The sequence below is a fragment of the Acetomicrobium sp. UBA5826 genome, from assembly GCF_002433005.1.
GTDB lineage: Bacteria > Synergistota > Synergistia > Synergistales > Acetomicrobiaceae > Acetomicrobium.
In genome coordinates, this window is sequence record NZ_DJHF01000010.1 from 29,000 (window position 1) to 86,670 (window position 57,671).

A 57,671-nucleotide genomic window follows, 5' to 3' on the forward strand; every position below is an offset into this window, starting at 1 on the left:
CGCTTTGGCTATATTGACATCATTTGTATGCAAATTAACGTTGAAGGCGACTAAAAACTTCCTGGCCCCTATAACGGTTGCCCCTGCTGTGGGGTGCATCTCGGGCGAACCGATATCGGGATGTCTCTCCGGCTTGGAGATTTCTTCTTTCAACACTTCAAATTGGCCCTTCCTTATGACTTCCAAATTGCGCCTTTCCGGCCTCAAAGCCGATTCTTCGTAGAAATATACCGGCACGGAAGTTCTGCGATGAAAATCTTCTGCAAACTTTCTCGAGAATTCCACGCATTCCTCCATAGTGATGTTTCTTAAGGGGACAAAGGGAATGACGTCGACGGCACCTATCCTCGGATGAGCACCCTCATGTTTGTTAAGATCTATATTCTTTATGGCAATCTCTGCCGACTCTACCAGCGCCTTTCCCAGTGCATCTGGTTCTCCGACGAGGCTTACCACCAAGCGATTGTGATCTTTATCCGCCCTATAGTCCAATAGATAGCAACCTTTGATTTCTTTGAAGGGTTTTACTATAGCTTCTATGACATCTTCCCGTCTGCCCTCGCTGTAATTTGGGACACATTCGATTAATTTGACCACAATTTACACCTCCAGTACCTTATCCGTTATCCAGCTCCAAATGATTTATGCTCAACAGCCAACCGGCAATTTACAATTTAGCTTCGGTCAATCGAGTTCTCCTACTTCTTCTTCAACCTCTCTAACTATTTCGCCGCTTTTGACGAGGCTCAACACCTCCTCGATCAAAGGAGCCATAAAGATATCTTCGTCCAAAAAGGGAGTCCTCTCTCTGATGGCTTGAAACGCCTTGTATACCCCTTTGCCGGGTTTAAGGGGCGCGCTGAACTCCAAGGCCTGTGCTGCAGCCAACATCTCTATGGCAATTACCTTCTGGGCATTGGACAATATGGTTTGAGCTTTTCTGGCGGCATAGGCTCCCATGGAGACGTGATCTTCCTGATTCGCAGAGGTGGGTATGGAATCCACGGAAGATGGATGGGCAAGCACTTTATTCTCGGAGACCAGTGCGGCGCAGACGTATTGAGGTATCATGAAGCCGCTGTTGACTCCGCTATTTTTCATCAAAAAGGCCGGCAGGCCGGAAAGTTTGCTGTCGACCAGCCTTGCAACACGCCTTTCCGAGATGTTTGCAAATTCCGCCACGGCTATTCCCAAGAAGTCCATGGCCAAAGCAATGGGTTGGGCGTGGAAGTTGCCCCCGCTTACAGCTTCGCCGTCGGCGGGAAAGATCAAGGGATTATCGGTGACGGAGTTGATTTCTATGTCTATCTTTTGACGAACGAAGTCCAGCGCATCCCTGCTTGCTCCGTGAACTTGCGGGATGCATCTGAGCGAATAGGCATCTTGAACTCTTGTGCCCTTGAATGCTTCGATTATTTCGCTCCCCTCTATCAATCGTCTTACGTTCGAAGCAACCGTCCTCTGTCCGAAGTGAGGTCTAAGTTCGTGAGTTCTTGAGTCAAAGGCATAGGGAACTCCGTGCAGGGCTTCCAATGACATCGCTCCCGCTATATCGGCTGCTTTTGCTAAATTTAAAGCATCATAGATGACCAACGAAGCAATGCCTGTCGTCGCCGCGGTGCCGTTATTTAAAGCAAGCCCCTCTTTGGGCTTTAATTTTATGGGCTTCAACCCTGCTTTTTCCAAAGCTAACGTTGCCTGCATTCTTTCGCCCTTGTAAAAAACATCGCCCAGCCCCAAAAGGGCGATAGCCAGATGGGACAGCGGACACAGATCTCCGCTGGCCCCCACCGAACCTTGGGAGGGTATTAGGGGGTGAATTCCTTTGTTCAAAAGGTCAACCAAAAGAGAAAGCGTCTCAAGGCTAATTCCCGAAAAACCCCGTATCAACGTGTTGATTCGAAGCAACATAATAGCCCTTACTATGTCTTCCGGGAGAGGTTCCCCAACTCCCGATGCATGGCTCTTGAGCAGATTCTCCTGCAAAATTTCGCTTTGTTCTGAGGGAATGATAACTGAAGCAAGATCTCCGAAGCCTGTTGTTATCCCATATACGACTCTTTCTTCCTGAACCCACTTTTCAACAATTGCAGCACCCCGCTTTACAAAGGCCTTTGCAGCGGGATCCAAGTTTACCTTGCAGCCACATCGGGCAACCTTGACGACGTCTTCTAATGTCAAAGAATGACCATTAAGGTGGATCGTATCCATGCATGCCCCTCCCTGAAGTCTAAAGTTTTGAATTCGCTATTTAAAGTATGCCATAAATTTACAAAAGTACAATACCCAAATCGAAACCGCAGGCAGAACATCTTCCGTCGTTAGTTACCGACAAAAGCTGAAGTTTATAGCCTCTTCTCTTAATGACCAACTTCCCGCAGCTGGGGCAGAAGGTATCAGAAAATTTTGATACGTTTCCTAAATAGGCGAATTCTAAATATCTCTTGGCAATTTCTAGCGCCCTTTCTAACAATGTAATGTCGGTAGGGGGTTTCGTCCATTTATGCGAAGGAAAATATCTGGAAATATGGAGGGGCACCCTATCTCCCAATTCTCCTGCAATCCAGGAACAGAGGGCCTCGAATTCACCGAGATCATCGTTTATGCCCGTAACCAGAAGATGGGTTATCTCTACATGGACATTGAAGCTCTTTAAAATTTGAAGCGTCTCCAATACAGGCTTGAGACCACCGCCCAATTTTTTATATGTTTCCTCATTGAAAGTTTTTAAATCTACATTGGCCGCATCTATGCGGTGCGCTATTTCTTTTAAAGGAAGGGGGTTTATGAGACCGTTTGTCACTAAGACGACTTTCACGTTTTCCTTTTTTAAAAGGGGCATCGCTTCCAAAAGATACTCATAGGAAATTAAAGGTTCATTATAGGTGAAGGCCACCGCCGGTACGCTATATTTCTTCACTAGGGATAGCAACTCCAGGGGATCAATTCTTGACAGTTTAATTTGGGGACTCCAGGTGGATATATGCCAGTTTTGGCAAAAGGGACACCTCATATTGCAACCGACAGAACCCAGGGATAGGACATCCCTTCCGGGCAGGAAATGATAAAGAGGCTTTTTCTCCATGGGATCAAGGGCAATGCTAGAAAAAAGCCCGTATGTGCTTGCTATTAATCCCTCCCCGGGGACGTTTTCGCGAATAAGGCAAAGCCCTTTTTTCCCCTCGGGAACGAGACAAGCATGGGGGCAAAGCTCGCATCTTACATTTCCGTCTTCCCAATGCCAATAGAGAGCCTTCATTTATCTTCTAACACTTCCTCGTATCTATCCACGGTAAATTTATATATGACACAACCGTCTAAAGAAAGTATACCGGCCTTCCTGGCGGCTATTTCTAACTGCTCGGCGACGGTGTTCACGCCATCGAGATTGGGAAGTAAAACCCCCTTACTGAAGCCCTTCTCCACCACCACGCCATATATCTTCGGGTCCAATTTTTCTGTCGAATCGACTATCTCCAACTCGCTTAAGACATCCACCGAAAATTTGACGTTTTCAAGTTCTTCTTCCCTTAGCGGCATAAATCTTGGATCTTCAAAGGCAGCTGCAAGGGCATTGTAAACGATCTCTGAAGATAAATCTTCCCTCACGGGACGAATGGTCCCTATGCATCCCCTCAAGCTTCCGTCTAAATTTTTAATTGAAACGAAGCATCCACGCCTTTTGTTCCACATCTCCTGGTTGGGACATATAGTCACGGCCTCGCCGGGATTTAATATCTTTTTCATCTGGCAATAATATTTAACTGCGCGCCGTGCCAGTTCCACATAGGGATGCGAATTGCCGCTCTTCAATTAATATCACCCCTTCCTTTGGTAGGCTCCCAAAGTGCAGTGCAATATCCAACACCAAAGGGCCCTTCATAGGAAAACAGGCGAATGGGCTCTCCTTCGGCCATGCCCAAAAAGGCCAAAGCTGACCGCAAACCACACTCCCCCGCCGATTCTATCTGATCTTCCGATAGCGATAAAAGTTCATCGGCACTGGAGGTCTCAAACGCTTTTACCACCAATGCATCGAATTCCTTCGCTCGCGGATGATAACCTGCAGGTGCCCCGGGAATGAGCCTGTGGGACAGGTCACCGCTAAAGACAATGCCCGCCTTTTTATCCTTTAGTTCTAAACGCCTTAACGCCCTTCCCAGAAAGTAACTTTGCTCATAACTCAACCCCAGGGGATTTGCCAAAACAAGCTTTGGCAGAGACTTCCAAGCTTTACTCAAATAATAAAGGGGGACAAAGGAAGCGTGGTCCATCTCGACCTTCTTTCCCGTCGACATCGTTACCGGCAAACCTTCTTTTTTGACATGGCCCGCTAATTCTGCGGCAAGTTCGAAGTCGCCTTCAGCTTGCAATTTGCATTCCTTGGCGCGAAACATCCCCATATCACCGGCAATGCTTTCCCCACAGATTATACTTAACCCCTTACCCATGACATGGTGGGGCGTAAGCACTACCAACGATTCCGACCTTTCGTCTTCCAGCTCGCTACAGATCCTCTGCATTCCTTCCAATGTCTTTGCAGCGGCCTTCTCTTCTCCCCTGCCAACTTCGGGTATTATTATGGGAGGATGGGGTACGAATACTGCCCAACTCCACATAGAGATCCCCTCCAAAGATTAAATTATTAACATAGCATCACCAAAGGAATAAAAACGATATCTTCTTTCTATAGCCACTTTGTAGGCTTCCATTACAAAATCATATCCGGCAAAGGCAGATACCAGCATTAATAAAGTGCTTTTTGGAAGATGAAAGTTTGTGACCATGCCATCGACAACCTTGAACTTATAGCCTGGGAATATAAAAAGATCGGTACTCCCTTTACCGAAAAGGACGAAACCCTCCTCATCGCTCGATGACTCTAAACACCTAACCACCGTAGTCCCTACGGCTATAATTCTCCTGCCTTCCTTTTTTGCTTTGTTTATCCTTTCCGCTGTATCGGACGAAATGTGGTAATCCTCGCAATGCATCTCATGTTTTCTAACGTCGTCTACCTTTACGGGACGAAAGGTTCCCGGACCGACGTGTAGCGTTACATAGGCCAATTCAATCCCGCAGGAACGAAGTTTATCCAACAGCTCTTCGGTGAAGTGAAAACCTGCCGTGGGCGCAGCAACAGAACCGTCGACGCGAGCGTACACCGTTTGATAATGTTTGGAGGCTCTGCCGTTGCCCCTTATATATGGGGGCAGGGGGACTTTCCCCTTTTTTTCGATTATATTGTAGGGGGTATCCTTTCCTTTTATCCTGACCAAACGCATGCCCCCAGAAACCCTGTCAAGCACCAATATAGAAGCCTCATCGTCAATTAACACTTCGTCGCCCGATTCCAACCGCTTACCGGGACGCACCATCGCTTCCCAATGTTCCCATGCGGAATCCTTGGGCTTTACGAGCAATACCTCCGCCTTTCCTCCGCTAGGCTTTTGGCCCAAAAACCTAGCGGGGATGACCTTGGTATCGTTGAATACCAAGACATCCCCTCTTTTTAGATATTTAATTATCTCATAAAAACAGGCATGCTCCAGGCATCTTTCGCGCCTATTTAAGACCATAAGCTTTGAGTGATCCCTCGGTTTCACGGGAGTTTGGGCGATGAGTTCCTGCGATAACTCGTAGTCATATGCTGAAACATCGTAAAGCTCTATCGTGACAGATCACCTCTTGCCATCGAATATATATTTATATTAGTAAATCTTTCGCAACTCCGTTCCAGGATAGTAATACTTAACTATCTTCTCTGCAGTCCAACCATTTTCGGCCATAGCCTTAGCTCCCCATTGAGACATCCCGATGCCGTGTCCCCAACCTCTTCCCTGAAAGACGAAGACGGAACCTCTTACACCTCCTGGCTTTGCACTATCTTCCGCCGGAGAATCCCATTGAGGCCATAGCAACTTCGGATCCTTCTTCTGCTGAGGTCTCGGCGAAGCTGCACTTTTACCCTTGCGAGCCAGTGCTTTTTGGAGATATTCCTCTTTTTTTTCCGGATGAAGAAGCATGTCGAGAAGCTCATCGGTGGTAAATGCACCCTCTTGAGTCAAGGTTATAAGTGTGGACCCCGCAGATTCTTCATTTTTGGGTTGGCTTTCTGCGATATTTCTTGCTGGCAAAGCCGATGCCCCGTCAGCTGATACGGTAAATATCGTGCTCTTCAGATCCTTAGCACCTAAGGCCATCCTGAGATCATGAGATTTTATAGTCTTCCTGCCGTTGGAACCTACGACTTCGATTAATTCAACCCTGTCGCCGGGCCCTAATTTGACAGTGTTTATCTCGTAAACAGTCCCCACGTTTATACCTGCCCTCGAAAGCCTTTTGCCGATTTCTTCGCCGCTTATCTTGAAAGACCACGACGTATATGGCGACTGATAGCTGAAAGGTTCTTGGACGGGCTTGAGATAGGGTATATCTGACCCCCATACGGACTGAACGTCCGAAGTATAACCGCCGCTATCGGAATGAAAAAAGGTAAGAGCTAGCTTACCCTGATAATAAAGCACCATTCCTTTTGTGCTTTCCACCGCCTTGGTCAATATGGGATCCTCTGCATTAACTCCTCTGTAGGGGATACAATGATCGGTATTGCAGAGGTCAAAGCCGGCATTGCCATGTCTTCCCCTTTCGGCCAAGGCATAGGTCCTTGCTGTGATAGCTTGCGCTCTCAAGACTTCTGTCGGCCAATTCGGATTGACTTCCATCTTCAATATTCCCTTTACATAGTCATCAATAGATAATTTGTTGACCGCAGTAAACGAATTGTTGCTATGTATCAACATTAAAGTTCCCCTGTAAGGCCTGTCATTGAAATAGAGCAACCCCTTGTTAGATTTAACCGTTACCGGCAAGGACAGCGTTTTTCCTCCAACGATGACCTTTGATCCGCCGCCCGATTTTACCGTTATAGTGCCCTTTGCGTTTACATGCTTTCCCGATGCATCGTAAAGGGTCAAGCTGCTTGACTTAATGGTACACGAAGAAATATTTTGGGCCAATGCCACGGATATTTGAGGTTCAGCCGCATGCCCGGCTCCCCACACTGCAAACACCAAAAAGACCGACAGGACAAATATTCTAAAAAAAGATTTCATAATCGATTCTCCCTTTCTATTTTATCTGAACCATCTGCCCAATAGATTAAGAACAACGGTCAGGATTACGCTCAAAATTAACATACTGACTATAGGAAAAAAGAACACCATGTTTTTCTTGCGGATGACTATATCTCCAGGCATATGCCCAAGGGGAAGTCCCTCCTTTCCAACGAAATAGAGCACTATACCGATGACGAGCATTATTAGTCCTGAAAAGATCAATAATTTCCCCACATCCTGCACGCCAACATCACCACCGCTCGAATTGGTTAAAAGAGGGTTAAATTATCCCCATCCAACGATCCATCTCTTAAATAGGGTATCCCCAATCTTTCGTAGGCCTTCCTGGTGGCCATTCTTCCGCCTCTTGTCCTTTCGATCAGGCCATTTCTCAACAAATACGGCTCATAAATCTCCTCTACTGTCCTTTCTTCCTCACTCATGGCGGCCGCCAATGTCGATAGCCCCACGGGTCCTCCGTCGAAAAGATTTACAATTACGTCCAACAGCTTTCTCTCCTGATCATCGATACCGTCGTCGTCTATTCCGAGCAAATCCAAGGCCTTTTTGGCAATAGCTACCGTCACCTTTCTCTCTTTTTTTGCCTCTGCAATATCACGCACTCTCTTTAACAAACGAAGAGCTATACGAGGGGTGCCCCTCGACCTTTTGGCTATCTCCATAGCTGCCTCTTCGTCGAGGTTCACTTCCAACACCGATGCTCCCCTTACGAGTATCTCGGCTAGCTCATCTGTCGAATAATACTCCAATTGCTCTATGATGCCGAAACGCCCCCTGAGGGGTGCAGAAAGCAAGGTCGGCTTCGTCGTCGCTCCAATCAGCGTAAATTTGGGCAAGGTGAGCTTAATGCTTCTTGCCATGGGGCCCTTTCCTATAATTATGTTCAGAAAAAAATCCTCCATTGCGGAATAAAGCACTTCCTCAACCTGTGGGGAAAGCCTGTGTATTTCATCGATGAAGAGCACGTCTTTGGCTTTCAATGAGGACAATATGGCAGCCAAATCTCCCGTGCGCGAGATAGCAGGCCCCGTTGTCGTCTTAAGTTCTCCCCCCATCTCGCGAGCGACCACGCCAGCTAAAGTGGTCTTGCCAAGACCTGGCGGACCGCAAAAAAGGGTATGATCCAGCGGTTCATCCCTAGATTTAGCCGCCTTAATAAACATGCTCAGCTTACCAATGACCTTGGCCTGGCCAATAAACTCACATAACCTCTGTGGTCTGATAAATACATCCTCTTCCAAGGCGAGAGGCTGCTCGCTCATCAACCTGGCTGTGTTTTTCTTCATGATGCATCACTCCGAACTGCTATCCGCTCAAGACCTTGAGGGCCTTCTGCAATAACATTTCCTCCGATTCCTCATAGATTTTGGCGTTTGTTTGCAGGCTCCCGATAGCTCTGTCTATTTCCCCTTCGCTGAAATTAAGCTCCTCTAGGGCCAATCTTACTAGCATAAGTTTATCGCCTCTTTCATATGTGCCCTTTTTACCGGTGAAGAGCTTTTTTGCCTTATCTTTTAGCTCGAAACAGATCCTTTCGGCAGTCTTACGGCCTACGCCGGGAACCTTTTCGAGCTTTTCCAGGTTTTTTTCTGCTACGATCTCTATCAGTTCTCGAGCCGAGAGCCACCTCAGTATCGAAATTGCCGTCCTGACCCCCATGCCTTTGACGTTTTTCAACATCAGGAAAAATTCCCTTTCAAAATCATCACCAAAGCCGAAAAGAGATGGACCGCTTTCGCTCACAGCCAAATAGGTGGGCAATGTCACCTTTTTGCCCAGCTCGCACAAAGAAAGGGCCTCTCTGGAACAAATGATCTCCATGCCAAATCCGGATACATCTAAAACAACTATATTTTCCTCCACGCTTACGACCGCTCCGGAGACGAACTTTATCATTCCCCCACACTATCCTTCATTTCGACATTTCCCGCAAACGCTCGATCCTCCAAAGAGACAATCCCGCAATGGCTATTGCCAGGGCATCGGCAGCATCGTCAGGTTTTGGTACGGACTCCAAGGACAAGATACATTTGACCATCTCTTGCACCTGAGATTTACTGGCTTTTCCATACCCGCAGACTGCCATCTTGACCTGCGATGGAGCGGGCTCAACGATGGGAAGCCTTTCTTGGGCAGCTAACAACAAGATGACACCCCTGGCTTGCCAAACGTTTTCCGCAGTGGTCAGGTTTTGCCCGAAGAAAAGCCTCTCCATTGCTAAAACATCGGGCCTAATCGTATTGATATGATTTTTAATTTCGTCATATATCATGTTTAGCCTATCCTGCACGGAAAGGTCAGGGTCAGTATCGATGCATCCAAATGCCAAACCCGACAAAACGCTACCTTCTTCGTTAACATACCCGAAACCCACTCGACCAATTCCGGGATCTATGCCCAGGCACAACATAAATTTAAGCGCTCTCTAGTTGTTCGAAGATCTCGTCCGGAATATCAAAATTGGCATAGACATTTTGAACGTCGTCGTGATCCTCCAAAGCGTCCAAAAGCTTCAGGAGCTTTGATGCCTCCCCCGTATCGGACACCTGAACCGTAGTTTTAGGTATCATGGCCATTTCGCAGCGATCTATGGGATATCCTTGTTTAGCGAGGAATTCGCTGACTTCGTTCAGAGCCGACGGTTCTGTATATACAATGAAAGACGAGTCTTCCTTGACAACGTCCATGGCACCTGCCTCTGCTGCCGTCAGAAGCAGTTCGTCTTCGTCAACTTGAGAGGGAATATAAATAGCCCCTCTCTTTTCGAAGATCCAGGAGACGCAACCCGCCTCTCCCAAGGAACCTCCATGACGGGTAAAGATAAAACGCATCTCCGATGCTGTGCGGTTTCTGTTGTCGGTAGTAGCCTCGACTAGAATGGCCACTCCGCCTGGACCGTATCCCTCGTACATAACATATTCGTAGGAAGCTCCCTCCAACTCGCCAGTACCACGTTTTATGGCCTTTTGTATGTTTTCCATGGGAACGTTGGCCTCTTTTGCCTTTTCAATGGCATTTTTAAGGGCAATGTTAGCAGAGGGATCTCCTCCACCCTCTCTAGCGGCAGTAATGATGGCCCTCACCAATTTTTGAAACAATTTACCGCGCTTTGAATCCTGCGCAGCCTTTCTGTACTTTATATTTGCCCATTTAGAATGACCGGACATTCACTATCACCCCTAGTCAATGTAACTCGCTTTTACGAGTCCTCAAGGAAATTCAAATTTTACAAATAGGAGGCATTCTCCGCTTGTGTTCGCTGCTCCTTCTTGCTCGCTCGACGATATCTCTGACTCTCTCATCCCCCTCCCCAGTAGTCAAATATCTGTCTACTGCATCGTAAGATGCTCCTATTTCATCTTCATCCCTTTGTCCAGGCCACAAGCCTGCAGAGGGAGCTCTCTCAATAATAGGAGCAGGTACTCCGAGATGATCCGCAAGGAGTCTGACTTCGCCCTTCAGTAGATCGCCCATGGGAAGGAGATCTACACCGCTGTCGCCGTATTTGGTGAAATAGCCCAACTCCAACTCGTCCTTATTGCCCGCGCCACACACAAGAAAGCTGCAATTTTGGGCGAAAAAATAAAGAGTTGTCATTCTAAGCCTCGGCTTTACGTTTGCTATGGCCAAAGGCTTCATCCTTTCTTTCTCAAAGGGGAGGACACCAATAAACGAATAAAACGTCGCAGTCAAGTCGACCTTTTGAACGGGCACTCCGCAACGTTCGGCCAATAAAAGAGCATACTCCTCATCCTCCGGTTGGCTCTCGCATGGCATTACTATTCCCAAGATATTATCATACCCTAAGGCATCCTTCGCCAGCAAGGCAAGAACGGAGGAATCCAGGCCGCCGCTCAACCCAAAGACTACTCCCCTGACTCCTGCTTCTTCAACTTTATCCCTTATCCAGGTCGTTATCCTTTCCCTCAAAAATTGAGGGTCTCTATAGATATTCTTCACGTTGGCACCCCCCGAAAATTTTACTATACTTAATTTTATCTGCGATGTTGATATAAATTTTAGCACAATATGGAAAAACCGCCTGATGATGGGCAAACAAAGCAGAAGAACTGAGGTGTTTGCATGCCCCTAGGATTGATATTTGATGGATACGTGGACGAACCGGCTTGCTTTGGAGTGCCTCCATATATATCGCCTTACGTCCGCTATTCCGCCGGCGTTTTAAAACTTTTTGATTACGAAATAGCCTATTATACCTGCGATCAATGGAGAGAAGATCCGAAGCCTGTGGAAGAGATGTTGAGAAGAGCAGATGTAATTGTAATCGTGGCCGGACTTTCCGTGCCCGGCCGCTACAGAGGCGGCACACCCTTGCTGTTAAGTGAACTTCAAAAAATTTCCTCTTTGAAGAGGCGGGGCTCCCTTTTTCTGGGAGGCCCGATAACTTCCGGGTATGCTTTGCGGGGCGGGAAAGAAGCCTTGGCCATTTCCGCTGACAACATCGATTTTGTCGTAACAGGCGACCCTGAAGAAGCACTATATCAATTTTTAACAAAAAATGACGTAGACCTTCGCGCCAGGAGGACGTACGAAAAGATTAGGCTTTGGAGCGTCTTGGGAAGTGAAGTTGTTAAACTGCACCCCTGGTACCCCTGGGTGATGGCGGAACTTGAGTTATCCAGGGGATGCGACAAAGGTGGTGTCCCTTGCAGCTTCTGTACCGAAGGAACTTCGATGAAAATTGAGGAAAGGCCTATCTCCGATGTATTGGACGAGATGAGGGCACTTTACAATTTTGGCATCAGAGCCTTCAGGTTTGGCAGATGTTCCAATATACTGACATATCAAGGCACAACTCATGATAACAAAAGAAAACCAAATACCTATGCCTTGAGAGATCTTTACAGTCAGGCACGAGAAGCGTGCCCCCAACTGATGACGCTTCATACCGACAACGCAAACCCTAGAACGATAGTCGATTTTCCCGATGCAGCAGCAGAAGCTATTGAAATAATATCAAAATATAACACCGAGGGCGATGTGCTTTCCTTCGGTATCGAAAATTTGCACCCCTCCGTAAGGAATATCAACAATTTAAAGGTAAACTTCGATGAGGCTCTCTTTGCCGTAAGAGTGGTGAACGAAATCGGAGGATGGAGGCCTACTCCAAGAAGCTTGCCAAAACTTTTACCTGGGCTGAACTTCTTGGTAGGGCTTGCAGGAGACAGCAACGAATCTCTAAAGCTTCACGCCGAATTTTTAGCCCGCATCCTTGAAGAAGGACTAATGTTACGAAGGATAAACATCAGAAAACCAATGCTATTTGAAAACACCCCTCTTAAAGTCCTCATCGACAAATATCCCAGCAAAATAAAAGAAAACCGTTACAAAAAATGGAAAGAATGGGTAAGAAGCCAAATCGACCAACCCCTTTTGAAACGCCTGGCTCCATTGGGCTGTATAATAAAGAATCTGCGGATCGAGGAAAAGGTAGGCAATCTTTCCTTCGGCAGGCAACTTGCTACATATCCGCTTTTGGTTGGAGTTGTCGATGATACCTTGCCTCTGGGGACCGTAATTGACTCAGCTGTCACAGACTACGGGAGACGTTCCCTTACGGCCGTCCCCTTTCCGCTGGATTTAAACAGCTGCCCGCCCGGCTCCCTCACCGCCATACCCGGAATAGGAAGAGCCCGAGCATTTCGCATAATAAGCGAAAGGCCTTTTGCCTCCTTTGAAAAACTTAAGGAAGCAATTGACGACGAAGAGGTTGCGGAAGGTTTAAAAATGTTTACAGCTTTATAGAAGTCAATTTTACAGCCGAGATTTAAACCCTCCAGACTGCAAGTGTGGAATCTTGAAAATGAACTTCCTCTCCCGCCGCTGAAAAGGACCCAAATCGCCGCTTTCCCTTCGAAAGGTAAAAAGTGCAGGCGATATTAACTTTCCAATCTCCCGCCAGAGCTTTAAGCTTAAGCCTCAATTCCGCAATTTCTTCAGCGATCGTAACGCTTGAAATAAGTAACAAGTCAGGGGCCATATTATATATCTTCCACCTCGATGGGATTTGCAATGCATCGTAGGAAAGGAGCAGGACTTTGTTGCCAAACAAATAAAATGGATAAACATCGAAGCTGTCTTTTTCCAAAATGCCGGCATCATTATATAGAAATTGCCTCAATAGCCCGTCTTGACCGACGGTAGAACCGGCAATCCAGCATATCTTTTTTGAGGCAAGGTTGGATATGTTCCGCTCTTCCTCTTCGACGCTTAGCGGGCACATAAAAACCAAATTTGTACTGCCCAAATCTTCTTTGGCGAGTTCTTCGACAGATAAAACGGTTAATGCTACACTTAAATTGTTTCTCATCTTTTCAGATCACCTTTTTTCGAGGGAGGCAAACCTACATGGAAGAGCTCGTTAGGTTTAGCATATCCATACCGAAATCATTGTTGGACGAATTTGAGAGATGGCTTCATAACCATGGCATGGTCAACCGTTCCGAGGCCCTGAGACAGATGATGCGATCTTTCATAGCCCAATCTAAATGGGAATCCCAGGAAGGAATAGTGAGCGGTACTGTAACGGTAATATACGACCATCACAGGCACGACGCCGTTTCCGAAATTACATCCATTCAACACAAATACGGTCATATAATAGTTTGCACTACCCACGTTCATATAGATCATTCCAACTGCCTTGAGGCAATCATATTATTAGGAGAAATCGACGAGATCAAAAGATTCCTGATAGACTTAAATTCATTAAAGGGGATAAAGGAAATAAGAACTTCAATGGTAAATATATAAGTACCCCAAGTGCAACCCTTTAAAAAAAGCGAGCAGGTATCCTGCTCGCTTTTTTTGCCCTTTATCGTTTACAGATTGCCTATTGTTGCCACAATTACAGCTTTTATGGTATGAAGCCTGTTTTCGGCTTCGTCAAATACCTTTGATTGTGCAGATTCAAAAACTTCTTCAGTAACCTCGTTGCCCTTGACCGCCGGCAGGCAGTGCAAAAATATGGCGTCTTTGTCAGCAAGACTCATTAAATCGCTATTTACTTGATAGGGCCTCAACAACTTGATACGTTCGGCAAGTTTTTCCTCCTCTCCCATGGATGCCCAAACGTCAGTATAGACCGCATGAGCACCCTTTACGGCTTCACGAGGATCTTCAAAGACTTCTATGACCGCACCGTGCTTTTCTCCTTCCGACCTGCACTCTTTAAGCAGCGCTTCGTCAGGATAGAGCTCTTTGGGGGCAGCTATAACAAAATGCATCCCCAACTTGGAGGAAATTATCATCAAAGAATTGGCGACGTTGTTCCTTCCGTCTCCAACGTACACAAGTTTCAATCCCTTTACGTCACCGAAATTTTCCTGGATTGTCATCACATCAGCCAAAGCCTGCGTTGGATGGTAACTATCGGTAAGCCCGTTCCAGACGGGAACACCTGCAAATTTGGCCAGTTCTTCCACTGTAGACTGCTTAAAACCTCTAAATTGTATTCCGTCAAACATCCTGCCCAATACCCTGGCAGTGTCTCTGACATCCTCCTTGTGGCCAAGTTGGATGTCATTCTTGCCCAGATATTCGGCATGACCTCCTTCGTCGAGGCAGGCCACGGTAAAGGCGCATCTGGTCCTCGTCGATGGCTTTTCGAAGATCAATGCCACGTTTTTCCCGGCTAATAAATTGCCCTTGACACCTGATCTTTTTTTTGCCTTCAGCGAAACGGCTAAATCCAATAGAAACCTTATCTCCTCAGGCTGATAATCTTTCAACCACAGCAAATGACGTCCACGCAAATTGACAGGCATAGCTCACAACCCCCTTCTCAAATTAATCTCTAAGCAAAGGCATGGACATGCATCTAGGTCCGCCTCGCCCGCGCCCAAGCTCTGCCCCTTTAATCTCATACACCTTTATCCCATTGGCTCTAAGCTCTTGGTTTGTGACCGTATTTCGCCTGTATGTCACTACCACTCCCGGCGCTATGGCAAAGGTGTTTGTGCCATCGTTCCATTGTTCTCTTGCGGCAGCAATGGCATCACCGCCACCGGTTTGAACAAAGTTGATCGTATCCAGTTGCAGGTTGCGTTTCATGGTCTCTAAAAGATCTTCAGATTCAGTCAAATCTACTACCTTTCCATTTTCGTCATAGGATATTTCCCAGACTCGCACTCTGTCCCTAATGCCCGGATATATCACAAAACAGTTTCTATCCACCATTGTGAACACTGTATCCAAATGCATATAGACTCGAACCTTGGGAATGTCAACAGCCAAGACTTTCTTTATGCCCAACTCCTTTGCAAGCTTACGCCCCACTACCTGTATTGCTCCGGGGGTTGTTCTCTGGCTTATCCCAATGGCTATGACCTCGTCAGATAAAACCAATATGTCTCCGCCTTCTATGAAATAGGGGTGTACATTGGTCGTTTCCTCTCCATAAATTATCTTCAAACCCGAAAAATAGGGATGGTGATTGAATATGTACTTTGCATATAAAGGCTCTTTCCTTCTAGCTTCGAAACGCATGACGCTTATAACGACTCCGTCCTTTATGAAAGAGAAGGGGTCGCGCTGGAAAAGGACATTCGGAAGGGGTTTGATCAGAAAATCAGCCTCTTCCGCCGTCAATAAGCAGAGGCTTTTTACGTTGCCTACGAGATCTTTGGCCTCGGAAACGGTCAAGCCGGCAATGAGTACTTCGGAAAGATCGGCTGGAGGCATCTCAAACAAAGCCTTGACAAGAGATTCCTTCAAATGATGATCCAAGGCCTCCAAAGCTAGCACCTCATCGAGCAGACACTTGCGAATTTCGTCTTCTTTCAATATATGAGCTAAGCAATTACGAAAATAAACTACCTCAATGCCGTTGTCCCGTAGCAGATCAGCGAAGGCATCGTGCTCCTTTTGGGCTTCTTCCACCCAAAGGATATCGTCAAAGAGCAATTCGTCCTTGTTATCGATGGTCAAGCGGGACAACTCCAAGCCGGGCCTGTGAAGAAGCACCCTTCTAAGCTTTCCAATTTCCGAGCCGACATACAATTTTCTGCCGCCGTCATCCACTTCTCTCACCACCGTCGGATGAAATATAATAAACAAACTTACATCAAAAGTTTATCATATTTATTCAAAGCTTAAAAGGGCGCTTCCGTTAAATCAATATGACAAAGCCCTCACCGTCTATGTCCTTCTTATCCGGACTGTTATTTCACTCGCCGCTAACGGCCTCTTTTGCTGAATCAATCGATACGCAATTTTTATTATCAGAGGCTAGGAGATTACCTCTCTTTATCTCCATTGTCGTGATCTTCTTCGGTTTAAAATGATTGGACAAATATTCGAACGCTCTCCAGGGATCCGCCTTATCACCGCAAGTGAAGAGGTCAATGGCAGCGTAACCAAACTCCGGCCAGGTATGAATGGCCAGGTGCGATTCCGAAATCACCACAACACCGCTAACACCGTAAGGTTCGAATTTCCTGAATGCCACATCCACTACAGTGGCACCGGTACGTTCTGCTGCTTTGATCATGGCATTTTGAATTCCCCTCATATCGTCGAGCACATCGTACTCGCAATCGTAAGCTTCCATCAAAATATGTCTTCCAAGCGCTTGATTATTGGTCAACGCTGTCACCTCCCAACGTGATTAAAACCTCGCGTACAATTTTTGCCCCCAATAAAGACGTTATATTATTCACGTCATTTGGGGGAGAAATCTCTACCAGGTCAAAGCCTACTACGTTCAATCCCTTGATATCCCTAAGTACGTCGAAAAGATCTGAAACGCCTATGCCGTTCGGTTCAGGAGTGCCGGTTCCGGGAGCTACAGAAGGGTCTAGTACGTCTATGTCCAGGCTTACATATACGGGGCTATCGCCAATTTCGTCTATCACCTTCCTCAAAGGCTCAGACAGCTGCATCAAATGAAGATCAGTGTTTCTTTTCCCCCATTCGATTTCTTCCTTAGAACCAGAACGTATCGCAAATTGGTGCAACCTTTTTGCCTTGGCCAAACATTCGGCTACCCTTCGCATGACAGTAGCATGGCTGTATCTGCTTCCTAAATAAAAATCGCGCAGATCGGCATGGGCATCGAAATGAAGGACNNGAAGGACGTGCAGATCGGAATACTTTGAAATCACACCTCTAACCCCGGCAAGGCTTACCAGATGATCTCCTCCGATCATCAAAATCCTCTTTCCTTTGCCTGCAAAGGAAGTGACCACCTTCTCGACTTTCGTCAAATAGCTTTGCACATCGCCGGGCGATAGAAAGACATTTCCCAGATCGACAAAGGATACGTTCTTGAGATCTCCACCGAGGGATGGAGAATAGCTTTCGATGTGATGGGATTCACATCTGATGACATCAGGAGCATATTGAGCTCCCCCTCTTCTCGACACCGTCGCATCGGAGGGAGCGCCAAACATAACCCATTCGGCACTAGCGAAACCAAACCCGCTCTCTAAAAATCGAGTCAATCCGCTTTTGCCTCCTTCAAGCTGTCCCCATCTATAATTTCCCAAACAAAGGGAGGCAACTTAAAGGCTGAAGAATGCATATCATCACTATAATATTTTGTACCTTTTGGTGCCGATCTTCTTTGAATTCTGGGATCTATACTTTTGCTTCCCACTGAATAGGTCCAAAAACCGGTGGGATAGGTTGGTACAGCACCCCAAGCCAAATAAACGTTTTCGAAGACGCTTCTTAAGCCCTTAACGGCCTCGCTGAGCAACTTAGGCTCAGCAAAGGGGGATTCCGTCTGAGCTATCATTAACCCCTCGTCCTTTAACGCCTTGTGAACATCCTTATAAAATTCGGGTTCGAAAAGACCGCTGGCAAAATCTACGGGATCGGTGCTGTCGATTATTACGATATCGAACTCGTTGAAACGCTCTTTTACGTATAAAAGGGCATCCATGGGCTTGATTTCGACTCTATCGTCCTCTAAAGCGCAAGAAACGTTTGGGAAAAAGGTCCTCGATGTATTAATGACGTCTTCGTCAATGTCCACCAAAGTTACTTTTTTCACGGACTCATGCTTTATTGCCTCGCGCACTACCCCTCCGTCCCCACCACCGATGACCAATACCCGCTCAGGACAGGGGTGTGCACATAGCACCAAGTGAGCCATCATTTCGTGGTAGCAAAATTCATCGTTTTCGGTGAGCTGAATCGCTCCGTCCAAAACCAAGACCTTGCCGTATTGATCCGTATCAACTACCAATATGTGCTGATAGGGCGATTGTTTATTCAAAAGCACATCCCTGATCCTCAGGCCAAGCCTTAGATTCGGCGTTTGATATTCCGTAAACCACAGATCTGCTACCCTGCGTTCCATCGCGCCCATCGCTTAATATCCTCCACCTGTGGTTTCATAAAAGAGAGGGCATGCCGCGATTACAGAACCGCATCGTTCTACTTTATGCTCTACTGACTTGACCTTTACCTCTTTTAAGGCCAAACCGCGCATTTCAAATGCTTCACGGACCATTTCCTCCACCTTAAGCGCCGCTTCATCCTTGGTGCAAAAGCCGGAAAATTCCATGATCATTCCAAAAGAAGAGGGATCTTCCGGGATCCCAACGCCAATCGCCGCCGAGATGATTTCACCGGGAACATCGCTCGTCAAAGATCCATATGCTATAGGAAGCAACGAACCGGCAGGTAGTTTGAAAACATCTTCAAAGGCACATTTCGGAGGCAGTACACTGCTAACCCGCAGTAGGTTCATATTTCCTATGCCAGCATCCAGAAGAGCGGCGTCGAAGGCGGTCAACTTCTTATTGCCTTCTCCATGGCCAACCACCAGGGTAAATTTCGTTGGAATTGGTAGCATTGGGCATACCCTCCTTGATTGAATTTTTAGTTTCCTTCCTTTAATTAAGAGCGGATTACATTATAACCTCCAAGGGGGGTGTGTCAATCAGAAATATAGCATTTTTTTACAAAAAATACATTCAGCATTATTCCCGTCAAAGATGCCTCGCAGGCCTTCCCGTTAACCCCATAATATCAAACATGTTATAATCACTTCTGTTATGAGGAAGAGGTGCTTAGGAGGTTTGATTAAATGAAAAAAACCGACAAGGATGCGAGAAAGGGTCAATTTGCCCTCATCGTAATATACGGTCTGCTATTTCTCCTTTCCATCCTCTTTATTGTCGGCGCCGGGTGGGCTTTGAAGCTGTCCTTCGATTTACCTTCTTCAGAAGAGCTTATCGCCTTCGATCCGAGCCTGTCCACAGTGATATACGATAGGAACGGAAAGGAGATTGCCAGGTTATTTAAGGAAAACAGGACCTGGGTGTCGTTGGAGAAGATATCTCCCTGGCTGATAAAGGCTGTTCTAGCTGCAGAAGACGATAATTTCTACGATCACAGAGGAATAGATATAAAAGGAATTATTAGGGCTGCGTCGGTAAATTTGACAAAAAGAGGGACATTTCAGGGGGGCAGTACCATCACCCAACAACTTGCAAGGAATTTATTTCTTTCCAGAGAGAAGACATTGGAGCGAAAAATGAAGGAAGTCATATTGGCCTACAGAATGGAAAGGCTTTACTCTAAGGACCAGATCCTTGAGATGTACCTCAATACTGTATATTGGGGACACGGAACCTACGGCATATACGCCGCTTCCTATAACTACTTCGGAAAGGACCCTTTGACTTTGACGTTACCAGAGGCAGCCATGTTAGCCGGTTTACTTCCTGGACCGGAATATTACACCCCTTTAAGGCACCCCGATAGAGCAAAAGTAAGACAGTCTTACGTGCTTAAGAGAATGGAAGAACTGGGGTTAATTGCCTCGGAGGATGTCGAGAGGGCTCTTGAAACGGAACTGTCTTTCACCAAAAAAAGGCAACCTACGTTAAACGAAAATCCGGCTCCATATTTCGTTTCTTATGTACTATTCAATCATCTGCTCCCAAAATATGGACCGGAAATTGTATATCAAGGTGGTTTGAAAATTTACACGACACTCGACCTGGAGCTTCAAAAAGCTGCTCAAAGCGCCGTTTCTAAACTCAAAAGCGAAGGGGCCCTCGTGGCAATTGATCCAAATACCGGCGAGATTCTCGCTATGGTTGGAGGCAAGGACTTCGACAAAAGTAAATTCAACAGGGCTGTCCAAGCTTACAGAGAGCCGGGGTCGGCGTTTAAGCCCATCGTATATACGGCTGCCCTCAGTAATGGAATCCGACCTGTAGATCGAGCTCTTGACGCTCCCTTATCCTTTCCTAATGGTTGGCAACCAACTAATTATGGAAACAAATATAGCGGAGAATGTACCTTGCTTGACGCGCTGACCTATTCTTACAACACGGTAGCCGTTCGCGTTGCCCAACTGATAGGTATAAACGAAATTATCGAAACGGCAAGAAAGATAGGCATAGAAAGCCCCTATCTGCCTTATGACCTGTCGATAGCTCTTGGGTCAGCCAGCGTGACGCCAATGGAACTGGCAACGGCATACAGTGTTTTCGCTAACGGCGGATATCGAATAGAACCCTTCTCGATCAAAAGAGTTGTCGATTTCAGGGGAAAAACCCTGGAGTCAAAGGGCCCAAACCTGGTGAGTGCCATAGACCCATCGATAGCTGTATCCCTTCGATCCCTTTTGATGGACGTGGTAAACAACGGAACCGGAAGGTCAGCCAAAATTCCCGATTACGAAGTTTTTGGCAAGACGGGAACTACTAACGAGTGGCATGACGCATGGTTTGCAGGAGGCGTCCCCGGTCTGGTATGCGTCGTATATGCCGGACATGACGACCATAGAACTCTAGGTTACGGCAATACCGGAGGTCGCGTAGCTGCTCCCGTATGGAAGGATTTTATGTCCCAAGCCGTAAGGATAGCCGATCTGCAAAGACATTTCTCCCTTGCGGGGATAATAGGCGAAAAGGTTTTACAGGTGGAAATATGTCGTGAAACTGGATATCCGGCAAGTCCGGGCTGTCCAGAGGGAGCAACGATTTTGCTTCCCGTTGATCAAATACCTACAAGAAACTGTCCTTATCACGGAGATTATAGCAGTATGTTTCTAGAAGCCTACGATCCAAACGAACCAAAGCTTTATCTCATATCCGGAGATGACCTATTACTTGCGGAATATGGGATGAAGTCGTCTGTCTACGCATCTTTCCCGAGAACCGATGAGCCCGCTTCGAAAGGGGAGTCCTTCCCGTCCCCTTCAGAGATTCCCAAGCCTCAAATAGTGGAACCCAAGGGCGAACCGCCATCTGAGGAAACCAAGAAGGTACCTCACGAACCTACTCCGGAAGATATCGATAAACGATATCAGGAATTGCTCAAGGAGTATGGGTTGGTAGATTAATATCGAGAGGCCAAGGCGTGGGCACCGCTATGGCTTCAAAGAAAGTCAGGGCATATCTGTCGGTCATGCCTGAAATGAAATCTATGACACGTGTTGTTTTGTTTGCCTCCACGTCGGTAAACTCCATGGAATCCAAAATTTGAATGTTCGACATAATATATTCGAATATAGTGCTTAAAACGTACTTTACCTTTGGCCTTTCCTTCTCGGCTTGAGGCCCGGAATATACCCGATTAAAGAGAAACGTCCTGAGCAATTCCATTGCTTCCAGGGCAGTGTCGCTAAAATAAACGCCACTTTCGCCGCTATTTTGAATAACGTCGGTTACCAAGGTTCCAATCCGTTGGCTATGGCCAACGCCTAATATACGGATCACGTCCCTTGGAACTTCTTCAAGGGCAATCAAACGAGCCCTTAGAGCATCATCCAAATCATGATTCAAATAAGCGATAGAATCGCTCACTCTCACAACCCAGGCTTCCAGAGTCGACGGGGTTGACAGCTCTAAACCCTTATGTACATCTATTTGCCCCTTGCTATGCTGCAATATCCCTTCCCTGACTTCCCAAGTGAGATTTAGCCCCCTGCCCTCTCTCTCCAAAATTTCAACAATCCTCAAGCTTTGCCTGGCATGGTGAAATCCCTTTAATCCATTTTCCCGCGCCAACACGTCCAACGCCTCTTCTCCCATATGACCAAATGGCGTATGCCCGAGGTCATGACCCAGAGCTATTGCTTCCGTCAAGTCTTCGTTTAATCGCAAAGCCCTGGAAATTGTCCTAGCGATCTGAGCAACCTCTAGGGTATGGGTCAATCGAGTCCTGTAATGATCACCTTCTGGAAGCAGCAGGACTTGCGTTTTATATTTCAACCTCCTGAAGGCCTTGCAATGGATGATTCGATCTCTGTCCCTTTGATAGCACGTCCTTATTGGACAGGGAGATTCCGGTACTTTTCTGCCTCTGGATTCGGAACTTTTGGAAGCGTAGGGGGCTAATATCTGCCTTTCCATCGCTTCCCAAACTTCTCTTGAAGTCAACTCTCTACCACCTCATAGATTTAGATAATCCATAATTTCTTGAGCTGTTTCCTCGACAGCCTTGTTGGTTACATCGAAGATCTTCGCCTTTAGCTCTTCCATTATTTTCTTTGCGTAACCGAGCTCTTCTTCTATTCGTTCCTGTCTGGCGTACATAGACACGCCGGGATCCAACCCAAGAACTTTCAACCTCTCTACTCTAATTCTCCTTAACTTTGCAGGATCGATGGTCAACCCTATTATTTTCTCCCCTTCAACCTCGTAGAGCTCGCCGGGGGGAGGGCTTTCGGGAACCAAGGGCATGTTGGCAACCATTAAGCCCTTATGGGCCAAATACATTGCTAAGGGCGTTTTCCCGCTTCTTGAAACCCCGACAAGGACTATATCTGCATCCTTTAGAAGCTCGGGGCTTTTGCCATCGTCGCATTTAATTGCAAACTCGATGGCCTTCACTCTTCTGAAATATTCTTCGTCCATCCTCCTCATTAGACCGGGAGTTTCCCTTGGTGGTGACCCTATCTTCTTTTCCAACGTCCCAAGAATGGGACCAAGGACGTCTATAAAATCTATATTGTGGATTTTCGCCTCCTTTGCCAGCATATTTCGCAACTGATGATCGACTAATGTGGCTATGATCAGGGCATTCTCCCCTTGAGCCCTCCTTATTATTTCCATAAGGCGATCCTGATTGTTCACATATCTAAAACGCACCATCTCGCTATCCTTGCCATTGAACTGACTCGTTGCTGCCTTAGCCACATGCTCAGCCGTCTCGCCGGTAAAATCAGACACTATGAAAATTTTTACACTCATATTAGTCTCACCCGATTTATTCTCTTATAGTCCCGAGATCGCCGATCAAGCGGAATAAAGCGTCGCATTCCGCAAGCAAAGAAAGCCTGTTCATTTTGATAAAGGGGTCATCGGCCATCACCAGCACTTCCTCGAAAAACCTCGATATAATAGGTTCTAATTCCAAAAGCGAGCTAATGATCCTATCCCAGTCAAAGCTTTTCAAAGCATCCCGCAAAACCGGAGTTATAACGCTGATTTTATGATATAACTCCTTCTCGACCTCGCTTTGAAAATAACTTTCATCAATCTTGCCCTTGCCGGTGTCAAGACCGGAGGCCTTTGCCAAAATATTTCTTACCCTAACAGCAGCGGTAGCCAGACGTTGGAACCACTCCTCATTTCTTACCGATTCCAGCTTTTCGGCAAGCTTCAAGGCCTGCAAGGGTCTCTGCCCTATTACGGCAAGGGAAAGCGTTGCCACGTCGTGGGAAAAACCTTTTTCTCTCAACTGCACATATAGCCTTTGCTTTAAAAAATCCATAACCTTTTGCCCAATGTTCTCCTCGCATTTCAGTATAACGGAAGTTTTCTCGACAAGGCTTCCTAAGTCTACGTCCATTTCTAGGCCAATTATCAATTCGTTTAAACACCTAGCGGTCCTTCTCAAGGCATATGGATCTTGAGATCCTGTTGGAAGCAAGTCCATTTTGCCGCAAGATACAATGTTGTCGATCCTGTCGGCTATGCCGACGATCGCACCAATTACATCCTTTGGTAAGGCATCTCCCACGAAGGCAGGGAGGTATTGTTCGTGCAGGGCACTGGCCACTCTTTCGTGTTCACCGTTTGCTTTGGCATACTCCCTGCCGATCACACCCCTAAGTTCGGGGAATTCATAGACCATATTTGTCACCAAATCCGCCTTAGAAAGGAAAGCAGCTCTCTCCACCAAATCGGCCACTTCCTTACCACAGTCTAACTCCTTGCATAAATGAAGCGCTATATCCTTAACCCTAACGACCTTATCCAACAATGTACCAAGAGATTCATGGTAAACTATGTTTTGCAGTTCGTTAACCCTTGCTGCTAACGGCTTTTTCAGGTCCTCGTTATAGAAAAAGACAGCATCGGAAAGCCTTGCCCGGAGAACCCTTTCGTTTCCTTCCTTTACAACGTCCATGTCGGTAGCCATATTATTGCTCACTCCGATGAAGGCGGGTTGCAATTTCCCCGAGTCGTCTCTTAGAGGAAAATATTTTTGGTGATGAATCATAACAGTAATAAGGACTTCCTCGGGAAGCGATAAAAATCTTTCTTCAAATGTTCCCATAAAGGGGAAGGGATACTCAACGAGGAATACGTTCTCATCTACCAAATCTGGAGGGAGCATAGCTTTGACATGGTTTTCCCTTTCTATGGCCCTTATCCCGGAGAGGATCTTCTCCTTCCTCTTAGCATGATCTACGATTACGTAATTATCGTAAAGCTTCTCAAGATACTCGTCGGCAGAGTTTATCTCGACGTTGCTCGAGCCTAAAAACCTGTGACCACGGCTTAAATTTTTGCCGACTAAATTGCCCAACTTAACAGGAACTGCCTCTTCTCCGTAAAGACACAAAAGCCAGCGGATGGGCCTTACAAATTTGAACCCCGGATCAATCCAATACATGTTTTTGGGAAATACCAACCTCCTGACCAATCTTTCAAGTAGCGAAGGTAAGATCGAAAGGGTTTCCCTGCCTTCCTGTCTTATAACTGCAAAAGCATAAAACTGGCCGTTAATCTCTTGCCTTTTTAGAGATTCAACGGGTACCCCTCTGCTTTTGGCAAAACCTATAGCTGCCCTTGTGGGGTTGTTGTAATCATCAAAGGCTTGACTCCACAGAGGACCTTTGATTTCTTCGATCAGGTCTTCCTGCTTCTCCGCAAGTCCTCTTAAGAGTAAAGCAATCCTCCGCGGAGTTCCGAAGCTTTCCATAACATCATAGCTCAAACGTTCCTTTTGAAACTCATCGTAAGCTATCTTCTTGATCTCCTCTAGTGCCCAGGGCATAAATCGGGCCGGAATTTCTTCTGTGCCAATCTCAAAGAGTAAATTTCTCGCATTCATCTCCCGATCCTCCCGACAAATTAAGAATTAACGCGCGCAAACTTCTTCACAAGCGGATAACCTGCAGCTTTACGTTGTTCGAGATACCCCTGGCAACATAAAGAAGCGATAGCCCTTACTCTACTGATAAAGCCGGTCCTCTGAGTGATGCTTATTGCGTTTCTTGCATCCAACAGATTAAATGTATGAGAGCATTTTAAAACGTAGTCGTAAGCCGGAAGTACCAATCCTTTTTCTATTAGACGTTTCGCTTCGGCTTCATACATATTGAACAACTTAAAAAGCATATCTACATCGGCTTCGTCGAAGTTGTATATTGAATGCTCGACTTCCCCTCTATGATGTATGTCTCCATAGGTAATTTCATCAACCCAGCGTAAATCGAACAAGCTGTCGACTTTTTGAACAAACATGGCTATACGCTCAATTCCGTAAGTGATCTCAGCTGGAACGATGTCCATATCTATTCCGCCAACTTGCTGAAAATATGTAAATTGCGTGATCTCCATACCATCAAGCCAAACTTCCCAACCCAATCCCCATGCTCCAATGGTGGGGGATTCCCAGTCATCCTCGACAAATCTAATATCGTGTTCCGCGGGGTCGATACCAAGCGCCTCCAAGCTCTGGAGATATATCTCCTGTATGTCTTCAGGGGCAGGTTGAATTATTACTTGATACTGGTAATAGTGCTGCAACCTGTTGGGGTTTTCGCCATAACGACCATCAGTAGGCCTTCTGCAGGGTTCCACGTAGGCAACCCTCCAAGGCTCGGGACCCAAAACTCTCAAAGTAGTTGCGGGGTTCATCGTGCCGGCCCCAACTTCAATATCGTAGGGTTGCTGAATAACGCAACCTTGTGAAGCCCAAAATCGCTCCAATCTAAAGATGACCTCTTGGAGGTTCACATCAGATTCCTCCCATCCCTATTAAAAATTGAAAGTTCTAAGGATAACCTTATGCCAAACTCAACCTCAATATATCCCTGAGCTTTCTATTATAAACCACGTAATTGGCCCTTGGCTTTACCTGTTGAATCCATCTGACCAGACTTTCGCGAGGAAGGGCGAAGGCAAAAACTATTTCACGCAACTCCTCTTTGGGAATGATCAACTCGTCCTTATTAGAGCGACATTCCTCACAGAAAACGACATCTCCGTCCCAATAGGCGGTCGTGACTTCTTTCCCACAAGAAGCGCACCTGATGAGCTCCGGTGCCAATCCCCATTTTTTCATCCATCTGTAAAGGAAGCGCCATTCTATCATACTCCCGTCAATATTCCCTTCCAAGAGACAGAGAGAATCGTAAAAAATAGCCATTACTTCATTGCAAGGTTGTAGTGGCAGCAAGTACTTTGTCAGAAGATTGGCCCAAATCATGGCCTTCTCCAGCTTGTCGGGATTTGACCTGATCTTCCAATGATCTTCCTTGACCTCTATGTCCCGCAAATAAAGCTGTTTAGGGCTTTTGTAACAACCGAAATGACCCCAAATCAAAGGTTCTGTAGCTCCGCCAAAACGTCTCCTACCCCGAGCAGCTCCTGGAGCTAAGATCCACTGGGGACCAAAATCTCTAAAAAGGTTGTATAACCTAATGTCCCCTTCGTTCGTCTCATATCTTTTCAGGACGACCCCCGTCAACTTATAGAAACCCTGTCTCATGATTGCCAATTAAATTATGCTCACTCGATAAAATTTAAGCTTCTCTATCTTCTGGGTTTTCATCCTTCTCCGACTCCTTGGAGGGGATATGAACTTTACTGAACCTGAGCCTTTTAACCCTATGTTGGTCGACCTCCATAACCTCGATGTTCCATTCTCCGTAAATAAAGGACTCCCTTGGGACAGGAAACCTTCCGAAGTGACTTAACACAAATCCGGCCACGCTATCGGCGTCTTCGCACTCGAAGGGGTAGTCCAGATATTCGCTCAGATCCTCCAAATTCACCAATCCATCCACAACATATACGCCCTCGGATTCTTTATAAATGAGAGGAACCTCGGTATCATATTCGTCCTGTATCTCACCTACAATTTCTTCCAACAAGTCCTCCATGGTTATCAGCCCGGCAGTGCCGCCGTACTCGTCAACCAGTATGGCCATATGAACTCTCCTGCTCCTCATGATGTCGAAGAGATCGCTAATCTTGATACTCTCGGGAACGAAGAGGGCTTCTCTAATATAATTGATCACGGCATCGTCATAGTTTCCGTTATATAAGGGCATGATGATATCCTTTACATACAGTATGCCCTTTATATGATCGATATCTCCTTCGTATACGGGAACTCTGGAATGTCCGTACTGGCGAAAGGTCTCGATAGACCCTCCTACCGTAGTCATATCGGGTATGGCAACCATGTCCATCCTGGGGACCATGACTTGATATGCCCTCGTATCCTCAAAGGAGATGATGCCCTTTATCATTCTCCTTTCATCGTCCTCAATAGCCCCCGATTCCTCGCCTATCTTGAGCATTTCTTCAATGTCTTCTCTGGTTATGAACGCTCGTTGCAAAGAGAGATCGAGATGAATCATCTTCCCAAGAATTTTCATTATAAGTGTTACGAGCCAGACTAAGGGGGAAAGTATCAACCAAACAAACCTCAAAAAGGGCAGGAAAAAAACGACAGCCTTTTCCGCATGGGTAATGGCTAGAGTCTTTGGCAATATTTCGCCGAATATCAGAATAATAAAGGTCATTAGAAGAATAGCGATGGGCAAGCCCTTATCGCCGAAAAAATATACGGCAACCGAGGTGGCAACAGCACTAGCCGCAATATTCACCAAATTGTTGCCTATCAGCGTAACCGTTAGAGCGCGATGAATATCTTCGATTAACCAAGATATTGCCTTGGCTCTTCCGGCAGGCCTCTTTTCCCTTATGGCAAGCAGCTTACCTCTGCCTGTCGCGGTAATCGACGTCTCCGAAGCCGAAAAAATTGCCGACAGCACTAAACAAAAGACCAACAAATAGATACTACTAGGCAGGTCGGTATCCACCTTAAATATCGCCCTCCCTATTTGTTATTAAATATTCCTCTTGTTTTTTCCACATTATAGCCTCTTCTTCCGGCGTAGCATGATCATACCCCAACAGATGTAGCAACCCGTGCACATAGATCAACTTAAGTTCTTCCTCGGGGTTTTTCCCCAAAACACGGGCATTTTCCGCAACTACATGGGGACATATTACGATATCCCCCAAGGACACCTCGCCTGCAATTTCTTCCGGCATGCAAAAGGTTCCCTCTTCTTCCCACAAAGGAAAGGACAGGACATCCGTCGGTTCGTCTATACCTCGATGCCTTTTGTTCAATTCCTGCATTCTTTCCGGCCCAAGAAGAGTCAAAGATATCTCAATTGATACATGAGGGTCAAGGCGTGAGGTCCTCAGTTCTCGGCTTACAACCTTATCAGATAGTCCTTTGAATTCTTCTAGCATTTTATCGGTAATTTCAAAGTCGCGCAATTCTTCATCGTTGACGTCTAAATTGATGTTCAACCCTGCCCCTCCTTCACTATTTTCTTTCTTTAATTTGTCTAGTATGATACATTGACATCAACGTCTTGACAAAAGCCTGCTGTATGTCGTTAAGATCTCTCATCGTCAAGTTCACCTCGTCAAGCTGCCCTTCCTTTTTTTTGACCTCTATTACCTGTCGTATAGCATCGTTCAAAGCAGGAACGTTCAGAACCGAGGAACCCAAAGCACGGACTGCCGCTTCAGTCGAGTCTGCCAGCATAAGCAAGGCAGTTTCCTTCGAGCGTGGTTTGGGGCCTGGATAACAGTACTGATCTCTTTCAACATATTCCTCTCTCTCCTTTGCCCTATTATAAAAATAGGACAAACAGGTCGTACCGTGATGTTCGGTGATAAAGTCTATCATTGCGCTGGGCAACCCATACTCCTTGGCCAGATTAACCCCATCTTGAACATGAGAGAGTATAACCAAGGCAGAAATAGAGGGAGACAATGTGTCGTGGACATTTTCTCCCTCTATTTGATTTTCTATGAAGTACTGAGGTCTTTTAAGCTTCCCTATATCGTGATAGTATGCCCCCCCTCTGACCAAGAGAGCGTTTGCCCCTATCCTCTCTGCTGCAGCTTCGGCCAATGTACTCACCGTCATGACATGATGATACGTACCCGGAGCCTCAATTTGCAACCTTTTGAGCAAGGGGTTGCTGGGATGGGTCAATTCCATCAACCTAATGGGAGATACGACATCAAATATGCCTTCGAAAAGGGGCAACAACAATAGGAAGGCTCCGCTCAAAAGAAAAATCGCTATCAGTATAATCAAGGTTTCTTTAGCCGTGGGGACATTGTAGAAGACTCCCATGAACACAAACCATAAGGCCATGGCTCCAAGGCCAACCATGAGAATCCTTAAAAGGGCCTTTCCCCGCGTTGTCGGCTTATCTTTGAACAAGGCATGGGCTAACACGGTGATCAGCACTACGGGTAACATGGCATATAAGTAAGTAAAACTGTTAGAGGAACTCACCATTACGCCCAGTAATCCACCGCTTAAACCCAGATACATCGCACTTATAAAGGGCATTGTCATGTAGCTTAACCCCACAATAGGCAAAATGCCAAGCCCGCTGCAAAAGTGATTTACTCTTGCCATACCAAACTGCAATATCCAAGCGAAAAGCAGCAGGGAGACGAAATAAGTCATCTTTCTGGCCGAGGTCTCCCTCCATTCCCGAAGGTCCGTATACCTGTGCAAGAAAGTCCAAAGAAAGACGATAAAAAGCGACAGAAGAAGCTGCATCCAGGGAAAACGCTCCTCCAAATACCCTTGAGATTTTAGGATCTCGGCAATTTCTGGAGTTATGACATCTCCTTTTCTGACTAACAACGCTCCGGGTTGAAGCAACCTCTCTATCGGATCGATGCCTGACCGATAAAACTCCCGAACCAGAGAAGTCGCCTCTGCGTCTACTTTCACCGCCAGATCAAGGAGATAGCTAAGTATTTGATAGACTATGTTCTGATCTGCTATGGATAAATCGGTATCCGATAAATACCTCCAAAGATCTAGCTTGAGATCATTACCGTCAATGATATCGCCATTAAAGACGATGAGACGAAGCCCCAGATCGCGGGTAATGCCCAAGATCCCCTCTCGTTTCTGAGCAGGCATAGTGTTCAATATATCTGCCAGCCCCTTCGGAAAATAAAGCCATGTAGAGGACTTGTTTATCTCTTCAAGTACGGTCTTTACAATGGGAAGCAGAGAGACGTCATGGACGACTACCCCAAGAACCCTTGAAGCCTGGCCTTCCCTTAACTGCTCGGTGACAGCTTCGTCCACATAAACGACATCAGATAGGACATAATAATCCCTTGCGGATGGAGAGCCTACCTTGAAGCCCTTGCTGGCCACATCCAGCTTCCATCCCCAAAAGAGCAATATCCCCGCAATAGTAATTACGATTAGGCGTAAAAACCATTCTAAACGTAACGAATCTCGAGTTAGCGCAACAGCTACCTTTTTAGGATAACTGTTGATTGTTCCCCCTTTTCTTCTCGTAAACTTCATATGCCTCAACTATCCTTTGCACCATATCGTGACGTACGACATCGTAATTTGTAAGCCAAACGAACTCTATCCCGGCAACTTTCTCCAAGACATTTTGCACCACTTTGAGACCCGACTCTTTCCCGGGAGGTAAGTCGATTTGCGTTATATCTCCAGTTACTACGACCTTCGAGCCAAAGCCCATTCTCGTGAGAAACATTTTCATCTGCTCCGGTGTAGTATTTTGCGCTTCATCCAAAATTATAAAGCTGTCATTTAGAGTTCTACCGCGCATGTACGCCAATGGTGCCAATTCTATCACATTTTTTTCCAGATATTTCATAAATCGCTCTGGAGAGAGCAAGTCGAAAAAGGCATCGTAAAGCGGACGCAAATAGGGCTCGACCTTTTCTTTTACGTCTCCCGGCAAGAAACCCAGCCTTTCTCCCGCTTCCACCACAGGCCGCACCAAGACTATCCTGCTTATGGCAGAGGCTTTAAGGGCAGCTACCGCCATAGCTACCGCAAGATATGTTTTGCCAGTACCAGCGGGACCTATAACGAAAACTACATCGTTACGCTTGATCGCTTCTATGTATTTTTTTTGCCCAGCTGTGCGGGGTCTCACTGGTTTTCCTCGCGAAGTTAAATATATTATCTCCTCGTAAATGGAAAGGAGGTCGATCTTACCTCCTTGGGTCATGACATTCATTCCATACTTGACCTCAGCAGGAGTAAGCCTGTAACCCTTTTCGGCGACCTCCACCAGCTGTTCGAGGAACTTTACGACCTGCTTGACGACTTCGATATCCGGACCGTGAACTTGAATTTCGTCTCCCCTCACCGTTATGCGAACAGGAAACCTCTCTTCCACGGCCCTGATGTTCTCGTCCCTTTGGCCCAAAATTTTCTCTAGAACCCTTTCGTCTGCCACCACGAGGATTTCGGGCCTGGATCCTTCACGATTGATAGCCTCATCTTTAGAACTCAAAGAACTCATCAACGATGATTGAATTCCCTCCCCATATCTTATTGAACGCTTTCTACGGACGCCACGATGTCCGGAAGGCGATCTTTCAAGACGTTCTCAACCTGAAATCTCAAAGTCTCTCTGGCAAAGGGGCATCCTCCACAAGCCCCCGTGAGCCGTACCATGACCTTCTTTTCGGTTTCATTGTAGCCTACGAATTCTATGTCCCCTCCGTGAGACACCAGAGCCGGTCTAATATCTTTCTCTAAAACATCTGTTATGTTCTTTTGCACTTGAGTCATGATCGATATTTCCTCCTTCTTACGCATCAAATATAACCCTATACAGGGTAGGCTACTCCTTCGACAACTTCCTCAAACCCTACATCCCTTTTTAAGGTCCTGGCGAATTTTCTAATCAGAAAATCCTTGGCCACGTTTGGAAATAAGGCATAACTCAAAACGTCTTCCGGTTGCAGTATCCATGGTTCTACGGCCTTGCGGGCTTCCTCCAAACCGGGCGGCAAAATCTCGCCAGGTCTGCATGTTATGGGCTTTTCTTCGCCAATGACCTTCTTCGCCACTTCAGGGTCAACCGGTGCAGGGGGCTTGCCATAGTAGCCCAGGAAGTACATTTTAACTTCATTTGGAACCATATGCCACCTTTTTCCTACCAACACGTTCAGCGTGGCTTGAGTTCCGACGATCTGGCTTGTAGGGGTAACCAGAGGAGGATATCCCATTTCCCGACGAACCTTTGGAACTTCCTTCAGAACTGAATCGAGTTTATCCAAAGCATTCTGTTCCTTAAGCTGGCTTACCAGGTTCGAATACATACCCCCGGGAATTTGGTAGATCAGGACATTGATGTCCACTCCGGTCAAGCCTACGATTAAGTCTTCGTTTTTCTTTCTTACCTCTTTGAAGTGATTGGCTATAGGCACGAGATCCTGAAGTTCTATTCCGGTATCGTAGATGGAATCCTTCAAAGAAGCCACAAGGGATTCGGTCGGAGGCTGGCTTGTGCCCATGGAAAAAGGCGAAATAGCACAATCGACTACGTCAGCCCCTGCCAAAATCGCAGCAAGATACGCCATGGATCCCATTCCGCTGGTGTAATGAGTATGGACTTGTACAGGCAGATCGCACTTTTCTTTTATGGCTTTCACCAGGCGATAAGCAGCAACTGGCGACAACAGCCCGGCCATGTCCTTTATACATATGGAATCCGCACCCATCGCTTTCATTTCTTTTGCAAGCTGTGCAAAGGACTCCAATGTATGGACCGGCGAAATAGTATAGCAAATAGAAAGCTGCAAATGAGCGCCCTCTTTCTTCACCTGATCTGCTGCAACTTCCATGTTTCTAAGGTCATTCAAGGCATCGAAAACTCTTATGATATCCAGCCCATTACCGACAGCCCTCTTCACAAATTCTCGCACCACATCGTCAGGATAGTGTTTATATCCCACTATATTTTGGCCACGCAACAACATTTGAAGTTTAGTTTTTTTAACTACCCGTCTGAGCGCCCTCAAGCGCTCCCAGGGGTCTTCGTTCAAGAAACGCATGGCCGCATCAAAAGTGGCCCCTCCCCACATTTCGAAGGAGTAATATCCAATCTCATCCATCTTGGCAGCCACGGACAGCATATCTTCCGTCCGCATCCTGGTTGCCATTAATGACTGATGGGCATCCCTTAAAACGGTCTCGGTAACTAATACCTTCTTTTTTTCGCCCTTTTGTCCCTTTATGGACTCCCCAAATATGTCAATGCCGCTCAGGTTAACATCACTATTATCCATCTAAAATTGGCCTCCCCTTGGTCCTTTGTGCTTTTTTCGCAGATTGCCAAAGCGTTTCCAGTTCGTCCAGCGAATATTCATCAAAACTTCCTCCCTTTCCCTCCACAGATTCCTCGATAAACCTAAACCTGGCGGAAAACTTTTCATTTGCCACTTGAAGGGCCTCTTCGGGATTCACTCCAATGTGTCTTGATAAATTAACCACGGCAAAGAGTAAATCTCCAATCTCTTCCTTCACCTCTCCCGCATCGCCCTCATCTAAAGCTTTTCGAAGCTCACAAATCTCTTCGTCTATTTTAGCCCAAATGGGATCCAAATTACCCTTCTCCCAGTCAAAACCCACCTTCGCAGCTCGCTCTTGGATGGCATAAGCTCTTAGAAGCGCTGGCATTGATCTGGGAATACCCGTAAGTCGAGAGGGCTCCTCTTTTTTTGACTCCCGCTCCTGCAATTTTATCATATCCCAATTCCGTCTCACCTCTTCGCTATCTCGAACCTTGAGATCTCCGAATACATGAGGGTGTCTTCGTTTTAATTTGTCGCAGAGCGATTCTATTATTGCATGAACGTCGAACCAGTCGTTTTCAGCAGCTATCTGAGCGATGAAAACAATCTGCAGGAGAAGATCGCCGCATTCCTCGCAGATGTTTTTTACGTCTCTAGAGTCGATGGCATCGATCAATTCGTAGCTTTCTTCGATGACGTACTCCTTCAACGTCTCAAGAGTCTGCTTTTTATCCCAAGGACAACCTCCCGGCGCCCGCAATTTTTTCATAATCTCGACAAGCTCCTCGAAACTTCCGCTTATATGGCGCTTCGGTCCCATTCTTCAACCGCCCCCTCGCCTCGTTTCAAGGCATCCATCATATATCGGACCAATTCCTTTATTCCCCTTGGCCCACCGGGGCCCTTGGCAACAGAGTCGGTGATTATCCAACCCGGCCTTCCTCCGACCAGTGCGGAAAGACCCTCTCTTGCGCCCTTCAAATATATCTCCTTCGCATCCGCCGCAATCTCACGAACCATAAGACCGGGCAATCCCGCTCTCAGTCTTGTTATATTCAACAGCAACTCAATTTCTTCAGGAAAAGATCCGAATCTATCGACAATTTCCCGATTAATTTCCTCAATATCTTCAAAATTCAAATCCCTGAGCAACCTTCTGTACAAAGCTAATCTCAAGCTTGCCTGGGGAATGTAGTGCTCTGGAATGCCTATGGGAATCTTTATATCCATAGAAAGAGCCTCGGTTCCTTCTCCCTTCAAATTCTTCATAGCATCTTCGATCAGTTTATAGTAGAGTTGGAAACCAACTTTTTCAACGTGCCCATGTTGTTCTATGCCCAAGAGGTTACCTCCGCCTCTAATTTCCAGATCCCTCAAGGCCAACATATATCCTCCGCCCAACTGATTGCATTCCGAAATGGCCTCAAGTCTCTGCATCGCCTCTTGTGTTAACACTTTATCACTAGGATACAACATATATGCAAAAGCTTGTCTGCTCCTTCTGCCTACCCTTCCGCGTAGCTGATGAAGTTGAGAAAGCCCAAACATGTGCGCATTATCCACAATAAGAGTGTTAGCCCTAGCTATATCGAGGCCGCTTTCGACAATAGTGGTGCAGACGAGGACGTTGATGTCTCCCCTTAAAAATTTAATCATCGTCCTTTCGAGAACGTTTTTGGGGAGCTGGCCATGAATAATTCCTACTTTTGCCTCGGGAACGAGCTTCTTTAAGCTCTGCGCCCTTTTCTCTATCCCTTTAATTCGATCATATACAAAAAATACTTGACCGCCTCGAGATATCTCTCTTACGATGGCTTCTCTCACAAGGCTATCCCTCCACGGCCCGACTACAGTTATAACGGGCTGTCTTTCCTTGGGAGGGGTGTTCAGAAGAGATATATCCCTAATCCCGGACAGTGCCATATAAACTGTTCTGGGTATCGGCGTAGCCGATATGGAAAGCACATCTACCTCGGCTCTCATCTTTTTTAAAAGTTCCTTTTGTTTCACCCCAAACCGGTGCTCCTCGTCTATAATGACCAGACCCAAATCTTTAAATTGAACATCCCTCTGCAATAATCGATGGGTACCTATCAGTATATCCACAAGTCCCTTTTTCGTATCCTCCAATATAAGGCGCTGTTTTGCCTGCCCTTCGAAGCGCGAAAGCTGTTCCACCCTGATCGGCATGTCACCTATTCTGGCAATGAAATTTTCGTAATGTTGTTCTGCAAGAAGAGTAGTGGGAACCAATACCGCAACCTGTTTTCCTCCCTCTACGGCCTTTATTGCAGCGCGTAATGCCACTTCCGTCTTGCCGAAACCGACATCTCCCACCAGGACTCTGTCCATGGGAACCGGCTTTTCCATATCCCTCTTGATCTCTTCAATCGCCTTCAACTGGTCAGAGGTCTCTTTATAGGGGAAGGTCTTTTCAAAATGACGCGACATATCTCCGTCTTTGGGAAAGGGAAATCCCTTTTTCAATTCCCTCAATGCATAGAGCGATAACAGATCCGCTGCAACCTTTTGAGCCTTTTCTTTCGCTTTTTGGAGGTTCTTTTTCCACGACTTCCTGTCAAGACGATCAAGCTGAGGTTCAACTCCGTATATTCCTTCGTAAGGGGCAATTTTGTACAGCTGATATATCGGCACCAATAGTCTTTTTTTATCGCCGTACTCTAAAATCAGATATTCCCTTTCGCCTTCTCCTGTATCCGTAGAGGTAACTCCTTTGAAAATGGCTATCCCGTAATCCTCGTGTACCACGTACTGGCCGACCTCTAAAGTTTCCTCCCAATCCGACGGAGGGCGATAGGAGAAATCCAAAACATTTGACCTGTCGATCCCCATAATCGAAGATTGGGACAGTGCGACCATTTTGCCCTTTATATCCAGAAAACCACTGCTAATGGGCCTAGGTATGAATTCGATATCCCGACTCCGCGCCCAATCGGCCAGATGTTCCATATCAGCGTAGAGGCTAACTCTGTAACCCTCTTCTTTCCACTTGAGCAGATAAGCATTGGCCTCTTCTAATTTTCCTTTAAAATAAGGCTCGTTCAATATATCGAACCTATATGCTGCACCTTCCGGCGATGAATCGATTCTTATCTTGGGCAACCTTCCGAGGATTTTATAAATCTCTCTCCAGCTCTGTATGGAAGGCAAAGACTTATTATCGTCGCATAACTTATCCCAAAGCCAACTATATATGTCTCCCTGCGACTCGAGCTCCTTTGGGTCGAAAAGTATTACGCGGCAACCCTCAGGGATCGTCTCGAAAGGAAAGGACAATTTGCTGCCGTAAATTCTATGAATTTCTATCTCATCATGATGGGCGATGCTTTTTTGAGTCTCGCCGTCAAAAGCTCTGATGCTCTCCACTTCGTCGTCAAAGAATTCCACCCTGATGGGATATCTGTAAAGCGGGTCAAAGAGGTCCAATAAATTTCCTCTAAGGGCAAAATGGCCAGGCGCCCACACCAGATCGACCTGTTCATAGCCGCTGTTTTGAAGCCATCTGGAGAGATTATCTCTGCCGATGGCTTCTCCAACAGCTATGTTGAAGCTGTCGTCGGCAAAAGAAAGGGGCGTCATAAGGGCCCCAGGTGTCGATATTAAAAGCTTATTGCCCTCGCCATGACGCCACTTTCTATAAAGCTCTCCTCTGCTAACCCACAATGCGGATTGCCCCACCTGATCTGCCGTCAAGGGCAACTCCGGCAAATAGACTATTTCCCTTTCTCCGAACAATGCCTTCCAGTCGAAATAAAAGTCCAGCGCCTGCGAATTGTCGGGGAATATAGCTATGCTTTTAAATTTACAATCTCTCAAAACCCAGGGCCTTGCGGCTCCCTTCGTTTGGAGACAAAGGGTGTCTCCCCTTATCCAATTTTCGAGGTCGACATCCCAAACCTTTTCAATGTATATCTGCAATTCATGCATCACGTCCTATAGGCTGCTGTTTACGTAGGATATGGCATGTTCTATATCCATTGTAACCCAGGCCAAAATTGCCTTTGCTGCTCTCTCTAGCACATCGGGCAAAGCCTTCATTTCCTCTTCGTCAAAGGGAGATAAGACGAAACCGATTAAATCCTCTATGGGTTCCTCTCCCCCCGTCCCTATTCTAAGCCTAGGTATTTCCAATGTACCAAGCGCGCCTATAACGGAAGCCATTCCATTATGACCGCCTGCACTGCCCTTGGCGCGCAGCCTTAATTTGCCAAAGGGCAAATATATATCATCATAAACTATCAATATATTATTATTATCTATATTTAACTCTCTTTTGGCCTGAACTACAGAACGGCCACTTAGGTTCATAAAGGTGAGCGGCTTTAACAGGTAGACCCTTTCTCCCTCTACCTCGAAGGGTCCCCACATCATGCCATTACACCGATACTCGAAGCTGGCAAATTTATTTAATTTTTCCAACAAGGCATCCACGGCCAGCCATCCAACGTTGTGCCTTGTCATGCCATATTTTGCTCCAGGATTGCCAAGGCCGACGCAGAGTCGTACGCCCACTCTAAAATTATTCCTCCTCTTCTTCTGCGGTGGACCTTTTGCCTATTACTTCGACTTCCCTTTCAACTTCCTCAGCTGCTTCTACTTCTTCTTCGACTGCTTCAACGATTTGAACGACAGTGTCGTCAAGATCGACCGATACTAAAGCGCTTTCCGGCAAGTTGATATCGGATATTCGAAGGCTGTCTCCTATATCGAGTCCAGCTATGTCTACATGTATCTCATCGGGCATTTCCGTAGGAAGAACTTCCATCTCTAATTCGTGAAGAGATTGAATCAAAACTCCACCCTTCTTGACGCCCAGACAGGATTCCTTGTTTATAAGGACTATGGGAACAGCTACCAATACTCTGTGTCCTTTTACAAGTTGATAGAAGTCGATGTGAAGGACCTGCCTGCTTATAGGATCCCTTTGGTAGTCCCTTATCATCGCCATCTCTTTCTTGCCGTCGGGGAAAATTACGTTAAACATCAAGGTCTTCCAATGGGAAGATTGTATGTGTGGCAAAATCTCATCGACGGACACCTTGACCGGAACTGCTTCTTTATAATCCGGACCATAAAAGACTGCAGGCAAATACCCTTCATTTCGTAACTGTTTTGATTTGTTCTTTCCCAGATTTTCCCTATATTCCAACCTTATATCAATGTTTTCAACCGCCATATCGAATTCCTCCCTCGAAACAGAACTAAAATTATGATGTTAAATGCCCTAAGCGAAAGCAACCCTATGTAAAACGAAACGCAACGATTACCAATATTTCCCGTATTTTAAAACATTATAGCCTATCGAAAGAGTATGCTCACCGAATCATTTGAATGTATCCTACTTATAGCTTCAGCAAAAAGTGGAGCAATGGACAACACAGTGATTTTATCCAATGTCTTTTCTTTGGACAACGGGATAGTATCGGTTAAAACCACTTCTTCTATTGGCGAATCCTTGAGCCTCTCTATGGCCGGGCCGGACAAAACGGCATGGGTTGCAGCCGCATAGACCTTTTTTGCCCCCCTTTTCATCAATGCCTCGGCTGCTTTTACAATAGTGCCGCCGGTGTCTATCATATCGTCCACCAAGATGGCCACTTTGCCGTCGACGTGTCCTATTATCTCCATTACTTCACAATGATTAGCTATGTCATAGGATCTCCTCTTGTCAACAATGGCAAGATCAGTATGCAAGGGCTCTGTGAAACGCCGCGCTCTTACCACTCCGCCTATGTCGGGAGATACGACAACCACTTTCCCCGCCTCTATTCCATCCTTCAGCTTCTCTTGGAAATAGGACGCCAGCAACGGAACGGCCGTGAGATGATCTACGGGAATGTCGAAAAAGCCCTGAATTTGTCCGGCATGAAGATCTGCCGATACTACCCTGTCGGCTCCGGCTTTCTCCAGCAAATTCGCTATCAACTTTGCTGTGATCGGCTCCCTGCCTCGTGTCTTTCTATCTTGTCTTGCATAACCAAAGTAAGGAACCACTACGTTGATCTGATAAGCAGATGCCCTTCTCAAGGCATCCAAAAATATCAACAACTCCATCAAGTTTTCGTTCGAGGGGTAGCATGTCGATTGTATAACATACACATCGGCGCCTCGAACGCTTTCCTCTATAGATATGCCTATTTCGCCGTCGGAAAACCTATAAATCTTGGAAGCCGCCAAAGATATATGGAGGTTTTCGCACACCTTCCTGGCAAATTCCGGATGAGATTGCCCCGCAAAAATTTTGAGCTCCCTATCCTTAAAGACCATAAAGACCGACCCCCACCTTTATTATTAGTAGTTGATGCCTTATTTTTTCCGTTTCCACCCCAATATGTTCCGCTGCCGCGCTCTTGCCAAGGCTAAGGCTCCTTTGGGGACATTATCGGTAATTACGGAACCGGCTCCTGTAGTGACATCGTCATCGAGCTCGACTGGTGCGACCAACATCGTATCACTGCCGACGAAACAGCGATCGCCTATTTTCGTCGGATGTTTTCTAATTCCGTCGTAATTACATGTTATAGTGCCGGCACCGATGTTGGTGTCCTCTCCAATAATAGCATCTCCTATGTACGATAAATGAGGAACTTTGCTCCTCGCCCCTATTTTCGACTTCTTTATTTCGACGAATTTCCCTGCAAAGGCTTGTGCCATTAACTCCGCTCCGTCCCTTAAATAGGCAAAGGGACCTACGACGGCTTCATGTCCGATCGAAGAATTTTCAATTATCACGTGGGAGTTTATGTGAACCTGACTTTCAAGCCTGCAATCCCTTATTATCGAGAAACTGCCTATGTTGCAACGATCTCCAACGACGGTCCTGCCATATATCTGGACATTTGGAGAAATAAAAGCTTCTCCTTCAAATATTACGTTAGGACCAATCCAAACAGTTGAGGGATCAACGCATTTGACACCACTTTCCATCCACCGAGCAAGTATCAATTCCCTTAGCAAAGCGGTTGTTCGTGCCAATTGAAAGGGATCGTTGACTCCCAAAAACTCTTCTTCTCTCTCTCCGAGCACCACCTCAACACGTTCCCCAGCACTCTGAAAGATTTCCACCAGATCAGTTAAATAGTACTCTCCCTGTGCATTTTTACATTCCAAACTTTTAATATGACGTTTAAGGGCATCTGTTGAAAAGGCATAGACGCCGCTGTTGACCTCAGAGATCTTCAATTCTTCTTCGGTGGCATCCTTTTCTTCGACGATTCGAACAACGCCGCCGACTCTGACGACCCTACCGTATCCAACCGCATTGGACGCCTGAAAACTGATAAAGCTCAACGCCGAACCTTTCTCCACATGCCGTCTCATCAACAAGTCGATGGTATCACTGGTAATAAGGGGAACATCGCCAGGCAGGACCAATAAATAGTCGTAATTTTCCCAGAAAGAAGAACTGACCTTAACCGCATCTCCTGTACCTTTTTGCTGCTTTTGCTCGATCGTAGCGACATGGGGCCAATCTCTTTTGAGATAAGCTATTACTTCGTCTTTTCCATATCCTACTACTACTGCAGTAGCAACTTGCTGACACCCCTTTAAAGCATTTAGAGGATATAAAAGCATGGGCTCGTTTAAAATGGGTTGCATCACTTTCGCGGTAACGCTTTTCATTCTTGTGCCCTTGCCTGCGGCAAGAATTAAAGCTCCCCATGTAAAATTCATATCTTCCGGCCTCCCAATGCAACAAAGTGGGGGGAGTCCTTCTCCCCCCATTTATATACCATATTTATGGCTGGGGTGGCAGGATTCGAACCTGCGAATGGCGGATCCAAAGTCCGCTGCCTTGCCGGCTTGGCTACACCCCATCGTAAAGCAAAATGAATTATACATGAAACGTTGCCTCCTTGTCCAGATCAATCGGGCAAAGGAAATCCTATTTTTTAAACTATTTGAACGGTCCCTCTTGAAAATTTACCTTTAAATAGTTATAAATTAAATTACAGATTGGAGGGGTATCAAAACATGTGGAATGTCGATGAAATTTTGGATAAGTTAAAATCAAAGGGGTATAAATTGACCGGTCAGAGAAAGGCAATCGTGGAAAGGTTGTGCGGGCGTGAGGATCATCCAACGGCAGAACAGCTTTACAAAGAACTTAAAAAAGATTATCCGACCATATCTTTTGCTACCATATACAGTACCGTGCAGCTCTTGGAAGAAATGGGCTACCTGCAAACACTTACCGTCGACGAGAAAAAAACCCATTTCGACCCAACGTGGGCGGCTCACGCTCACTTCTTCTGCCAAAAATGCGGCCGACTCGAAGACATCGAGATGAATCAGGAGGAAGTGGAAAGACTTAAAAATTTGAGCAAATACAGAACCCAAAGCTTACAGGTCTATCTATATGGATTATGTCCAGAATGCGATAACAGGTAATCTTAAAATTTTGTGCTTCCTAATAATTGCGTTGGTAGTTTTGTCTTCGGTCTTGGGCATATTGAACCAACGCAGAGAATCCTCTTTACTCAAAGGCCTCTTTTGGTCGAGTTTTGTCATGATAATGGTATTAAGCTTCTTGGTATTGCTGGCTATTTCACCATTTTATATAGCTATAGCGCCTCTGATACCTTTAGCGATGTATATCTATATACTGACTAAACGATCGGGCCGCTCGGGTTAACACTCCACCTAACAGAGGGCTTCTTGCTCTTACCACGATCATTTAACAAGAAGCCCGTTACGGTTACAATCCACATTTATTTAATGATATTTTCATCTCTTAATATTTCCAAGGCAACGTCTTTCAGTTCGGGATCTTGAAGTCCCCTTCTTATGGTCGATCTGAACCAGGAAACCTTGGTCCCGCAATCGAGACGCTCTCCTTCGTAAACAACCCCCCATATTGGCTCTTCCTGTGCTAGGCTTTTCAGGGCATCGGTGAGTTGATATTCGCCGCCTTCGCCCATACTTATATTCCTTATATGAGAAAAAATAGAGGGAGACAGGACATACCTTCCCATTATGGCAAAATCGCTGGGCGCCTTTTCTTTCTTTGGCTTTTCAACCAAATCATTTATCCGATAAACGTTGTCCGAATAGGGGGTAGCATCTACTATACCATACCTTTCCGTTTCTTCGTGAGGCACTCTTTCAAGTGCAATCACCGAACCTCCCAATTTCTCCCGCACATCGATGAGCTGTTTAAGGACCGGTTTATCGGAGATCATGACATCGTCAGTCAAAATAACTCCGAAAGGTTCATTGCAAAAGGGTTCGGCACAGAGTATAGCATGTCCCAATCCGAGAGGTTCAGGCTGTCTTACATAGGCAAAGTCCGCAAGGGCGCTTATAGACGTGACTAAACGGTACAAATCTTCCTTGTTACGCTCCTTCAAAAGTTGTTCCAATTCGTAGGATCTGTCAAAATAATCCTCTAGTGCCCTCTTGCCTCTTCCGGTTATAAATATAATTTGACTACATCCCGATGCTACGGCCTCATCTACACCGTAATGAATAATGGGTCTATCGATTAAAGGCAACATTTCTTTTGGTATTTCCTTGGTAACGGGCAAAAAACGAGTTCCTAGACCGGCCACGGGAAAGATGCACTTTCGAACGCCAGACATCGATATACCTCCTTTATACTAAAGTAAAATGTCAAATAACCTTATCAAGCTCTTTATCTATCTTGTGAATTTGCGAAACCAGCTCTTTAGCTAAAGAGTCTAAATCGAGACCCTTCGCCTCCAATAAAATTCGCACCATGGGCTCAGTCCCGGAAGGCCTGACAAATACCCTTCCACGAGCTTCTATTTTTCTTTCGCACTCTCTGAGAAGTTCCAAAAAAGCCGGATGGGATAATATTTTGTCTTTACTACTCACCCTGACGTTTTGTAAAAGCTGAGGGTATGGAGAAAATTCATCGTTCAACTCGCTGATGGAAAGTCCGAGTTCATCGCAGGCTCGAAGGAACATCAAGGAGGTGCACAACCCATCGCCCGTTTGGACATAATCTTTAATAATTATATGACCCGATTGCTCCCCTCCGAGCAAAGAATTGGTCTTTTGCATAGTTTCGTAGACGTAGCGGTCGCCTACGGGACATCGAAATAGAGGAATGCCCTCTTTGTTTAAATGCTCTTCCAATGCCATGTTGCTCATCACTGTAGCAACCACACCGCTACCCAACGCACCTTTTTTCTTAAGCCACCTGGCCAGCACCCATAGAATCAAATCGCCGTTTATCAGGCGACCTTTTTCGTCGACGAACAAGACCCTGTCGCCATCACCGTCGAAGGCAACTCCAAAATCAGCCCCCTCTTTCAAAACAGCCTCTTGGCATGTCTCGATAAACATCACGCCGACGCCCTCGTTGATGTTTAGACCATCCGGTTTATCGCCCAAAAAAACTGCTTTTTTTGGCTTTAGAGCTTCAAATACATCTTTTGCCGATTTTATAATTGCTCCATTCGCACAATCGATCACCATTTTGTATTCGGACAGAGAAAAACTGTCGACCTTTGCCAACATGTATTGTACGTAATCGCCTATAGAGTCCTTGGCCTCAATGGAGAGGCCAATCGATGCCCCCGTTGGCCTCCACTCGTCCAACATGGAATCCCCAAGGTACTCTTCTATGGCCGCTTCGTCGTCATCGCTCAGCTTTACGCCCCTTTTATCGAAGAATTTAACCCCGTTGTACTCGGCAGGATTATGCGAAGCGCTGATGACAGCACCGCCCGCCAACTCGTATTTCCTAACTGCAAAACTGACCCCGGCGGTGGGGATAACGCCTAAAAGCAGCACATCAGCGCCTGCAGACATAAACCCTGCCTCCAGTGCGGATTGCAGCATTTGGCATGATAATCTGGTATCGGTTCCTATGGCAATTGTGGGTTTGGGTATCCCCCTTTCGGCCAAAAATAGGGCATAGGCTCTGGCCAAACGCAGCACCATTTCGGGGATCATGACCCCCTTATTCGCCACGTCTCTTACTCCATCTGTTCCGAATAAGCATCGTATTTTCTTGCCCATTGGACGTTCACTCCCATATTTATCATAAATTGTAATGCCTTACAGTTATCAGTCTAATCCAGAACCGTAAAGGTAACCCTGTCAGGATCGACCTTCTTGACGCTGATTTCTTTAACCTTTACTTCCAAGTTTACGGGTATGGACAATCTCCTGGACACTATATTCGTAATATCTACATACGCTACTATTGCGGGCTCCTTGCCTTCAAGGGAAGAAACAATGGACGGGGGTCCCTCAATGATCACATCCACTTTAGTGGGATCTATATTCCAATTTCTGTAAATGCCTCTGCCCCTTATCTCTATCTCCAAATTTTCGTATTTCATAGTAGCAATCCTTTGCTTTAATGTTACCTTCACGGTTACGCTTTTATCTCCCAACACATTGATCCCTTTCGGGACTGAAATGGGAAGTTGTGCTTCCATGTCTTCTTTTATTCCGCTTATATTCAGAGACTTTGTAGTGATGGAACTGATCCCGTTAAGTGTCACTTTCGACCCTTCCAATATCACGTTCCCGGGAGTAGTCAGAATGGACGTAACGATATAATCGGGATGAGGCTCCCCTTCAATGGGAACAAAGATGGGAACTTCTTTTTTTATCTTTACGATATCGACCTCAACCTGAAAATCAACGCTGTCAGGGATCACTGTTACGTTCGACCATTCCTGCGATTGAGGCTCAAGCATCACCTTAAGACTTGTCTTTTCGTTGGCAAGCAGATCGGCAAGAGTGGGAACGACGACTGCCCCCGTTATCCTTTTCACATCGCTTTCTGTACCCCGTACGATCACTTGGGAGGGAGACACGATAACGCTTCGTAAAGCATATCCGTCGGGCAGCTGAGGCAATTCCGGCGTAACGGGGATCGCCCTTTCCGCACTCTTTTCCAATCTGAGATCCACCGTTGAGGGATTTATTGTTATCAATTGCAACCCCGTTGACAAAGATATCTTTACCGGGAGGGTATGCCGCCCCGGCTCCAATCCCTGAAGGTCGACATAACAAACTATGTCCTTTTCGGGAATAATGTTCGATGCCAAAAACCTGTTGGCAGCCACTTGAACCTCGACCTCCCTGCTGGGAAGTTGGATCGTAACCCCGTTAGGGACATTTCGAAGCTGTAAAGCCAGTCTGTAAGATCTTACCACATCGGTATTGCTGTCTCCCGTGACATAAAACCACAGAAAAAAGGCGAGTACCAAGGAAAATACCTTCAAAAATGTCCTGGAGGAAAACAGATTATCGATCCATTTCATCATCTTTTACACCTCCAGAACGAAATGAAGCAAAGGCCTCACGGATCTTCTCCCACAGCGATGTGGGTTCGCTTTCGGAAAGAAAGTAGTGAAGGAGCAACTGACGCAATTGGTTTTCTTTAAGACCTCTGGAGAGGTGACCGCGTATTGCAAAGGAAACCTCTCCCCGCTCTTCTGAAACCACCAAAGATATGGCATCCGATACCTCCGTTATTCCTAAAGCTGCCCTATGCCTCGTACCAAGCCATCTTGAAATATCCGGATTATCGCTCAGGGGTAAAAAACATGAAGCCGCAATCACCCGTTCCCTGTCCAGGATGACAGCACCGTCATGGAGGGGATTACCCGGCCAAAAAACGGATACCAACACTTCTTGAGAAATTTCAGAGTCCAGTTTTACAGCAGACTGCCACACGTCTTTGAGTCCCGTGCTCCTTTGAAGAACTATCAAAGCCCCTATTTTTTGAGATTGAAGATACAGTAGGGCCCTTAAAACCTCATCCGCCAAAGACTGCGCCTTCTCCCTGGATATGGCCCGTCTCCACAGGCTTCCTTTGCCTATTTCCTCGAGCATCCGTCGCAATTCAGGTTGAAATACAATGGGAATGGCTATAAACATAACGCCTAAAAACTTTCCCAATATCCATGACAAAGCTTCAAAGCGCAAAGTCCTGGCAAATACACTGACTAAGGCCAAAAGTAACAGCCCCTTTACAAGCTGCATGGCCCTTGTATCCATCAGCAACAAAAGGATGCGATATATGAGAAAGGCAATAATGAGTATATCTAGAATATCGCGCAAGGACAGAAATTTGATCATTCTGCTTCCGCCACCACTTCCACATAAGGCGACGTAGCAGCTGCCAGCATCGCCCCATAATCTACCCTGAAAGCCAGAACGCTTCCCGGGGAAATATTTTCGTCACAATCTTCTACGTCTACAATCATATGGTCGCTTGACGCACCGAGGATGCGGATGCCATTTTGAATAGGTTTGATTCCTTCAAGCCTTACATCTTGCTTGCCCAAGGCTAATACAGCCCTAAGACGCACCCCCCTATCCTCAAAAAACGGCACATTGCCGAAGGCATCTGCTCCTATTTCGCCTACAGGCACGCTCGGCTTTCGCCTGACCTCTATTACTTCCGCTTCTAAAAACAGGGTATCCTGGTTCAAATAGGGAATTTTCCTCCCGCCCGTTACGTCAGTGCCAAGCAAAATAGCTTCCCCTATTCTCAATTGATTTATTTCACGAGGCATCTCTCCCTTTTCTATCAACGCCAAGGAAGAGCTGCTCCCCCCCGAGTAGACCGCCAACTTGTAGCCAAGCAGGTCCTCGAGTTTACGGCCAACCTCGACCAACCTGCCCATATTTTCGCGGGAGGGCAAAACGCCGCCATAACATCCGACATTAGTTCCAACTCCAAGGCAGTGAACTCTTTTACACTTCTTCAAAGCACTGGCGACCGTTTCTATTTCGACATCAGATGGCCATATACCCTCGCGCAGATCGCCGACGTCAACCATGACTATTACTTCATGAAACTTATTTTGAATTTTACAGGCTTCATCTAAGAGTAAGATCGTCTCAGCCATGGAAACCAAGCTTACATCAGTCCAAGTCACCACAGCATCTATTTCGCTTGGCATCGGCAAGCGCAAAAGCACAAAAGGAGAATTCACGCCTTCTCTTTTGAGATTTGCGATATTTTTTACGCGGCTGTCGGCCAAAAAGAAACATCCTCCGTCGACCATCGCCTCGGCTACCTTTAGATTTCCGCAAAGCCCCTTTGTAACGCCGCCTGCCCTGATGCCGGTTTTTTTACAAAGCTCCACCACTTTCGAAGCGTTATCCCGGATTTTTTCGAGCCCTACCCTAAGTTTGGGGTTACTTCCCATGATCGTCTTCCTTTCGATAATCAATGTCCCCTCAGTTTCCTCAATAAAGCCAAATTACCCTCGTCGCCGCGACCTTCCTTAGGGGTCTCCAAGAGGCATGGCACCCTCTCCCAACGCCGATCGGTAAGTATATTTGCGAAAGCATCAATGCCAATATTGCCATCTCCTATATGAGCATGCCTGTCTTTTCTGCTTCCTCTCTCAAAGCGACTGTCGTTTAAATGCCAACATCCAACCCTTTCAAGACCGACGTACTTGCCAACCATTAGAATTAGGCGTTCATAACCCTCCAGAGAGGAAAGCTCGTAACCGCTGGCAAATAGATGACACGTATCGAGACAAAGACCTATTCTAAAGTGGCCATCCAACAACTCCATGATTTCGCCAAAATGAGCTAAATCACCACCAAGGGAGAAACCTTCGCCTGCAGTGGTCTCAAGAAGCACTCTTGTCTTAAGCTCCTCGGTCCTTTCTAGCACCTCTCTAAGAGCCTGTGCCACCCTTTTGATTCCCACGTCAACACCTGCACCCCCATGAGAACCGGGATGCAATACTAAAGAGGATACCCCTAGTTCATTACACCTCTTCAACTCCTCTACGGTAGCGCATATGCTCTTAACTCTCAAATCTCCCTCCGAAGCCAAGTTAATCAAATAAGACCCGTGGGCTACTATTTCTTTGATGTCGCTCTCTTGCCACTTTTTGTAAAAGGTCATACTTTCTTCCAATTTTATGGGAGAAGATTTCCACTGTAATTGATTTTTCGTGAATATCTGTATTGCCTCGCATGAGAGGCTTTTTCCTCTGTCTATGGCCTTTGAGAGGCCACCGCGAACGGATATATGAGCTCCTATCAAAGCCATCTACGCTCCAATGCTCCTCTAAAATATACGTCTGAATTGGCCATTATCTTGAGCAAAATACGTGCCGTCGCACCCCATATCCTTACTCCGCTTTTGAGACGGTAAATAGGATATAGAAGGGAAAATCCCTCGCTCAAAGCAAAGGTCTCTAATTCAAACTTACTACCATTCGGGTCATCCAAAAAGAAGATAATGATCCTTTTGATTTCGTTGGAATCTACTTTAACCTTTTTTAAATTATCAATATTTTTCAAAAAACCTACGACGGGAACTATCACAAAACCCGTCGTGTGAGTAAGCTCGGGATCTAATATGTCAACTACGCTAATTTCGCTAGAGGGCAAACCTGTCTCTTCCTCAAATTCACGTAGCGCTGTCTCGACGGGCCCTTTATCGTAGGGCTCCATCTTACCGCCGGGAAAGGCAATTTGCCCTCCGTGTTTGGGAAGGTCATCCCTTTTTTCGACCAGTAAAAGAGACGGCCTCCCCGCTACAGTCAACATAGGCACCAACACTGCACTTTTAAACAGAGAGGAGATCCTTACTCTGTCTCCATAATGTCTTGCCATCTCCTTTTCCATGCTCCTCCAATCGGAGGAGCATGCCTTTCTGCGAAAGCCAAAGCGTCTCCCCGGGCAAAATTCATCACAATTTCTTCTATCATCAAACCCTACATCCACATCGCTACTCCCATCTGCTATTGCAATATCTTATTAATGAAGTTTTACATTCCCCTGATATACTACACCTCGCGAGCCATCTACCGTTATAACCATGCCATTTTCTAAAATGTCGGTCGCCCCCGCGGCGCTGACAATGCATGGAATGCCCAATTCTAGGGCAACTATTGCTGCATGGCTGGTAAGGCCGCCCTCCTCCGCGATGATAGCCTGAGCCTTTTTCATGGCCGGTACATATGCCTTATCGGTCTGCCGCACAACTAAAATATAACCGTCCTTCATCGTTGCAATGGCCGTATCGGGATCAAGGGCTTTGCAAACGACTCCCGAAACTACCTTTTTGATCAAAGACAAGCCCTTGACCAAAATTTTGCTGACCGGACGAACTTCTATCATGTTCGTCGTTCCGGGAATGCCCATGGGAACGCCTGCCGTCACAACGGCTAATTCCCCTTCTTTCAGAAGATTTTTTTCCTTGGCCGAAGCCAAAGCCCTTTCTACTGCTTCATCTGTGGTAGATATCTGGGGCTGAATCATCGGAATTACCCCCCACACAAGGGAGAGCTCGCGACAGGTCTTGACCTTTGGCGTGGCTGCGATAATGGGAGGAAGAGGCCTGTACTTGCTCACCATTCTTGCCGTGCTCCCGCTGCTGGTAAGAGAGAGTATAGCCCCTACGTTCATCTCCTCGGCAATTGAAACTGCTGCATGGCTCACGGCATCGGGCACGCCCCTGGCCTTTATGGGGATCGTCGCGGGCCTTTGCCACATACGATACTCCTTCTCTACCCTCTCTACAATATTTCTCATCGTCCGCACCGCCAGAACTGGATATTTGCCCTTTGCTGTCTCACCAGACAACATGACAGCATCTGCACCATCGAGAACTGCGTTCGCCACGTCGCTGGCTTCCGCCCTCGTAGGCCTCGGATTCCTTATCATAGAATCAAGCATTTGCGTAGCCACTATTACAGGTTTGCCGTGATATCTGCAAAGGTCAATAATCCTTTTCTGAACCAGGGGGACCTCCTCGGTTGGCATTTCAACCCCCAAATCCCCTCGGGCAACCATCATACCGTCAACCACGGAAATGATATCGTCCAGATTCATTACAGCTTGTTTTGTTTCGATCTTGGCGATGATCTTGATATCGCCATCCAGCTCTTCTACCACGCGCCTTACGCTAATGATCTCATCTCTCGTGCGGACAAAGGAGACGGCTATGTATTCCATGTCATGTTCAAGACCCCACTTTATGTCCTCGATGTCCTTTTCCGTCAATGCCGGCACCGAGAGATTGGCATCGGGGACATTTATCCCCTTATGTTCGCCCAACTCTCCGCCAACAACCACACGACAGACGATATCATGACCTCTAATGTCTTCCACTTTTAAAGCAATAGTGCCATCGTCTATAAAAATATTCATCCCCGGTTTAACGTCCTGGAAAAGCTTTGTATGACTTATGGATACCCCGGATTCATCTCCTTCGACGGGTTTGGGCGTCAACACAAAGACATTTCCTTCATGAAGGATGACCGTCCCGTGGTTAGCAAGAGAGCCTGTCCTGATCTCCGGACCTTTAGTATCGAGCATTGTCGCTATTGGGCGCCCCAGCTCTTTTTCTATACTCCTTATGTTTCCCAAACTTTTAGCATGTTGTTCGTACGTGCCGTGACTGAAGTTCAATCTCGCCACATCCATGCCCTCTTGGGCGAGCAGCTTGAGGACTTCGCGATCGCCACAGGCGGGGCCTAAAGTACATACAATTTTAACCTTTCCCATACTCATCACTCCATAAACGCAAATTTATAAGGTGCAAATATATGCTTGCAAATAAAATACAATCTCTTGATCAACAAAATCAAATCCCTGTACAGGTTAAACGGCGATCTCCAAGAAACTTCCCATCATATCCTCTATTTTTCCCTTAAGCTCTTCGCTTACGGTTACACGGGTATCGTTCAATAAAATGAAGGCCGAAAATCGGTCGTTATAGACCTCCACAAGAACTTGGTCTTTTCCGGGATAGCTCTTGCAAGTTCTGATCAAATTTCTTAGGACTGTCTCGTCACAAAGGTGGAAGGGAATGCGAAGCCTAAAAATTTGATCTTTTTCTCTCTCGGCAACTTCTAAAGGAACAACGTCCTCGGCGATCATGGTCAACCCCCCTCCTCTTTCCTCGAGACGCCCCGACACCAAAATTACGTTGCCCGCCTGACAAAAGGCCTTTACTTTACCCCACATTCTTGGAAAGCACACCACTTCCAGCTTGGCATCCAGGTCTTCTACCCCCACAATCCCCATGAGGTCGCCCTTTTTGGTATATTTCTCGGCTACATCTGTTACGATGCCTCCGACCAAGGGTTTCGCCTGTGGAGAACACCAATGGATGAGTTCGGAAGGGGTACAATATGCATATTTTCGTACCCGTTCTTCGTAGGCCTCGAAGGGATGTCCCGAAATATAGAGTCCCACAGCATCTTTCTCAAGCTCGAGCTTCTCGTGAAACTCGAAGTCCTCGATATCCACCAACGCTGGCTCTACATCTAAAGAATCGTTCCCATCGAGACTGAAGAGGCGCTGTTGAAACTTATCCTCGTCCAAGCGGGCACGCGCTTCCAATAATACGGGAAGGGATTCCAGTATCTGGCGGCGATTGCTGTGCAATCCATCGAAGGCACCCACACCTATAAGGCTCTCTATCACTGATTTGTTCACCGCCCTCAGATCTATCCTCGAGACGAAATCCCACAAAGATTTATAGGGACCTCCTTCCCTTCTCGCCCTCAGTATGGCCTCCACAGCCCCGGAGCCAGCCTTGGCGACGGCGGACAACCCAAATCTTATAACATCGCCCACGGCCGTAAAACCGGCTTCGGATTCGTTCACATCGGGAGGAAGGACTTCAATGCCACCACTTCTTACTTCCCTAACGTAACGAGCAAGGACTTCTTTTTTTGCACCTATGTGACTTGAAAGAAAGGCGGCCAAAAATTCAACAGGGTAGTGAGCTTTAAGGTACGCCGTTTGATAGCTTATCATCGCATAGGCAGCGCTGTGAGACTTATTGAAACCATACCCGGCAAAATATTGTATCAAATCAAATATTTCGTTGGCCTGTTCTGCACTTACGGCATTTTCAAGGCAGCCTTTGACAAATACCTGTCTTTGCTCTTCCATCTCTTCGACCTTTTTCTTTCCCATTGCCCTACGCAGTATATCGGCTTGCCCCAGGGTATAACCCGCCAATCTAGCGGCAATCTGCATAACCTGCTCCTGATATAAAATAATTCCGTACGTTTCTTTCAGGGCCTCTTCCAACGCAGGATGGGGATAGCTTATGGGGGATCTCCCGTGCTTCCTTTCGATATACTGATCCACCATTCCGCTGCCCAAGGGTCCGGGTCTATAAAGGGCCAGAACTGCGATGATGTCATGGAACGAATCGGGGCAAAGTTTTTTGAGAAGCTGTCTCATCCCGGAAGATTCAAGCTGGAAGACGCCCATGGTATCACCCCTCTGCAACATCTCGTAGGTTGCTCTGTCGTCCATGGGCAGTTGTGTCAGATCGGGGACCTTTTTGCCGTTTTTCGCTATATTCTTCAAAGTCTCTTCTATCATGGAGAGAGTTCTTAAGCCCAAAAAGTCCATCTTTACCAACCCAAGCTTTTCAAGGGGCTCCATGGGATACTGCGTCACTATTTGGGTACCGTTGATGGCTTTCAGAGGAACGATATTAACCAGAGGTTCGGGCGATATTACCACCCCGGCGGCATGCTGTGAGCAATGGCGGGCGATGCCCTCGATGTGACTTGCGTAATCCAACAACTGTTTGACCTCTCTGTTGCCGTCATATGACGCCTTCAATTCGTGGGATAACTCTAGCGCTTCCTCTATAGAGGAGACATTGAAGGGTATCAATTTGGCCACTTTGTCCACATCAGGATAGGGCATATCCAAAGCTCTGCCTACGTCCCGCACGGCCGCCCTGCTTTTCATCCTATCGAAGGTTATTATCTGGGCTACTTTATCTCTACCGTACTTTTCCACCACGTAATCGATCACTTCATCACGCCGTTTATCGGAAATGTCCGTATCAATATCGGGCATGCTTATCCTTTCTGGATTCAAAAAACGTTCGAAAAGCAGGTTGTATTTAATAGGATCGATCTCGGTTATTCTCAAGGCATAGGCCACCAAAGAACCGGCAGCGGATCCTCTGCCCGGCCCCACAGGTATACCCCTTTCTTTGGCTGCATTTATGAAATCTTGGACTATCAGAAAGTATCCGGCAAACCCCATTTGTTTAATAATGCCCAACTCATATTCCATTCGTTTTATGTACTCTTGCGGTATTTCCCTACCGCCGAACCTCTTGGCCAATCCCTCTTGGGCCTTCAGGGCCAAATAGCTTTCCAGCGTCTCGCCTTCGGGAACTTTGTACTCGGGAAGCATGTATTGGCCGAATTCAAGCTTGACATTGCATCTTTCCGATATATCGACAGTGTTATGCAGGGCATCCGACAGCTCATCGCCAAATATCTTCCACATTTCCACGGGTGAACGCAGGTAAAATTCCTTGGATCCGAACTGAAACCTGTTCTTGGAATTGACGGTGGAGTTGGTCTGGACGCAGAGCAATATTTCATGCCAGTCTGCATCGGAGCTTTCCAAATAATGAGCATCATTGGTGGCTAGAAGAGGAATGTTAACCTTTCTGGCGAGCTCTATTACGTGCTTGTTGGCTACCGCCTGCTCCGACAGACCGTTGGACATAACCTCCAGGTAAAAATTCCCCTCGCCAAATATATCGCGATAAAGCAAGGCCTTTTCCTTCGCCTCATCGTATCTGCCGCTCAAGATCAAAGAGGGAACTTCTCCGGCGAGACATGCCGAAGATGCGATCAACCCCTTAGAATATTTCGACAGCAAGTCATAATCGACCCGCGGTTTATAGTAAAATCCCTCCACGTTGGCTATGGAAACCAGCTTTACTAGGTTCCTGTAACCTTCTTCGTTTTCTGCCAAGAGCAGGAGATGGTAGTTCCCCCCCTGCCCTTCGCGTCTGGTATGCCCCTTTGGATCTACGTAAACTTCGCACCCCATGATCGGCTTGACGCCTTGCTTCATGCACTCGTAATAGAATTCTATGGCGCCGAACATCACACCGTGGTCAGTCACCGCCACAGCTCCCATATCCCATTCCTTGGCCCTGGAGACCAGGTCCTTTATTTTTATGGCGCCGTCTAAGAGGCTGTATTCTGTGTGAACATGCAGATGAACAAATCTATTATTCAATATCAACGCCTCCATCTTCGTCTAGATCTTCTTCAGTTCTCTTATACATCAACACATCGCCGTTAAGAAACATAGCTATATGTTTAAGAACCGCATCATCTTCTTTAACATTATATGCACCAGCCGAAAGAGGTTCGTCCTTTTTGACTTCGACTTTGTCCTCGTCTTCTTCGGGTTGAAGAAGTTCTATTTGACCTTTTTCGGCGATATCCTCCGCATCAGGCACCCTTTTAGCGTATCTTATTTCTTCCTTTCCGCTCTTTACGACTATTTCCGAAATTTCGCCCATATGCCTTGATATTAAATCATAAAGATATACTCTATTTCGATGTAATTTCAGAATATTATAATCGAAGGCTCGCTCCTCTAATACTTCTATAACAACCTCTCCCTCGCCCCGCTCGACCTTGGAAGAAATCAATGCGCAATAAATGGGAATAGCTTCGTCAATTAATTGATTCATAATTTTTTGCCATTGAACGTTTACTGTTTGAACATCGACCTCATCCCTGCTGCTTTCAGTTGTCGCAATCTCCGGTTCTTTTACATGCTTTTGAACATCGCTGCAAAGGGAAATGGCAGCTTGCTCCATTTTTTCCATTCGCGCAAAGAACATGCTCGCAAGGATGTCATCTTTTACGCCCAACTTTGCCTTTAAGCTTAAATCAGCGCACAACTCCATCGCCGAAAAGAGATTTGAAGTGTCCCAGGAAGGAGTCTCCTCCTCTAAAAACCTCTTTTCCTTTTCGGACAGTTCCAACTCTTCAACAACTTCATCCCCTAAGGCCTTATAGGCCCACATGTCCCTGAAGATAGAGAAGGCTATTTCAAAAAGCTTTTCGGCCGTTAAACCCCTTTTCAAAATCTCCCTCATTTTTGCATAGCCCTTTGAGGGAACAAGGACCATCAACTTTACCATCTCCTCCAAAGTGCTTCTGCTACCCCCAAAAAGGAGAACGACGGAATCCAAAGTCAGGGCTTTTTCTTCCAGCGAGAGTGCCTGTTCGAGCAAAGTCAAAGCATCGCGCAACGATCCATCGGCCTGTCTTGCCAGCTCCCAGAGGGCCTCTTCCTCGTAATCAAAGCCCTCCTCCTGTGCTACGAGACACAGTCTGTTTACGATATCGACAGAGGAAAGTCGGTTGAAATAAAAACGAAGACAGCGAGACCTTATGGTAAGCGGGACCTTTTCCGGTGCCGTCGTGGCCAAGATGAAAACAACTCTCTGCGGCGGCTCCTCAAGGGTTTTTAAAAGAGCGTTGAAAGCAGCATCGGTCAGCATGTGAACTTCATCTATTATGTATACTTTATAAGGCAACGAGAAGGATGCAAGACCTATCTGCGACTTCAGATTTCGTATTTCCTCGATTCCTCTGTTGGAAGCTCCGTCTATTTCTATTACGTCCAAGGATTCTCCCCTTGATATTGTTTTGCAAACCTCGCAGCTGTCGCAAGGCTCCCCTTCCCTAGCATAGGGACAATTGAGCGCTTTAGCAACAATCCTGGCCACAGTCGTCTTGCCGCAACCCCTGGGCCCGGAGAACAAAAAGGCATGCCCAATTTTTTTCGACCTTAGAGAGTGCTTAAGGATTTTGACAATACTATCCTGGCCGACCACATCGATAAAACGACCGGGCCGATATTTTCTGTAAAGGGAAATGTACATTGGGAGGCCTCCTTGTCATCCTTAAATCTTACTTCATTTTACAACAAAAGGTCGAGGGGCGTGTCTCAGCGGACGAAATTGGTAAAGGTATGTTTCTGCCTGGCTCTTTCCAGAGCCACAAGTATGCTGTCCCGCATCTTTTCGAGGGATGGACCTTTTGCGGGAAGATCTAGCTGGCCTAAAATTTTCTCCGGTCCGACGCAAAGAGACGGAACCCCATCTATATCCACTACTTTGACCTCATAGGGTTCCAGTTCAAGCTTTAATGATCTATCAAGCCTGTCTTTTACTTCATGCAGCAGGCTCAATGACTTTGGGCTCTTTTCCAACTCCAAAATTTCGACATCGTCTATTCTCAACATATACAACTCCGGACCTTCTTCTATCGTTACGTTCAACAAACCCAAAACTACCTTGCGATTTAAGGTGAACCCCTTTGATTTGATCGCTCCCTTTAGATAGGATATCCTGTCCTTCAGCTTCGGATGGCTCTGATATATTCCGGGGTCGAAATAAGGCCTTTTGAGTTCCTCTTCGGCAAGACGCTCAAGCAATGTGATCATCGCCGACGGATGATAACCTGCCTTGATTAAAAGCTCTAATCCAAGCATATCGGCCTCTTCCTCCAGATCTCTGCTGTAGGAATTCATTATCGCCACTTGAGCAACATTAGTCAGCAGAAGTGCTGCTGCCTGCCCTCCTGTAGCAACTATGATCCCGAGGCTCAATAGAGAGAGCTTCTGATTTCTGGCAACTTGAATCATCACATGTCTTTTTTCGGCATGGGCAAGCTCATGGGCCATGACTCCCGCTATTTCGGCATCGCTTTCGGCCAATTCGATCATACCCGTGGTGAAATAAATTATTCCGCCCGGAAGCGAAAAAGCATTTGGAACGTCATCTTTTATCGCCCTGATCTCGTAGGGCAAGTTACGCTCAAGATGAGGCTTAAAGTTAGCAAATATCATGTTTAGCCTTGCAGTAATAGAAGGATCGGTTACCCTTTCCAAGTTTTTTTCGACTTCCTCTGCTACTTTACGACCTAAGGAAATTTCTTTGGAGTTATCGTTTGAAGCGCTTTCCTGTGCCCATACATCAGCAGGAACGATCATTACCAATATGAGGCATAAAACTGAGATAAGTTTTTTCAGACTCTGATCACTTCCCGACTAAAAACAATTATGTTTATTTAGTATAAGCCTTAAAGGCTCGCATGCCGTCGTTTAATTTTAACAAATTTGACCTCAATTTCTCCAAATGGGCTTC

At 46.4% G+C, this 57,671-nt stretch carries 53 protein-coding genes and 1 tRNA gene (1 of these 54 cut by a window edge); 4 read left to right on the forward strand and 50 right to left on the reverse strand.

Features of this window, described 5'->3' with window-relative positions:
* The 13 genes from ftcD to nadE all read right to left on the reverse strand — a co-directional run.
* On the reverse strand, positions 1-597 hold a 597-nt coding region (gene ftcD, locus B3N34_RS02430; protein WP_286974645.1), incomplete at its 3' end, for a glutamate formimidoyltransferase.
* 87 nt (positions 598-684) lie between these two features.
* Positions 685-2,211 carry a histidine ammonia-lyase gene (hutH, locus tag B3N34_RS02435; RefSeq protein WP_286974647.1) on the reverse strand — a complete coding sequence of 509 codons (1,527 nt, stop codon included), beginning with the start codon at positions 2,209-2,211 and terminating at the stop codon, positions 685-687.
* A 58-nt stretch (positions 2,212-2,269) separates the two neighbouring features.
* Entirely contained in the window at positions 2,270-3,259 is a 990-nt protein-coding gene (gene amrS / locus B3N34_RS02440; RefSeq protein ID WP_286974653.1) for an AmmeMemoRadiSam system radical SAM enzyme, read from the reverse strand.
* Positions 3,256-3,813: an AmmeMemoRadiSam system protein A gene (amrA, locus tag B3N34_RS02445; protein ID WP_286974654.1), complete on the reverse strand. Its 558-nt coding sequence runs from the start codon at positions 3,811-3,813 to the stop codon at positions 3,256-3,258. Before amrA ends, amrS begins: the two co-directional genes overlap by 4 nt.
* Positions 3,810-4,619: a class III extradiol dioxygenase subunit B-like domain-containing protein gene (locus tag B3N34_RS02450; RefSeq protein ID WP_286974655.1), complete on the reverse strand. Its 810-nt coding sequence runs from the start codon at positions 4,617-4,619 to the stop codon at positions 3,810-3,812. Before B3N34_RS02450 ends, amrA begins: the two co-directional genes overlap by 4 nt.
* Positions 4,620-4,637: 18 nt before the next feature.
* The gene (gene queA, locus B3N34_RS02455; RefSeq protein ID WP_286974748.1) at positions 4,638-5,672 is read right to left on the reverse strand and encodes a tRNA preQ1(34) S-adenosylmethionine ribosyltransferase-isomerase QueA; all 1,035 of its coding nucleotides are present in this window, start codon (positions 5,670-5,672) and stop codon (positions 4,638-4,640) included.
* Between the two features lie 39 nt (positions 5,673-5,711).
* The gene (locus B3N34_RS02460) at positions 5,712-7,115 is read right to left on the reverse strand and encodes a SpoIID/LytB domain-containing protein (RefSeq protein WP_286974657.1); all 1,404 of its coding nucleotides are present in this window, start codon (positions 7,113-7,115) and stop codon (positions 5,712-5,714) included.
* Positions 7,116-7,136: 21 nt separating this feature from the next.
* Positions 7,137-7,361 carry a DUF2905 domain-containing protein gene (locus tag B3N34_RS02465; protein ID WP_009201266.1) on the reverse strand — a complete coding sequence of 75 codons (225 nt, stop codon included), beginning with the start codon at positions 7,359-7,361 and terminating at the stop codon, positions 7,137-7,139.
* 26 nt (positions 7,362-7,387) lie between these two features.
* Positions 7,388-8,425 carry a Holliday junction branch migration DNA helicase RuvB gene (ruvB, locus tag B3N34_RS02470; RefSeq protein WP_213698302.1) on the reverse strand — a complete coding sequence of 346 codons (1,038 nt, stop codon included), beginning with the start codon at positions 8,423-8,425 and terminating at the stop codon, positions 7,388-7,390.
* A gap of 19 nt (positions 8,426-8,444) precedes the next feature.
* Positions 8,445-9,035: a Holliday junction branch migration protein RuvA gene (gene ruvA / locus B3N34_RS02475; protein ID WP_091460027.1), complete on the reverse strand. Its 591-nt coding sequence runs from the start codon at positions 9,033-9,035 to the stop codon at positions 8,445-8,447.
* 16 nt (positions 9,036-9,051) lie between these two features.
* Positions 9,052-9,549: a crossover junction endodeoxyribonuclease RuvC gene (gene ruvC / locus B3N34_RS02480; protein WP_286974663.1), complete on the reverse strand. Its 498-nt coding sequence runs from the start codon at positions 9,547-9,549 to the stop codon at positions 9,052-9,054.
* A gap of 4 nt (positions 9,550-9,553) precedes the next feature.
* On the reverse strand, positions 9,554-10,306 hold the full coding sequence (locus B3N34_RS02485; RefSeq protein ID WP_091460024.1) for a YebC/PmpR family DNA-binding transcriptional regulator: 753 nt from the start codon (positions 10,304-10,306) through the stop codon (positions 9,554-9,556).
* A 52-nt stretch (positions 10,307-10,358) separates the two neighbouring features.
* Positions 10,359-11,099 carry an NAD(+) synthase gene (gene nadE / locus B3N34_RS02490; protein WP_234945357.1) on the reverse strand — a complete coding sequence of 247 codons (741 nt, stop codon included), beginning with the start codon at positions 11,097-11,099 and terminating at the stop codon, positions 10,359-10,361.
* 123 nt (positions 11,100-11,222) lie between these two features.
* Between nadE and B3N34_RS02495 the strand changes: the two genes are divergently transcribed.
* The gene (locus B3N34_RS02495) at positions 11,223-12,905 is read left to right on the forward strand and encodes a radical SAM protein (protein WP_286974666.1); all 1,683 of its coding nucleotides are present in this window, start codon (positions 11,223-11,225) and stop codon (positions 12,903-12,905) included.
* Between the two features lie 22 nt (positions 12,906-12,927).
* On the opposite strand, the gene B3N34_RS02500 is transcribed toward B3N34_RS02495, so the two are convergent.
* Complete coding sequence (locus tag B3N34_RS02500) at positions 12,928-13,470, reverse strand: hypothetical protein (protein WP_286974667.1); 543 nt, start codon at positions 13,468-13,470, stop codon at positions 12,928-12,930.
* Positions 13,471-13,508: 38 nt separating this feature from the next.
* On the opposite strand from B3N34_RS02500, the gene nikR reads away from it, so the two are divergent.
* Positions 13,509-13,913: a nickel-responsive transcriptional regulator NikR gene (nikR, locus tag B3N34_RS02505; protein ID WP_286974669.1), complete on the forward strand. Its 405-nt coding sequence runs from the start codon at positions 13,509-13,511 to the stop codon at positions 13,911-13,913.
* A gap of 68 nt (positions 13,914-13,981) precedes the next feature.
* On the opposite strand, the gene argF is transcribed toward nikR, so the two are convergent.
* From argF to B3N34_RS02535, 6 genes are all read right to left on the reverse strand, one after another.
* On the reverse strand, positions 13,982-14,926 hold the full coding sequence (gene argF, locus B3N34_RS02510; RefSeq protein ID WP_286974671.1) for an ornithine carbamoyltransferase: 945 nt from the start codon (positions 14,924-14,926) through the stop codon (positions 13,982-13,984).
* Between the two features lie 22 nt (positions 14,927-14,948).
* Entirely contained in the window at positions 14,949-16,181 is a 1,233-nt protein-coding gene (locus tag B3N34_RS02515; RefSeq protein WP_286974674.1) for an arginine deiminase, read from the reverse strand.
* Between the two features lie 145 nt (positions 16,182-16,326).
* Entirely contained in the window at positions 16,327-16,746 is a 420-nt protein-coding gene (gene speD / locus B3N34_RS02520; protein ID WP_213698312.1) for an adenosylmethionine decarboxylase, read from the reverse strand.
* Positions 16,736-17,647: an agmatinase gene (gene speB, locus B3N34_RS02525; protein ID WP_422652827.1), complete on the reverse strand. Its 912-nt coding sequence runs from the start codon at positions 17,645-17,647 to the stop codon at positions 16,736-16,738. The genes speD and speB overlap by 11 nt, the downstream gene beginning before the upstream one ends.
* Entirely contained in the window at positions 17,599-18,474 is an 876-nt protein-coding gene (gene speE / locus B3N34_RS02530) for a polyamine aminopropyltransferase (RefSeq protein ID WP_286974679.1), read from the reverse strand. The genes speB and speE overlap by 49 nt, the downstream gene beginning before the upstream one ends.
* Before the next feature lie 3 nt (positions 18,475-18,477).
* Positions 18,478-18,963: a pyruvoyl-dependent arginine decarboxylase gene (locus B3N34_RS02535; RefSeq protein WP_286974681.1), complete on the reverse strand. Its 486-nt coding sequence runs from the start codon at positions 18,961-18,963 to the stop codon at positions 18,478-18,480.
* 234 nt (positions 18,964-19,197) lie between these two features.
* On the opposite strand from B3N34_RS02535, the gene B3N34_RS02540 reads away from it, so the two are divergent.
* Positions 19,198-21,468 carry a penicillin-binding protein 1A gene (locus tag B3N34_RS02540; protein ID WP_286974682.1) on the forward strand — a complete coding sequence of 757 codons (2,271 nt, stop codon included), beginning with the start codon at positions 19,198-19,200 and terminating at the stop codon, positions 21,466-21,468.
* On the opposite strand, the gene B3N34_RS02545 is transcribed toward B3N34_RS02540, so the two are convergent.
* The 18 genes from B3N34_RS02545 to B3N34_RS02630 form a co-directional block, all read right to left on the reverse strand.
* Positions 21,443-22,507, reverse strand: coding sequence for a deoxyguanosinetriphosphate triphosphohydrolase (locus B3N34_RS02545; protein WP_286974683.1), 1,065 nt, complete (start codon positions 22,505-22,507; stop codon positions 21,443-21,445). The two genes, B3N34_RS02540 and B3N34_RS02545, sit on opposite strands and share 26 nt — an antisense overlap.
* A gap of 12 nt (positions 22,508-22,519) precedes the next feature.
* Entirely contained in the window at positions 22,520-23,320 is an 801-nt protein-coding gene (locus B3N34_RS02550; protein ID WP_286974685.1) for a pyruvate, water dikinase regulatory protein, read from the reverse strand.
* Between the two features lie 16 nt (positions 23,321-23,336).
* On the reverse strand, positions 23,337-25,412 hold the full coding sequence (gene glyS, locus B3N34_RS02555) for a glycine--tRNA ligase subunit beta (RefSeq protein WP_286974686.1): 2,076 nt from the start codon (positions 25,410-25,412) through the stop codon (positions 23,337-23,339).
* Between the two features lie 20 nt (positions 25,413-25,432).
* Entirely contained in the window at positions 25,433-26,320 is an 888-nt protein-coding gene (glyQ, locus tag B3N34_RS02560) for a glycine--tRNA ligase subunit alpha (RefSeq protein WP_286974688.1), read from the reverse strand.
* Between the two features lie 49 nt (positions 26,321-26,369).
* Positions 26,370-27,074, reverse strand: a complete 705-nt coding sequence (gene recO, locus B3N34_RS02565; protein WP_286974750.1) for a DNA repair protein RecO — start codon at positions 27,072-27,074, stop codon at positions 26,370-26,372.
* Positions 27,075-27,108: 34 nt separating this feature from the next.
* Entirely contained in the window at positions 27,109-28,416 is a 1,308-nt protein-coding gene (locus B3N34_RS02570) for a hemolysin family protein (protein WP_286974690.1), read from the reverse strand.
* A gap of 1 nt (position 28,417) precedes the next feature.
* On the reverse strand, positions 28,418-28,918 hold the full coding sequence (gene ybeY / locus B3N34_RS02575; RefSeq protein ID WP_286974691.1) for an rRNA maturation RNase YbeY: 501 nt from the start codon (positions 28,916-28,918) through the stop codon (positions 28,418-28,420).
* A gap of 16 nt (positions 28,919-28,934) precedes the next feature.
* On the reverse strand, positions 28,935-30,968 hold the full coding sequence (locus tag B3N34_RS02580; RefSeq protein ID WP_286974694.1) for an HD family phosphohydrolase: 2,034 nt from the start codon (positions 30,966-30,968) through the stop codon (positions 28,935-28,937).
* Entirely contained in the window at positions 30,922-31,947 is a 1,026-nt protein-coding gene (locus B3N34_RS02585) for a PhoH family protein (protein WP_286974753.1), read from the reverse strand. Before B3N34_RS02585 ends, B3N34_RS02580 begins: the two co-directional genes overlap by 47 nt.
* A 29-nt stretch (positions 31,948-31,976) precedes the next feature.
* Entirely contained in the window at positions 31,977-32,219 is a 243-nt protein-coding gene (locus tag B3N34_RS02590; RefSeq protein ID WP_286974698.1) for a NifU family protein, read from the reverse strand.
* A gap of 38 nt (positions 32,220-32,257) precedes the next feature.
* Entirely contained in the window at positions 32,258-33,721 is a 1,464-nt protein-coding gene (locus B3N34_RS02595) for a pyruvate carboxylase subunit B (protein WP_286974699.1), read from the reverse strand.
* Positions 33,714-34,547 carry a nucleoside triphosphate pyrophosphohydrolase gene (gene mazG, locus B3N34_RS02600; RefSeq protein ID WP_286974701.1) on the reverse strand — a complete coding sequence of 278 codons (834 nt, stop codon included), beginning with the start codon at positions 34,545-34,547 and terminating at the stop codon, positions 33,714-33,716. Before mazG ends, B3N34_RS02595 begins: the two co-directional genes overlap by 8 nt.
* Positions 34,526-37,675, reverse strand: coding sequence for a transcription-repair coupling factor (mfd, locus tag B3N34_RS02605; RefSeq protein ID WP_286974704.1), 3,150 nt, complete (start codon positions 37,673-37,675; stop codon positions 34,526-34,528). The genes mazG and mfd overlap by 22 nt, the downstream gene beginning before the upstream one ends.
* 6 nt (positions 37,676-37,681) lie before the next feature.
* Entirely contained in the window at positions 37,682-38,260 is a 579-nt protein-coding gene (gene pth / locus B3N34_RS02610; RefSeq protein ID WP_286974705.1) for an aminoacyl-tRNA hydrolase, read from the reverse strand.
* A gap of 7 nt (positions 38,261-38,267) precedes the next feature.
* Positions 38,268-38,924, reverse strand: a complete 657-nt coding sequence (locus B3N34_RS02615; protein WP_286974706.1) for a 50S ribosomal protein L25 — start codon at positions 38,922-38,924, stop codon at positions 38,268-38,270.
* A 122-nt stretch (positions 38,925-39,046) separates the two neighbouring features.
* Positions 39,047-40,015 (reverse strand): ribose-phosphate diphosphokinase, encoded by a 969-nt coding sequence (locus tag B3N34_RS02620; RefSeq protein ID WP_286974707.1) that lies wholly within the window; start codon positions 40,013-40,015, stop codon positions 39,047-39,049.
* A gap of 39 nt (positions 40,016-40,054) precedes the next feature.
* Positions 40,055-41,422, reverse strand: coding sequence for a bifunctional UDP-N-acetylglucosamine diphosphorylase/glucosamine-1-phosphate N-acetyltransferase GlmU (glmU, locus tag B3N34_RS02625; protein ID WP_286974708.1), 1,368 nt, complete (start codon positions 41,420-41,422; stop codon positions 40,055-40,057).
* Between the two features lie 67 nt (positions 41,423-41,489).
* Positions 41,490-41,565: transfer RNA gene (locus tag B3N34_RS02630), tRNA-Gln, on the reverse strand.
* A 157-nt stretch (positions 41,566-41,722) separates the two neighbouring features.
* Between B3N34_RS02630 and B3N34_RS02635 the strand changes: the two genes are divergently transcribed.
* Positions 41,723-42,139, forward strand: a complete 417-nt coding sequence (locus tag B3N34_RS02635) for a Fur family transcriptional regulator (protein ID WP_286974709.1) — start codon at positions 41,723-41,725, stop codon at positions 42,137-42,139.
* A 320-nt stretch (positions 42,140-42,459) separates the two neighbouring features.
* Here the strand turns inward: B3N34_RS02635 and galU are convergent, their stop codons facing one another.
* The 12 genes from galU to B3N34_RS02695 form a co-directional block, all read right to left on the reverse strand.
* The gene (gene galU, locus B3N34_RS02640) at positions 42,460-43,329 is read right to left on the reverse strand and encodes a UTP--glucose-1-phosphate uridylyltransferase GalU (protein WP_286974711.1); all 870 of its coding nucleotides are present in this window, start codon (positions 43,327-43,329) and stop codon (positions 42,460-42,462) included.
* 31 nt (positions 43,330-43,360) lie between these two features.
* A complete protein-coding gene (glmM, locus tag B3N34_RS02645; RefSeq protein ID WP_286974713.1) occupies positions 43,361-44,737 on the reverse strand; it encodes a phosphoglucosamine mutase in 1,377 nt (458 codons plus the stop codon).
* Between the two features lie 53 nt (positions 44,738-44,790).
* A complete protein-coding gene (locus B3N34_RS02650) occupies positions 44,791-45,999 on the reverse strand; it encodes a CdaR family protein (RefSeq protein ID WP_286974715.1) in 1,209 nt (402 codons plus the stop codon).
* Entirely contained in the window at positions 45,980-46,816 is an 837-nt protein-coding gene (cdaA, locus tag B3N34_RS02655; protein WP_213699031.1) for a diadenylate cyclase CdaA, read from the reverse strand. The genes B3N34_RS02650 and cdaA overlap by 20 nt, the downstream gene beginning before the upstream one ends.
* Positions 46,813-47,919 carry an alanine/ornithine racemase family PLP-dependent enzyme gene (locus tag B3N34_RS02660; protein WP_286974717.1) on the reverse strand — a complete coding sequence of 369 codons (1,107 nt, stop codon included), beginning with the start codon at positions 47,917-47,919 and terminating at the stop codon, positions 46,813-46,815. Before B3N34_RS02660 ends, cdaA begins: the two co-directional genes overlap by 4 nt.
* On the reverse strand, positions 47,916-48,758 hold the full coding sequence (locus B3N34_RS02665; RefSeq protein WP_213699032.1) for a deoxyribonuclease IV: 843 nt from the start codon (positions 48,756-48,758) through the stop codon (positions 47,916-47,918). The genes B3N34_RS02660 and B3N34_RS02665 overlap by 4 nt, the downstream gene beginning before the upstream one ends.
* Entirely contained in the window at positions 48,749-49,438 is a 690-nt protein-coding gene (locus B3N34_RS02670; protein ID WP_286974720.1) for an NUDIX hydrolase, read from the reverse strand. Before B3N34_RS02670 ends, B3N34_RS02665 begins: the two co-directional genes overlap by 10 nt.
* Before the next feature lie 33 nt (positions 49,439-49,471).
* Positions 49,472-51,223: a pyruvate kinase gene (gene pyk / locus B3N34_RS02675; protein WP_286974722.1), complete on the reverse strand. Its 1,752-nt coding sequence runs from the start codon at positions 51,221-51,223 to the stop codon at positions 49,472-49,474.
* A gap of 96 nt (positions 51,224-51,319) precedes the next feature.
* Positions 51,320-54,754, reverse strand: a complete 3,435-nt coding sequence (locus B3N34_RS02680; protein ID WP_286974724.1) for a DNA polymerase III subunit alpha — start codon at positions 54,752-54,754, stop codon at positions 51,320-51,322.
* The gene (gene dnaX, locus B3N34_RS02685; protein ID WP_286974725.1) at positions 54,732-56,405 is read right to left on the reverse strand and encodes a DNA polymerase III subunit gamma/tau; all 1,674 of its coding nucleotides are present in this window, start codon (positions 56,403-56,405) and stop codon (positions 54,732-54,734) included. Before dnaX ends, B3N34_RS02680 begins: the two co-directional genes overlap by 23 nt.
* Positions 56,406-56,470: 65 nt before the next feature.
* A complete protein-coding gene (locus B3N34_RS02690) occupies positions 56,471-57,517 on the reverse strand; it encodes a M48 family metalloprotease (protein WP_286974727.1) in 1,047 nt (348 codons plus the stop codon).
* 73 nt (positions 57,518-57,590) lie between these two features.
* Positions 57,591-57,671 carry the 3' end of a hypothetical protein gene (locus tag B3N34_RS02695; RefSeq protein ID WP_286974730.1) on the reverse strand. The gene runs 189 nt beyond the window's last position, so the window shows 81 of its 270 coding nt (coding positions 190-270); its start codon lies beyond the right edge, outside the window — the gene reads right to left on this strand; the stop codon is at positions 57,591-57,593.

Excerpts from the sequence above, each read along its gene's own strand:
- B3N34_RS02580 (WP_286974694.1), bottom strand. The coding sequence starts at position 30,968 with ATGAAGTTTACGAGAAGAAAAGGGGGAACAATCAACAGTTATCCTAAA.
- B3N34_RS02540 (WP_286974682.1), top strand. The coding sequence starts at position 19,198 with ATGAAAAAAACCGACAAGGATGCGAGAAAGGGTCAATTTGCCCTCATC.
- glyS (WP_286974686.1), bottom strand. The coding sequence starts at position 25,412 with ATGAATGCGAGAAATTTACTCTTTGAGATTGGCACAGAAGAAATTCCG.
- galU (WP_286974711.1), bottom strand. The coding sequence starts at position 43,329 with ATGTCTGGCGTTCGAAAGTGCATCTTTCCCGTGGCCGGTCTAGGAACT.
- B3N34_RS02595 (WP_286974699.1), bottom strand. The coding sequence starts at position 33,721 with ATGGATAATAGTGATGTTAACCTGAGCGGCATTGACATATTTGGGGAG.
- B3N34_RS02485 (WP_091460024.1), bottom strand. The coding sequence starts at position 10,306 with ATGTCCGGTCATTCTAAATGGGCAAATATAAAGTACAGAAAGGCTGCG.
- B3N34_RS02590 (WP_286974698.1), bottom strand. The coding sequence starts at position 32,219 with ATGACTCAAGTGCAAAAGAACATAACAGATGTTTTAGAGAAAGATATT.
- B3N34_RS02680 (WP_286974724.1), bottom strand. The coding sequence starts at position 54,754 with ATGGAGGCGTTGATATTGAATAATAGATTTGTTCATCTGCATGTTCAC.
- recO (WP_286974750.1), bottom strand. The coding sequence starts at position 27,074 with ATGAGACAGGGTTTCTATAAGTTGACGGGGGTCGTCCTGAAAAGATAT.
- ruvB (WP_213698302.1), bottom strand. The coding sequence starts at position 8,425 with ATGAAGAAAAACACAGCCAGGTTGATGAGCGAGCAGCCTCTCGCCTTG.
- mazG (WP_286974701.1), bottom strand. The coding sequence starts at position 34,547 with ATGGGACCGAAGCGCCATATAAGCGGAAGTTTCGAGGAGCTTGTCGAG.
- cdaA (WP_213699031.1), bottom strand. The coding sequence starts at position 46,816 with ATGATCAAATTTCTGTCCTTGCGCGATATTCTAGATATACTCATTATT.
- nikR (WP_286974669.1), top strand. The coding sequence starts at position 13,509 with ATGGAAGAGCTCGTTAGGTTTAGCATATCCATACCGAAATCATTGTTG.
- amrS (WP_286974653.1), bottom strand. The coding sequence starts at position 3,259 with ATGAAGGCTCTCTATTGGCATTGGGAAGACGGAAATGTAAGATGCGAG.
- ruvA (WP_091460027.1), bottom strand. The coding sequence starts at position 9,035 with ATGATAAAGTTCGTCTCCGGAGCGGTCGTAAGCGTGGAGGAAAATATA.
- hutH (WP_286974647.1), bottom strand. The coding sequence starts at position 2,211 with ATGGATACGATCCACCTTAATGGTCATTCTTTGACATTAGAAGACGTC.
- B3N34_RS02495 (WP_286974666.1), top strand. The coding sequence starts at position 11,223 with ATGCCCCTAGGATTGATATTTGATGGATACGTGGACGAACCGGCTTGC.
- speE (WP_286974679.1), bottom strand. The coding sequence starts at position 18,474 with ATGGGCGCGATGGAACGCAGGGTAGCAGATCTGTGGTTTACGGAATAT.
- dnaX (WP_286974725.1), bottom strand. The coding sequence starts at position 56,405 with ATGTACATTTCCCTTTACAGAAAATATCGGCCCGGTCGTTTTATCGAT.
- B3N34_RS02450 (WP_286974655.1), bottom strand. The coding sequence starts at position 4,619 with ATGTGGAGTTGGGCAGTATTCGTACCCCATCCTCCCATAATAATACCC.
- B3N34_RS02665 (WP_213699032.1), bottom strand. The coding sequence starts at position 48,758 with ATGGCTTTGATAGGAGCTCATATATCCGTTCGCGGTGGCCTCTCAAAG.
- ruvC (WP_286974663.1), bottom strand. The coding sequence starts at position 9,549 with ATGTTGTGCCTGGGCATAGATCCCGGAATTGGTCGAGTGGGTTTCGGG.
- pyk (WP_286974722.1), bottom strand. The coding sequence starts at position 51,223 with ATGGGAAAGGTTAAAATTGTATGTACTTTAGGCCCCGCCTGTGGCGAT.
- B3N34_RS02500 (WP_286974667.1), bottom strand. The coding sequence starts at position 13,470 with ATGAGAAACAATTTAAGTGTAGCATTAACCGTTTTATCTGTCGAAGAA.
- B3N34_RS02550 (WP_286974685.1), bottom strand. The coding sequence starts at position 23,320 with ATGAGTGTAAAAATTTTCATAGTGTCTGATTTTACCGGCGAGACGGCT.
- mfd (WP_286974704.1), bottom strand. The coding sequence starts at position 37,675 with ATGCATGAATTGCAGATATACATTGAAAAGGTTTGGGATGTCGACCTC.
- B3N34_RS02585 (WP_286974753.1), bottom strand. The coding sequence starts at position 31,947 with ATGAGTTCTTTGAGTTCTAAAGATGAGGCTATCAATCGTGAAGGATCC.
- glmM (WP_286974713.1), bottom strand. The coding sequence starts at position 44,737 with ATGGGCAAGAAAATACGATGCTTATTCGGAACAGATGGAGTAAGAGAC.
- B3N34_RS02690 (WP_286974727.1), bottom strand. The coding sequence starts at position 57,517 with ATGATCGTTCCTGCTGATGTATGGGCACAGGAAAGCGCTTCAAACGAT.
- glmU (WP_286974708.1), bottom strand. The coding sequence starts at position 41,422 with ATGAATTTTACATGGGGAGCTTTAATTCTTGCCGCAGGCAAGGGCACA.
- argF (WP_286974671.1), bottom strand. The coding sequence starts at position 14,926 with ATGCCTGTCAATTTGCGTGGACGTCATTTGCTGTGGTTGAAAGATTAT.
- B3N34_RS02460 (WP_286974657.1), bottom strand. The coding sequence starts at position 7,115 with ATGAAATCTTTTTTTAGAATATTTGTCCTGTCGGTCTTTTTGGTGTTT.
- B3N34_RS02650 (WP_286974715.1), bottom strand. The coding sequence starts at position 45,999 with ATGATGAAATGGATCGATAATCTGTTTTCCTCCAGGACATTTTTGAAG.
- B3N34_RS02535 (WP_286974681.1), bottom strand. The coding sequence starts at position 18,963 with ATGCTACCAATTCCAACGAAATTTACCCTGGTGGTTGGCCATGGAGAA.
- B3N34_RS02635 (WP_286974709.1), top strand. The coding sequence starts at position 41,723 with ATGTGGAATGTCGATGAAATTTTGGATAAGTTAAAATCAAAGGGGTAT.
- B3N34_RS02620 (WP_286974707.1), bottom strand. The coding sequence starts at position 40,015 with ATGGTCTTTAAGGATAGGGAGCTCAAAATTTTTGCGGGGCAATCTCAT.
- B3N34_RS02615 (WP_286974706.1), bottom strand. The coding sequence starts at position 38,924 with ATGGCGGTTGAAAACATTGATATAAGGTTGGAATATAGGGAAAATCTG.